At 45.3% G+C, this 47003-nt stretch carries 38 protein-coding genes, 1 other RNA gene and 1 pseudogene; 15 read left to right on the top strand and 25 right to left on the bottom strand.

Translation table 11 applies throughout. The annotated features are described in order from the left end of the window. Both A3860_RS41750 and A3860_RS29260 read left to right on the top strand, forming a co-directional pair. The coding region (locus A3860_RS41750; RefSeq protein ID WP_216823529.1) for a hypothetical protein at nt 1-218 on the top strand (218 nt) is incomplete at its 5' end. Between the two features lie 226 nt (nt 219-444). After that, nucleotides 445-888 carry a lecithin retinol acyltransferase family protein gene (locus A3860_RS29260; RefSeq protein ID WP_081153434.1) on the top strand — a complete coding sequence of 148 codons (444 nt, stop codon included), beginning with the start codon at nt 445-447 and terminating at the stop codon, nt 886-888. Between the two features lie 128 nt (nt 889-1016). Here the strand turns inward: A3860_RS29260 and A3860_RS29255 are convergent, their stop codons facing one another. Further along, nucleotides 1017-1934, bottom strand: coding sequence for a hypothetical protein (locus tag A3860_RS29255; RefSeq protein WP_081153432.1), 918 nt, complete (start codon nt 1932-1934; stop codon nt 1017-1019). A 142-nt stretch (nt 1935-2076) separates the two neighbouring features. Then, nucleotides 2077-2301, bottom strand: coding sequence for a helix-turn-helix transcriptional regulator (locus A3860_RS29250; protein ID WP_081153430.1), 225 nt, complete (start codon nt 2299-2301; stop codon nt 2077-2079). Between the two features lie 690 nt (nt 2302-2991). Between A3860_RS29250 and A3860_RS29245 the strand changes: the two genes are divergently transcribed. The 5 genes and pseudogenes from A3860_RS29245 to A3860_RS42355 all read left to right on the top strand — a co-directional run. Further along, the gene (locus A3860_RS29245) at nt 2992-4146 is read left to right on the top strand and encodes a HEPN domain-containing protein (RefSeq protein ID WP_081153428.1); all 1155 of its coding nucleotides are present in this window, start codon (nt 2992-2994) and stop codon (nt 4144-4146) included. Next, nucleotides 4139-5011, top strand: coding sequence for a helix-turn-helix domain-containing protein (locus A3860_RS29240; RefSeq protein WP_081153426.1), 873 nt, complete (start codon nt 4139-4141; stop codon nt 5009-5011). The genes A3860_RS29245 and A3860_RS29240 overlap by 8 nt, the downstream gene beginning before the upstream one ends. A 340-nt stretch (nt 5012-5351) precedes the next feature. Then, nucleotides 5352-5615, top strand: a complete 264-nt coding sequence (locus A3860_RS29235) for a helix-turn-helix domain-containing protein (RefSeq protein ID WP_158085397.1) — start codon at nt 5352-5354, stop codon at nt 5613-5615. Then, nucleotides 5605-5901, top strand: a complete 297-nt coding sequence (locus A3860_RS29230) for a hypothetical protein (RefSeq protein WP_081153422.1) — start codon at nt 5605-5607, stop codon at nt 5899-5901. Before A3860_RS29235 ends, A3860_RS29230 begins: the two co-directional genes overlap by 11 nt. Next, a pseudogene (locus A3860_RS42355) lies at nt 5846-6577 on the top strand (recombinase family protein); the annotation flags it as partial. The gene A3860_RS29230 and the pseudogene A3860_RS42355, both read left to right, overlap by 56 nt. A gap of 498 nt (nt 6578-7075) precedes the next feature. Here A3860_RS42355 and A3860_RS41285 read toward each other — a convergent pair. The 6 genes from A3860_RS41285 to A3860_RS29200 form a co-directional block, all read right to left on the bottom strand. Next, entirely contained in the window at nt 7076-7408 is a 333-nt protein-coding gene (locus tag A3860_RS41285) for a hypothetical protein (protein ID WP_158085396.1), read from the bottom strand. Next, nucleotides 7362-7733: a transfer-messenger RNA gene (ssrA, locus tag A3860_RS29220) on the bottom strand. The genes A3860_RS41285 and ssrA overlap by 47 nt, the downstream gene beginning before the upstream one ends. Nucleotides 7734-7801: 68 nt before the next feature. Beyond that, entirely contained in the window at nt 7802-8611 is an 810-nt protein-coding gene (locus tag A3860_RS29215) for a hypothetical protein (RefSeq protein WP_081153420.1), read from the bottom strand. A 497-nt stretch (nt 8612-9108) separates the two neighbouring features. Further along, a complete protein-coding gene (gene rseP / locus A3860_RS29210; RefSeq protein WP_081153418.1) occupies nt 9109-10473 on the bottom strand; it encodes an RIP metalloprotease RseP in 1365 nt (454 codons plus the stop codon). Between the two features lie 146 nt (nt 10474-10619). After that, nucleotides 10620-11789, bottom strand: coding sequence for a 1-deoxy-D-xylulose-5-phosphate reductoisomerase (locus tag A3860_RS29205; protein WP_081153416.1), 1170 nt, complete (start codon nt 11787-11789; stop codon nt 10620-10622). A 56-nt stretch (nt 11790-11845) separates the two neighbouring features. Next, nucleotides 11846-13339: a GH3 auxin-responsive promoter family protein gene (locus A3860_RS29200; protein WP_081153414.1), complete on the bottom strand. Its 1494-nt coding sequence runs from the start codon at nt 13337-13339 to the stop codon at nt 11846-11848. Between the two features lie 432 nt (nt 13340-13771). On the opposite strand from A3860_RS29200, the gene rplU reads away from it, so the two are divergent. The 4 genes from rplU to A3860_RS29170 all read left to right on the top strand — a co-directional run bounded on the left by rplU (nt 13772) and on the right by A3860_RS29170 (nt 20429). Next, the gene (rplU, locus tag A3860_RS29190; RefSeq protein WP_081153410.1) at nt 13772-14074 is read left to right on the top strand and encodes a 50S ribosomal protein L21; all 303 of its coding nucleotides are present in this window, start codon (nt 13772-13774) and stop codon (nt 14072-14074) included. A 139-nt stretch (nt 14075-14213) separates the two neighbouring features. Then, nucleotides 14214-14471 (top strand): 50S ribosomal protein L27, encoded by a 258-nt coding sequence (gene rpmA / locus A3860_RS29185; RefSeq protein ID WP_081153408.1) that lies wholly within the window; start codon nt 14214-14216, stop codon nt 14469-14471. A 697-nt stretch (nt 14472-15168) separates the two neighbouring features. Next, a complete protein-coding gene (locus A3860_RS29175) occupies nt 15169-18597 on the top strand; it encodes a pyruvate carboxylase (RefSeq protein WP_081153404.1) in 3429 nt (1142 codons plus the stop codon). A gap of 152 nt (nt 18598-18749) precedes the next feature. Then, nucleotides 18750-20429, top strand: a complete 1680-nt coding sequence (locus tag A3860_RS29170) for a helix-hairpin-helix domain-containing protein (protein ID WP_081153402.1) — start codon at nt 18750-18752, stop codon at nt 20427-20429. A gap of 113 nt (nt 20430-20542) precedes the next feature. Here A3860_RS29170 and A3860_RS29165 read toward each other — a convergent pair whose 3' ends face one another. The 3 genes from A3860_RS29165 to A3860_RS29155 are packed head-to-tail and all read right to left on the bottom strand — an operon-like array spanning nt 20543 to nt 26357. Next, nucleotides 20543-24394: a sensor histidine kinase gene (locus tag A3860_RS29165; RefSeq protein WP_081153400.1), complete on the bottom strand. Its 3852-nt coding sequence runs from the start codon at nt 24392-24394 to the stop codon at nt 20543-20545. Continuing rightward, nucleotides 24391-25176 (bottom strand): nucleoside triphosphate pyrophosphohydrolase, encoded by a 786-nt coding sequence (gene mazG / locus A3860_RS29160; protein WP_081153398.1) that lies wholly within the window; start codon nt 25174-25176, stop codon nt 24391-24393. The genes A3860_RS29165 and mazG overlap by 4 nt, the downstream gene beginning before the upstream one ends. A gap of 14 nt (nt 25177-25190) precedes the next feature. Further along, nucleotides 25191-26357 (bottom strand): DUF3667 domain-containing protein, encoded by a 1167-nt coding sequence (locus tag A3860_RS29155; protein WP_158085395.1) that lies wholly within the window; start codon nt 26355-26357, stop codon nt 25191-25193. 121 nt (nt 26358-26478) lie between these two features. Between A3860_RS29155 and A3860_RS29150 the strand changes: the two genes are divergently transcribed. Next, nucleotides 26479-27312 (top strand): hypothetical protein, encoded by an 834-nt coding sequence (locus A3860_RS29150; protein ID WP_081153394.1) that lies wholly within the window; start codon nt 26479-26481, stop codon nt 27310-27312. Between the two features lie 65 nt (nt 27313-27377). Here A3860_RS29150 and A3860_RS29145 read toward each other — a convergent pair whose 3' ends face one another. From A3860_RS29145 to A3860_RS29120, 6 genes are all read right to left on the bottom strand, one after another. Next, entirely contained in the window at nt 27378-29954 is a 2577-nt protein-coding gene (locus A3860_RS29145) for a sodium:solute symporter family transporter (protein WP_081153392.1), read from the bottom strand. Nucleotides 29955-30133: 179 nt separating this feature from the next. Then, a complete protein-coding gene (locus tag A3860_RS29140) occupies nt 30134-31087 on the bottom strand; it encodes a dihydrodipicolinate synthase family protein (protein ID WP_081153390.1) in 954 nt (317 codons plus the stop codon). Nucleotides 31088-31096: 9 nt separating this feature from the next. Next, nucleotides 31097-32272, bottom strand: a complete 1176-nt coding sequence (locus tag A3860_RS29135) for a sialidase family protein (protein WP_081153388.1) — start codon at nt 32270-32272, stop codon at nt 31097-31099. Then, entirely contained in the window at nt 32257-33243 is a 987-nt protein-coding gene (locus A3860_RS29130; protein ID WP_081153386.1) for a dihydrodipicolinate synthase family protein, read from the bottom strand. The genes A3860_RS29135 and A3860_RS29130 overlap by 16 nt, the downstream gene beginning before the upstream one ends. A 16-nt stretch (nt 33244-33259) precedes the next feature. After that, nucleotides 33260-34732, bottom strand: coding sequence for a RagB/SusD family nutrient uptake outer membrane protein (locus A3860_RS29125; RefSeq protein WP_081153384.1), 1473 nt, complete (start codon nt 34730-34732; stop codon nt 33260-33262). 34 nt (nt 34733-34766) lie between these two features. Beyond that, nucleotides 34767-38108 (bottom strand): SusC/RagA family TonB-linked outer membrane protein, encoded by a 3342-nt coding sequence (locus A3860_RS29120; protein WP_081153382.1) that lies wholly within the window; start codon nt 38106-38108, stop codon nt 34767-34769. 386 nt (nt 38109-38494) lie between these two features. On the opposite strand from A3860_RS29120, the gene A3860_RS29115 reads away from it, so the two are divergent. From A3860_RS29115 to A3860_RS29105, 3 genes are all read left to right on the top strand, one after another. Beyond that, a complete protein-coding gene (locus tag A3860_RS29115; protein WP_081153380.1) occupies nt 38495-39190 on the top strand; it encodes a FadR/GntR family transcriptional regulator in 696 nt (231 codons plus the stop codon). A 173-nt stretch (nt 39191-39363) separates the two neighbouring features. Continuing rightward, on the top strand, nt 39364-39951 hold the full coding sequence (locus tag A3860_RS29110; protein WP_081153378.1) for a hypothetical protein: 588 nt from the start codon (nt 39364-39366) through the stop codon (nt 39949-39951). A gap of 100 nt (nt 39952-40051) precedes the next feature. Further along, nucleotides 40052-40549 (top strand): response regulator transcription factor, encoded by a 498-nt coding sequence (locus A3860_RS29105; RefSeq protein ID WP_081153376.1) that lies wholly within the window; start codon nt 40052-40054, stop codon nt 40547-40549. Between the two features lie 93 nt (nt 40550-40642). On the opposite strand, the gene A3860_RS29100 is transcribed toward A3860_RS29105, so the two are convergent. The 8 genes from A3860_RS29100 to A3860_RS29065 form a co-directional block, all read right to left on the bottom strand. Then, nucleotides 40643-41320 carry an SRPBCC family protein gene (locus A3860_RS29100; RefSeq protein ID WP_081153374.1) on the bottom strand — a complete coding sequence of 226 codons (678 nt, stop codon included), beginning with the start codon at nt 41318-41320 and terminating at the stop codon, nt 40643-40645. Between the two features lie 241 nt (nt 41321-41561). Further along, entirely contained in the window at nt 41562-42473 is a 912-nt protein-coding gene (gene moaCB / locus A3860_RS29095) for a bifunctional molybdenum cofactor biosynthesis protein MoaC/MoaB (RefSeq protein WP_081153372.1), read from the bottom strand. A gap of 57 nt (nt 42474-42530) precedes the next feature. After that, nucleotides 42531-42977, bottom strand: a complete 447-nt coding sequence (locus tag A3860_RS29090) for a molybdenum cofactor biosynthesis protein MoaE (protein WP_081153370.1) — start codon at nt 42975-42977, stop codon at nt 42531-42533. A 90-nt stretch (nt 42978-43067) separates the two neighbouring features. Then, nucleotides 43068-43301, bottom strand: coding sequence for a MoaD/ThiS family protein (locus tag A3860_RS29085; protein WP_081153368.1), 234 nt, complete (start codon nt 43299-43301; stop codon nt 43068-43070). Nucleotides 43302-43492: 191 nt separating this feature from the next. After that, a complete protein-coding gene (locus A3860_RS29080) occupies nt 43493-44674 on the bottom strand; it encodes a molybdopterin molybdotransferase MoeA (protein ID WP_081153366.1) in 1182 nt (393 codons plus the stop codon). A gap of 10 nt (nt 44675-44684) precedes the next feature. Then, nucleotides 44685-45665: a GTP 3',8-cyclase MoaA gene (gene moaA / locus A3860_RS29075; RefSeq protein WP_081153364.1), complete on the bottom strand. Its 981-nt coding sequence runs from the start codon at nt 45663-45665 to the stop codon at nt 44685-44687. An 89-nt stretch (nt 45666-45754) separates the two neighbouring features. After that, entirely contained in the window at nt 45755-46360 is a 606-nt protein-coding gene (locus A3860_RS29070) for a nucleotidyltransferase family protein (RefSeq protein WP_081153362.1), read from the bottom strand. A gap of 34 nt (nt 46361-46394) precedes the next feature. Further along, nucleotides 46395-46658 carry a hypothetical protein gene (locus tag A3860_RS29065; RefSeq protein WP_081153360.1) on the bottom strand — a complete coding sequence of 88 codons (264 nt, stop codon included), beginning with the start codon at nt 46656-46658 and terminating at the stop codon, nt 46395-46397. Nucleotides 46659-47003 lie beyond the last annotated feature (345 nt).

Below are 47003 nucleotides of genomic sequence, written 5' to 3'. Positions count from 1 at the left end.
CCTGGGTCAACATGACAAGAATTTACACCAATCAAAATCTAATTAAAAGCAAAAGGGGATTGGCAAAGTTATTTGATAGTCCTACACTACCACTTCAGTTACAGTTTAATACCGCTATGGCTGATCTGACCCTACAATTTTTCTATACGGTAAAAAAACAAAACTGGTTACACATACAGGTTGCAAAGGTTTGTACCAGGCGCTTGAATTCCATATAGTGGATTTCAGAAAATATTTCCTTAAAAATCATGAAGCAGGTCGACGAATCAATGCGCTACGCCAAACTTTGTCAAAATGGAATGATAATCAACGGCGAATTGATAGTTGGCTGAGTGGCTTCCAGGTGAATAAGCCTGGACTTCTAACTGTAAGTCAGACTTGACCTTGATTCCATAATAAGCAATCAGCTACGATATCTAACTATTTTTGGTCAAAATTATATTTATGACTATTCAAAAATTCATTCTTCAAAACGATTTGCAACAAGCTGATGTAATTGTATTAAAGAAAAAATTCTTTGGGATGCTCGATCATTTCGCAGTGTTTCTTGGATATAATTATCATACCGGAGTGCCACTTTTTGCAGCTAATTATACTAAGGGAACTCAATTCATAAACCAAGAGGAATTAGCCAGTTTTTTAACACAGCTAATTCCAGAACGGATTGAACGTTTTAACGGCAACAATATGCAACGTCAACAAGCAATTGAACGAGCGATTTCCAGAATCGGTGCAAATGATTATAATTATTTTTCCAACAATTGTGAACATTATAAAAACTTTGTACAATCTGGTACACCCCATAGCGAACAATCCAAAAATTTTGAAAATGGTATTGCTTTCGGTGCCGTTATTTTATTGCTTGGTGCTTTACTTGGAGATCGCTAATAATTTGCAACTTGGTGCGGATCTGTTGTTTAAACGATTTATTAAGCCATGGATAACATTTGATAGTGTCCCGATAAAAATTGTTCTTTACCAAAAAATAATATCAATGTAATTTTTTTAGAAATTATTTATTCGTTGGATATAACATACCTCCCCAAAGTGAAATGTGCTGGTGATATTGCTTCTGCACTCACTATTTTAATCATTAACTCGCTACAAATGGAAGTGTTCTCCGGATTCAAGGGGAAATAATACTCAGGTGGAGAGTCGGCAACAATTTTTGCAGTGATGTCTCCGTACGAAAATATAGAACTACTCAATGGCCCGCAGTTGTTAATCATCAAATTGAGATGAGTTGAAAGTTGATGCTTAGCTAAGACAGCTTCAAAGGATGGTCTAATTAAATCGGAATAAAGAACATCTAGTTTTTTAGTGAAAGCTTTATTCGATACATGGATAAAAATGTCAGGCATCGTATCTAATCCCGAAAGACTAAACCGCAACAATGCAGCTACCTCTAAAAAAATCAAAAGCCCCTGCATAACGTCCACAAGGTTACAATTGATAGGAATCTCAGAAAACATTGTTTTACTAAATTTCACCGGGCTTCCAACGTTCCGATCATGGAAAACCTCATTTCTAAAAGTGGTAAACTCATGAATTCGGTTATATACACCTGTTCTTTTTACCGGCAAGTCATCAACTTGAAGCAGGATGAGAAGAGCTGTCAACTTTTCGGTGAGGTTTTTTACCTTGTATTTGGCAAATTCTTCATTTACGTGGCCACAAGTCAACTTTAGGAGTGTATTCAGATAGGATTCAAGCCCCAGAAACCAAAGACTCGTTGCCACAATTGAATTTCTGCCATCTGGGACCAACTCCCCCTTAGCCATTTCTAACTGCTCAAGATCCTGCATGGTTAAATAAAATGCGCGGAAAACATAGTCAATATAACTGGCTTGAATGGTATCTCCAGCTTTTTTAGACTTGGTCAGAGAAAACAAGGGTAACCCGACCGGATCGTGACGAAAATGTTCTAATAGCATATAAATGATGTTATGCTTGAAGTCTTACACCAATTCTAAAGGATTTAAAATGCTTTTACTATCGGATTCTCTAACTGCTGTGAAAATTGTCACCAAGTAGGTTGACCTGAAAAATTTGCAATTATTGCCAATTAGACCTTATTTACTTTTTTGATAGTGTTGACTCGATCAACTCATGTATATCTATTTTAAACAATAAAGAAATTTGATAAAGGGTTTCAAGAGAAGGTTGATGTGTATTGGTAGCCCATTTGGATACAGTACCTTCAGTTACACCCAATTGATCAGCTAACCACCTGTTAGTTTTATTCTTTTCAGCCAGTACAATCCTGAGCCGGTTTAAATTCACTTTCTCCTTTTTTGCCATCGTTTATTCTATAAGGTTGACTAGCAAATTATTAGGTATTTTTTAAATTATCAATATTGGTTATTAATAAGCTAATGTTGGTTATTTAATAACCAATGTTTATCTTTAAACTCAATATGACATTTATACTAAAACAACTTATTGACGATAGTTAGATTATAGACTATATTTTTGCGAACACATAAGATATTTTAAGCGTGTTTGCTTTATTCTCGATTCTGAAAACTGCGACCTTTCAAAAATCACGAGAAATAAGGTAAATCGCTCACGCTATTGCGTGGGCGTTCTTATTCGTGATTTGGGGTGTCGCAGCCCTTCAGAATCGGTAAGGACTAACCCACGCAATTTTATTTCACTCGCTGCAAGGTAGTCTTTACAAGTGGGCCTTAATTCCTTTTCGATTCAAATGCGATTATATGCATTGCTCAATACTACCTGTCAAACAAACATCTGCCTTTTCTTATATAGAGTATTCCTGCTTCTTGACCACATTTTCTACGCCTTTACAAGTTATTTCCCCAGGAAAGCCTCATACTCCTGTATAACTGGGTTAACGATCTTCTAACTCACTGATTTTTTAATCATATCTGCAACCAGCTATCGCCCGCATAGCTGGAGCAATACTTTATTACCCGTAAAGGCTAACTGCCCGTTTTTCATCCACACACATTCACCTTTAAGCTTTTGCAAATGAACACACCATTAAACAAGCGAATACTATCCAATTGGCCAGCATGGCACCAACAACCTTTTCGGCTCACCTGTAATGAAATAAACAATCCTCATCATATCCTGAAAGAATTCTTCACCTGGTACACATTATCAGATATCCGCTTATGCCTTAGAGAATGGCTAACCGATGCTCTTCGTGCAGAAGACGTGGAGGCCCTGGAGTATGTCACCCTGCACGATAATATTGAAAAGCTGATTGAAGCAGCGTGGGTAATTTTTGGAAATGAATCCGTAGAGGCAATAGATACTGAAGATGATACAAAAACAGAAACAAGTATCATTTCAACCGATCCTGAAGTATTTCAACCGGAAGCAGATCCCCTGGAAAGGATTATTGACATTACTGTTAAAATAACTGAGGCTGAAAAGATATTCCTATTGGATGCCCAGGGAAACGATAACGCTGGTCATGCTGCCCAGTATGATCTTTTGATACTGCTACCCGGAAAGTCACAGCAACCACATAAAGAACTTCAGGAAGCCATTGAAGCTGCATGCAAGGATATTGCAGATGTTATGATCAGCTTTTCAAATGCAGTCGAAATTTACCGGCTAATTAAAGAAGGACATATATTCTTCTCGATGGTTTGTACTACTGGTAATCTGGTGTATGATAATGGCCGGGTTCCATTGCCTGTTTCTACTATTACTGACTTTGCTGCTATCAAAGCCAAAGCACAGGAGGATTTTAATAAAACGTTTCACATTGCTCAGTTGTTCTATGAAGGGGCTGGTTATTTCTATCTGAAACAAGATAATAACCTGACCGCTTTCATGCTCCAACAGGCAACCGAACATTGCCTTCGTGCCATCCTGTATGCGCTCACTGGCCATAATTACGTGACCCATAACCTGCAAAGGCTACTTCGTTTCACCAGGCAATGTGCTCCTGAATTGCAGGAGGTTTTTTATTCCGGCTTAGGCGACAACAAAAAACTACTCCATCTTTTATATAAGGCCTATGTACATGCGAGATATAAGGACGACTTTCAAATTGAGCATAATCAATTACAGGCATTATTCCGTCTCATACAGAAGCTTCACGACAAGGCAACACAGGTTTTCCAGGAAAAAATGGATTCATTAACCAATAAGTTTACCCAACATGACTGAGAATATTTTCATGCGCTATTTCCGCGAAAAGAACAATCTAAGCCAGGAAGCGGTTGCCAATGCTTTACACATGTCCAAAGAGCAATATGCCGAATTAGAAGCAGGCAAATCCATTCTTAAGTTTGAAACGGCTAAACACCTGGATGCCTTCTTCAAAAGCGAAACCTGTTATTTTTATATTCTTGGCCTGCAGAATCAATTAATGGCTACCCAGGACGAATTGATTGCATTATTAAAAAAGCAGGCAGTAGGGAACGGAGAATTGAGTGAGGAAGAAGCAAGCAATCTAGATGCAGGCGAATCCAGTGAGCTTGAAAAAATACCAGGGCTGCTTTTGGAAAAAGTCGCTCAAAATCCTACCCAGGTTATTCAGGAAGTCTTTAAAGTACGGGATATTGATTCTATTCGTAATGATACATGGAATTGGATAAAAGCAGCAATTGCCAATAATAAAAGTAGTTGCGAAGAAGAGGACGTTCGTTTAACCTTAATGACTTTCTATAAAGACTTACTGTTATTACTGGAAGCATTACACCTAATAAACGAAAAAGGCAAATGGGAAAATGCTGTTGGGACTACGGGACCAATGGATGCACACCCTACGGCACAATCCCAGGATCAACATCGTGATTTGGTTTACGAACAAGTAATGAATCCAGAACAGGTACTTAAAACTTTCTATGAAAAATATACGCTGAAACAGTTACGCTTTTTATTTTGGAACTGGTTAGATGCTGGTATTTCAAACGAAGGTGTCGGATATGACGAAGGGATTGAACGTTCTTTTCTATTGTTACTATACGAACACATCTATTGTTTAGTGGAAGCAGCTTATAATCTCAACGAAAATGCAACCCGTCCCTGACAAATCTTTAATAACCCTTAATTGTCCTTAATTGTTTTTAACTGTATCCTGAAGCGTACGTAATTGTATCAAGATAATTTATTAGGCTAATAGCAACTACACCTTACATGAATGCCTGACCGTGTGGCATTCATGTTTTCTTTCAATGTCAGTGACAATTTGCCACAAAACAAACCCAGGTTTTGATTTTAAGATTTTATTTAAGGGGTTTATTGGTAAAGAAGTTTACACTTTTTACCGCTTTTTACCAGTTGTTTCCGTTAGCTAATTTGGTCGAGCTGGCCATGACAAAACAGGCTTGGCATTTGATCTTATGGTACCAACTATAAATACCATATCTATGAATCATGAATTAAAGTTTATCCAGGAAAAGTTAGACACATTGATTACCAAACTGGATAAAATCCAATCGAGACTATCCTCCCTGGAAATCAATTCATCGCCACCACTTTCATTACAGGAAGCTGCAACTTACCTGCACCTGTCTGTGTCAAGGGTTTATTCTTTAGTATATGCAGGTAGGCTACAAACACTACAACATACAAAAGGGGGAAGGCATCTCTTTTCTAAAGAACATTTAAACCAATATTTATATGAAAAATAAATTAAAACCCATTTCCCAAAACTCCAATACTATAGAAACGGATAGCCTATTTGAAAAAGTCAGCCTGCAACAATTGAGGACAATCTGGAATGATGAACACCATACTTACACAGATGATGAATTAATCAAAATCAGGGGCTGGCTGTATTTGGTAGCGAAGATGGTAATTGCCGTCAGCCAAAGAATGGAAAAGGAACATACACTAATTAAACAACAGCAAATACAAGAACATGAAAACACGCAAAGCTATCCTTTATGTCAGAGTGAGTACAGACGAGCAAGCTGATGGATTTAGTTTGTCCTACCAGGAAGAGCGGCTTCGTAAATATTGCGCGTTGAATAATATAGAAGTGGCAGCTTTCTATAAAGAAGACCATTCGGCCAAAACCTTTGACCGGCCTGAATTTAAAAAATTATTGACCTTCCTTAAAAGTAATAAGCACTCTGCCGACTTGCTGTTGTTTTTAAAATGGGACCGGTTTTCACGTAACGCCGCTGATGCCTACGGCATGATCAGCCAGTTAAACAAACTGGGAGTAGAGCCGCAGGCTATCGAACAACCATTAGACATGAATATCCCGGAGCACAAGTTTATGCTGGCTATTTACCTGGCAGCTCCGGAAGTGGAAAATGACCGGCGTTCTTTAAACATATCAGATGGCATTCACAAGGCTATGAAAGAAGGACGATGGATGGGACCAGCTCCGGTTGGATATAAACGTAGCCGTGATGAAAATAATAAAGCATGTATTATCCCTTCTGAAAAAGCATCCCTGGTAAAGTGGGTATTTGAAGAAATGGCGACCGCTTTGCACCACATTGATCACTTAAGAATGCTGGCGCATAGAAAAGGACTGAAAACTAAACGCAGCGCTTTTCATGAAATGTTCCGTAATCCTGCATACATTGGAAAGATAAGAGTGCCAGCTTATAAAGTCGATCCTGCCATGATCGTAGAGGCCAAACATGAGCCAATTATTGCTACAAAATTGTTCTATGATGTTCAGGATATCCTGGAAGGAAAAAGAAAAAAGAACAACCAGCCAGCAAAGCATACCCAACGAGAAGAATTGCCTTTGCGTGGCTTTTTGACCTGCCCCAGGTGCAACCGCATATTAACCGGCAGCGGCTCTAAGGGCAACGGCGGGCGCTACTTCTACTACCATTGCAGAACCGGCTGCAAAGAAAGGTTTCTGGCGGCTGATGCCAATGCTTCCTTTTATGGGCAGCTTACAGCTATCGCTAATAATGAGAAACTATTCAAATCAATGGAATTGATATTGAAGGAAGCGAACCAAACCGATGGGCAAGACAAGGCCACAGTGTTTAAAAAGCTAAAGCAGGAACTGGAAGTCTATCAAAAAAGATTAGAAAATGCACAGCTATTAATGTTAGATGGCGGAATTGATGCAGGTGATTACAGAAATATCAAAAGTAGGATTGAACCGGAAATCGAAAGGTTAGCCAGGCAAATAGCCAGCTTTGAACAAAAAGACCCAGAGGAAGAGAAGATAAACGAATACGGCTTTTTCTTTCTGCGTCACCTCAATGTGCTGGTTGATTTCGCTACGCCGGAAGAGAAGTTTCAGTTCCTTGGTTCGACCTTTCCGGAGAAGTTCCATTTTAAAGATGGAAAAGTTCGAACCAATTCTGATAACGCAATCGTTAAGGCGCTTTTCACGCCTGACGCGGCTTTCACCAAAATAAAAAACGGCAGCGAAACTATGTTTTCGCTGCCGTCCGGTGGAGTGGAGGTGACCGGATTCGAACCGGTGTCCAAACATATCCTTCAAAAGCTTTCTACATGTTTATTCCGGCATTGCTTGTCGGGAAATAGCAGGAGACGGACGAACCAATTATTTCCTTAGCTGGATAGTCTTATGCAACCGGCACAGCCTACGGTCACAGCATTCTGTATTTGTTTTAAGTCGGCGGCGGAGCTTGGTTACAGAACAACCTGCTCGGCGGCCCTAATGACTACTTAATCACTGATTAGGCAGCCATGGCAAATTGAGTATTGCCATTTAGTGTTTGAATATTCAGATTAACGTGCTAATTATCCAACGCACGACATGCTTACACCTTCAAAGATCTACGCTGTCAAAACCATACACCCCCGGTATTTGGCGACTAACGAACAGCAAATTTAATACTATTTCCCCGCTTTTGCCAATTCCAGGCAAAAATTAACCATCTTCTATCAGAATAATAGCAGCCTTCGGAAAAACCTTTTCCAGCCCCGAAAAGCGTTTATACAACGAGGGAATGAAATAGTATTGCCCTTTTTGATGTCTTACTACATTGACAGCCTTCTTTTGGGTCTTTGCTTCGGAGCAGTCTGTTCCAGGCAAGGTTGGCGACAAATCTGCTAAAATATCTTCTGCGCTTATTTCCTGTTTTAACAGTTTCAGGGCCTGTCCGGTTAAATATTGATAGTAATGGCGGCCTGCGTATTTACCCCTCAATTGAGCGTATAATTTAGCGCCTATTTTTGAAGCCTGTGCCATAAGGCCGGCATAATACATGGTTTGCTCTTTACGGGCCTTACGCCGGGCGCTTTTTATAGTTTTGCCTTTCCAATAGCCAGTATTCAATTTTCGATATGCCCGTTTTGGTTTGTCAAACGAAGACACTTTAATGGCTTCGGCAGGCTTCTTACTCACAATTTCTTTCACATACCGCTCCCACAATACCTGTTGTATTTCAGCTGATTGCTCTCCTGCTTTCAACATCGTAAATGCTTCACCGGTAAAAGACCGGTACATCCAGCTCTGCCGCCAATAAACGGGTAGCGTATTATATACAAACGAGCCAATTTTCGATGCCTGGCCCATTAATGCTGCATACTCACGGGTTCGTGCAAAGCAAGGTGCATAAAGGACTTTTCTGCGGCTCAGGCTGCTTTTCGTGCGCACGAAGTTCCTGCCTTCCATACAATAGAAGGTAAGGCCCTGCATGGTCCTTTGAATAACAAATGGTGCAAAAACTTCGGCCATGATTTAAAGTTACCAATTATAAATAAAGCGAATGTGTATGGTGGAGGATATTGATCATACTCAATAAATTTCGGTGCTGAAGGCTACCGGAACTGCGCAAAGTGCTACCGCAATTGGTGTCAACCTATAGGGAAATAGCCTAAGCATTGCCTAAGCATTGCCTAAGCATTGCCTGGAGACTGCCTTGCGCCACTAGGGTTCCTGTAGGGAGTCTGGAGAATACCGGTGCAATACCCAGGCCATATCCCTACAATCAGGCTACCATCCCAGTACAATAAGACTACCATCAGCCTACCATCTGTATAGATACATACAGGCACGTACTGCCGTACATACAGCATGCTACAAAGCTTGCTACTCCGTAGTTGAACGCCGCCACCTCTTACGATGGCAGCATCACACTAAGTATTTAAAGCGCATTTCCTAAATGTGGGCCCTACAGGCAAAAAAAGAACCCCGCCGAAGCAGGGTTCTCATTGATTTATTACAAAGTTCTTTTAGTGCTTAAACAAATATCGCCAGAAATCGAGCCCCAGCGCATAGGCCATAACGCCCAGCAATAAGATCATACCCGCCATTTGCGCATATTCCATGAATTTATCGCTTGGTTTGCGGCCGGTGATCATTTCGTACAGCGTAAACAGTACATGACCACCATCGAGGGCCGGTATCGGCAGTATGTTCATGAATGCCAGCACAATGCTCAACAGCGCCGTCATTCTCCAGAAACGCTCCCAATCCCATTTGGCATCGAACATGTTACCGATTGTCAGGAAGCTGCCCAGTGATTCACTGGCCTTTACTTCCTTGCTGGTGAACAACAGTTTAAAATTCTGCACATTCATAACCAGCGTTTCCCAACCTTTTACCACACCGGCCGGTAACGATTCAAAGAAGGTATATTTCTTTACTTCAAATTTCAGGAATTTATCGGGTGTGCGGGGATAAAAGCCAACACTCGCGTCTTCAGCCAGTTTCACTTTTACTTCTGCGGTATCGCTTGTATTCCGCAAGATGGTTAACGCTATCTCTTTATTCTTGTAATTCTTTTTTACATCGCTGAATTCATAAAAAGAAGTGATGGGTTGTCCGTTCAGCGCAATGATCTGATCGCCTTTTTGCAACGCACCGGAAGTGAATTTTGCGACCTTGGTATTAATACTATCTACCACGGCGGGGAACCGGGGATAAGCCAGCGGATCGCCTTTCCGTTTTAATAATTTGCTGATGGTGCCTTCGGGTACCGGTATATCGAGGCTTTGTCCGTTCCGTTCTACCCCTATGGTCTTGGCTTCATTCAGGATGATATCGGTGCTCAGCTGGCCAAAATTCACAAGCTCTTTTCCATTCACGGCCAGAATTTTGTCGCCATCCTTCAAACCAATGCTTTTGCCGAGGCTATCTACATATACACCATACACGGCATTTTTGGCCGGCAGGTATTCTTCGCCCCAAACCCACAAGATCATGGCAAACAAAAAGAAGCCGAGTATAAGGTTTACCGTAACACCCCCTATCATAATAATAAGGCGTTGCCAGGGTTTCTTACTGCGGAACTCCCAGGGCTGGGGTGGCAGCTTCATCGTTTCTTTATCCATGCTCTCATCAATCATCCCCGAGATCTTTACATAGCCACCCAGCGGTAACCAACCAATACCATATACAGTATCGCCGATCTTCTTTTTTACAATGGAGAACCAGGGATCAAAGAACAAATAGAATTTTTCGACCCTGCATTTAAACCATTTGGCGGGCAGAAAATGGCCCATTTCATGTAATATGACAAGTATGGATAAGCATAGTATTAATTGTCCGGCTTTTATACCTACTACTGCCCAGTCTATTGCTAACAATGTGATCATATAAACGCTAAATACGCGGTGTGTTTATTTTAAAATACGCTCAAAATATCGAATAATCCCGCAATTCAGTTAACCGCTCACAAAAATTCCACAATTATTAACTGAAAGAGCTTCAAGTGGCACGAAATCCGGCACCAACTTAACACTTATAGCTTTATAAGTGAGGCAGCAAAATTACGGGCCTCCCCATCGCTTTCAAAATATTCTTCCAGCGTGGGTTTCTCTATGACCGGCACGTGTTGCAGGGTGCGTTCAATGAGATCGGTCATATCTAAAAAGCCAATTCGGTTTCGCAAAAAGGCAAATACGGCTATTTCATTGGCGGCATTCAGCACACAGGGCTGGTTGCCTCCTTTGAACAGGGCATCAGTGGCCAGCACCAGGTTCCTGAACGTTTTGGTATCAGGTTCCTCAAACGTAAGCTGGGCGGGGTTTCTGAAATTATACCGGGGAAAATCGTTGGGTATACGGTGAGGGAAGGCCAGGGCATATTGAATGGGCAGCTTCATATCGGGCAGTCCCATCTGTGCTTTAATACTGCCATCTTCAAACTGCACCAGGCTATGGATAATACTTTGGGGATGAACCAGTACCTGTACCTGCTCGGGACCCAGATCGAACAGCCAGCGGGCTTCTATCATTTCCAACCCTTTATTCATAAGAGTGGCCGAATCGATGGTGATCTTTGCCCCCATTTGCCAGTTGGGATGCTGCAGCGCATGATCGCGCTTTACATTCACCAGGTAATTGGGTTTCTTGCCCAAAAAGGGACCACCGCTCGCTGTTAAGATAACTTTTTCGATCTTGTTGCGGGTTTCGCCTACAAGACACTGGAATATAGCTGAATGTTCTGAATCAACAGGAATTACCGGCACTCGTTTTTCAATGGCCTTTTGCATTACGATATCACCGGCCACTACCAGCGTTTCCTTATTGGCCAGGGCAATGGCCTTGCCATTATCCAACGCGCATAAGGTAGGTCGTAAGCCGGCAAAGCCTACTATGGCAGCCAGCATCATATCGTAACAATCCATGCCGGCCACTTCTTCAAGGGCCTGCTCGCCGGCAAATACCTTTATATCAGTACGCGCCAGGGCTTCTTTTACGACAGGATATTTCTTGTCGTCGCCTATTACAACAATATTGGGGTTGAATTTCAGCGCCTGCTTTATCAACAATTCATCATTACTAAATGCAGTAAGTATTTCGGCGGTGAATTTGTCGGGGTTTGCGGCAATCACCTCCAACGCCTGACAGCCAATTGAGCCTGTTGAGCCAAATATTGCAATGCGTCTCTGTGGAAAACTGTTCGACATGTTCCGGTTTCAATAATTAGTTTAGTAAGCTAAATCAGACAGCCTTAACGTTAAAACTACTCTACATATTTTTCAAGTGCCGATGCAATATTACGATCATTGCTTAACCGGGGCACTTTATTCTGACCGCCTAATTTCCCGATAGACTTCATATAATCAATGAACCCATGCTTCTTAACCGGGCGAATATGCAATGGTAACAATATATTGCCAGTGATGAGGTCGTTGTAATAGATATTCTTGTTGCGCAGGTTTACATCCACCTTCTGGGCAAACCGGTCGAGGTTCGCTGGTTTGTTCTCAAACTCAATGAACCACTCGTGGTACGATTTTCCCTTGCCCTGTGTTATCATGGGCGCCACGGTGAATTCTGTAATGTGCACCCCTTCTTCTTCTGCTGCTTTTATAAGGCTTTGTTCCACTTCTTCACCAATAACGTGCTCGCCAAATGCCGAAATAAAATGCTTGATGCGACCCGTTACCACCAGCCGGTACGGATTGGTTGACACAAATTTAACGGTATCGCCAATATTATATCCCCATAAACCTGCATTGCTGTTAATGAGCAATGCGTAGTTTTCACCCACTTTCACATCTTTCAACGTAAGACGGGTTGGGTTTGCATTAAATACTTCATTGGCCGGAACAAACTCAAAGAATATGCCGCTGTTGGTGTTCAGCAACAATCCTTCTGCATCCTGTGAATCCTGGAAAGCCATAAAACCTTCTGAAGCAGGGAATGTTTCAATGGTAGCCACCTTGCCACCGATGCTTTCGAGCAATCTTGTTCTGTATGGTTCAAAGTTCACCCCGCCATGCACCAGCACCGAGAAATTGGGAAATATTTCTTTGATCTTTTTTCCGGTTTTCTCCATAAGCCGGTCGAAATACATTTGGGCCCATGGTGGAATGCCGCTGATGAGGGTCATATCCTGGTCGAGGGTTTCTCCCACAATTTTATCGAGCTTGGTTTCCCAGTCATCAATACAATTGGTTTCGTATGAAGGGAGTTGATTGGCACGCAGGTAACTGGGCACATGATGGTTCACGATACCGCTTAAACGCCCGGTGGGTATGCCGCCGATGCGCTCGAGCTCGGGCGAACCCGACAGAAAGATCATTTTTCCATCGGTAAACGTGGTATTACCCGATTCGGCAATATAACACAGCAGGGCATTGCGCGCTGTATTAATATGATTGTCGATAGATTCTTTGCTGATAGGAATATACTTTACACCACTGGTTGTGCCCGAAGTTTTGGCCAGGTAAATGGGCAGGCCTTTCCAGAGTACGTTGTGTTTGCCTTCCTTTATTTTTTCAATATAGGGCTTGAACTGCTCGTAATCACGCACCGGTACGGCCTGAACATATTCCTCATGCACATTCACCTCCTGTAAATGGTGGTCTTTACCAAATTCAGTTGCCTTACCTATTTTAAGCAGCTCCTTCAGGATGTTTTCCTGGTCAGCTACTGCGGTGGTCATGCCCTTTCTAATACCTTTATATATATAATGGGCAAATGGTTTTGCCAGAAACGATTTTATTTTCATTGAATCCCGTATTCCATCATTAGGAAAAACAAACCTACGTCAATTAGTGAAATGCGCAAAGCCCGATTTGAAGCATATCACGCAAAACTACTATTAACTCATTCACTTTCTGATTGTTCGGAAACCGGTGTGTTAAAATTCAGTGGCCGGTTTCCAGTTACCAGGTACCGGGTCACCGGATAAACGGGAAGAACTGCAGGCCGCGACTCCCGGTAACCGGAAAAACCGGTAACCGGGAACCTGCTGTTTATATTATATATGTACCATATTCAGCCCGGCTTAACATTATTATAAGTGGCTAACAATCAACATTTCTTATAAATTTGCCCGAAAACAGGGCGTTTCAGCCCGAAAATTGTAAAAAAAAGTGGCTTTAAAGCCTTCACAATCTGGTGCAAACCCTTACCTTTGCACTCCTAATTTTGGAAACCTATGTTTGCAATAGTTAAAATCGCCGGACAACAATTTAAGGTTCAAGTGGACCAAACTTTATTTGTACCGCGTGTAGACGGCAATGCCGGAGACAAAGTGGAATTTTCCGAGATCCTCCTGTTAGACAACGAGGGGAAACTGTCAGTAGGCAGTGCTGTGAAAGGTGCTGTTAAAGCTGAAATTCTTGACCAGGTTCAAGGCGATAAAGTGATCGCTTTTAAAATGAAAAGAAGAAAAGGTTTCCGGAAGAAACACGGTCATCGCACCCACTACACGAAGATCAAAGTAACAGCTATCGCTTAAATCTCAAATGTCAAATCACAAGATCCAAATAAATTGATTGGAGTTTGAGATTTGGTTTTGAAATTTATTTGGACCCTGTTATTTGGTACTTGAAGTTTTCAGATAAGACATTATTTAAAAAATTTTCAAACAATCTACCATGGCACATAAAAAAGGGGAAGGCAGTGTAAAGAACGGCCGTGACTCACAAAGCAAACGCCTGGGCGTTAAAATTTACGGTGGTCAGTCTGCTATCGCAGGTAACATCATCGTTCGTCAACGTGGCACTGTATATCATCCCGGAAAAAATGTTGGTCTCGGAAGAGATTACACCATCTTCGCATTAACTGATGGTGTGGTTGAATTCAGAAAAACAAAGAACGATAAAACTATCGTAAGCGTAGTAGCGGTTGCATAAGGTGTTAAGTGTATAGTGAATTTTTCACAAAATTTGAAAAAATTTTGGCGATTTGAAATAAGTTTTTATTTTTACACCAGTTAAATTCTTATTTACTAACCGTTAAAATTCACAAATCATGGCAACTAAGAAAAAAGCTGCAAAAAAAGCTGCAAAGAAAGCCGCTCCTAAGAAGAAGAAAGCTGCAAAGAAGAAGAAATAACTTCAGCTTTTTGAAAGCAAAAAATATCAAGTCCCGAATTTATTTCGGGACTTTTTTTTTTATTTCTACCCGAACGCCTGCAATGCGCTGAAACCCGCTACCAGCCTGCATTTCAACTTATCAACAGTCAATCATTTGGTCCATTATCATGCCCCTCATGCATACCTGACTTCGCATTTTGCCATTAATTAACTTCACCATAATTACGATCATAATCATTTCCCTTCTTATTTTTACACCGTCATTACAAGCTCCCCTTCGCAGTACTAAGCCTATATAAAACCAATTCAGCACTACTACCCTGGTACCGTTTTTATAGTCACATGTGGAACCCGTCAGCATAGTTTTGGGCCCGAACCGCAGCGCCTGGGATGAAAATATGTTGATGTAATACCGGTAAAAGGCAAAAAGCCCTGCTTTTTGTTATTACCACAGTTCATTGTTGAAAAGGGTTTTCCTTTATCGATTAATAAACAAAAACTACAACTGCCTGTCATGTTTAAAAAGATCCTTGTTGCCAACCGGGGCGAAATAGCCATCCGTGTATTGCGTGCTGCTACCGAACTTAACATCAAGACCATTGCCGTTTACACTTTCGAAGACCGGTACTCACTACACCGGTACAAAGCCGATGAAGCCTATCAGATCGGGAAGAATGATGACCCGCTGAAGCCATACCTCGATATTGAAGAGATCATTCGTGTGGCCAAACGCGAAAAAGCCGATGCCATTCACCCCGGTTATGGTTTCCTGTCAGAAAACGCCCGCTTTGCCCAAAGATGCGCGGAGGAAAATATTGTCTTTGTTGGCCCCACTGCCCACATAATGGAACAACTGGGCGATAAGATCGCCGCCAAAAAAGTAGCGAAACAGGCCGGTATACCCATGATCGAAGACAGCCAGGCCAATATTCAATCAATCGACATCGCCTTACAGGAAGCCCGCCGTATTGGTTACCCCATCATCATTAAAGCGGCAGCCGGTGGCGGTGGCCGTGGTATGCGTGTGGTACGGAACGATGAAGACCTGGAAAAAACGCTGCCGGAAGCCCGTAATGAAGCCAGAACGGCATTTGGAAATGATACCGTCTTCTTTGAAAAGTTCATTGAATCGCCCAAACACATAGAAGTACAGATACTCGGCGATCAACATGGCAATATCATTCACCTGTTTGAAAGGGATTGCTCGGTTCAACGCCGTTTTCAAAAAGTGGTGGAAGTAGCCCCCGCTATTTCATTACAACCGCAAACCCGGCAGCAACTGCACGAATATGCCATTCGCATTTGCAAACAGGTGCAGTATAATAACGCAGGCACCGTTGAGTTCCTGGTCGATAAAGCCGAGAACATCTATTTCATTGAAGTAAACCCCCGCATACAGGTTGAACATACGGTCACTGAAGAAATAACCGGTATCGATATCGTAAAAAGCCAGCTGCTGATTGCACAGGGTTATGCGCTCACCGATGCACCCATCAATATTGTTTCACAGGACCAGCTTCAGATTTCAGGCGTAGCCATTCAGTGCCGCGTAACCACTGAAGACCCTTCCAACAATTTTAAACCCGATTTCGGCACGTTGATCGCTTACCGCAATGCCGGCGGCCCCGGCATACGGCTCGATGAAGGCAGCAGTTACCCCGGCGTTAGCATTTCTCCCTTCTTTGATTCACTGCTGGTGAAGATCACTGCCAGCGGCCGCAACCTCGCCGAAACCTGCGACCGGCTGGGCCGTACATTAAAAGAGTTCCGTATTCGCGGTGTAAAGACCAATATTGCCTTTCTGGAAAACGTATTGCAACACCCTACTTTTCAAAATGGCGCCGCCACCGTTGATTTTATCGATAACCATCCTGAATTGTTTCACCTGGTGCCAAGAATGGACCGCGGCACCAAAGCGCTGCAATACCTTGCCGAGATCATCGTGAACGGTCATCAGGACGTACCTGAAATAAACCCCACCATCACCTTCCGTACGCCGGTAGTGCCCGATGCCGTACAAAAAAACATTTCCAAAGGTTCCAAAGACCGCCTTACCGCATTGGGCCGCGAACGGTTTATTGACTGGTTGAAGAACAACAACAGCATTCAGTACACCGATGCCACTTTCCGCGATGCGCACCAGTCGTTACTGGCCACACGCGTACGCACTACCGATATGTTGAAAGTAGCAGAAACAGTGGCAAAGAACCATCCCGAGATCTTTTCGCTCGAAATGTGGGGCGGCGCCACCTTCGATGTAGCGCTGCGCTTTTTACATGAATGCCCCTGGCAACGGCTGCAATTAATGCGCGAACGCATCCCCAACATCCTGTTCCAGATGCTGATACGCGGTTCTAACGCAGTGGGCTATACCGCCTACCCCGATAACCTGGTAGAAACCTTTATTGAAGAAAGCTGGAAGAACGGCATCGACATTTTCCGCATTTTCGATTCGTTGAACTGGCTCGAAGGCATGCAGGTGAGCATTAACGCCGTTCGCGAAAGAACCGGGGGGCTGGCGGAAGCCTGTATTTGCTACACCGGCGATTTCCTTGATCCGGAACGCAATCATAAATTCAATCTTCAATATTATATCGACCTGGCCAAACGCCTTGAAGATGCCGGCGCACACCTGCTCGGCATAAAAGATATGGCCGGGTTGTTAAAGCCCATGCAGGCAGGCATACTGGTGAGCGAGCTGAAAAAAGCCATTGATATACCCATTCACCTGCATACCCACGACACCTCGAGCATTCAATCGGCCACTTACCTGAAAGCCATTGAAGCCGGGGTTGATGTCATTGATGTGGCGCTTGCCTCCATGAGTGGCCTTACTTCGCAACCCAATTTCAATTCCATAGTGGCCATGATGAAAGGCCACCCGCGCGAGCAACCGGTGAACCTGCATAAACTGAATGAGCTCTCCAATTACTGGGAAGATGTACGCGAATACTATTACCCGTTTGAGTCGCAGTTAAAGGCCGGAACCGCTGAAGTGTTCGATCATGAAATTCCGGGCGGACAATATTCCAACCTGCGGCCGCAGGCCCGCTCATTGGGGCTGGAAGACCAGTTCACCGACATCAAGAAAAATTATGTGGTAGTGAACAAACTGTTCGGCGATATTGTGAAAGTAACGCCTTCATCGAAAGTAGTGGGCGATATGGCCCTGTTTATGACAGCCAATGGCTACAGTGAACAGGATATTTTTGAAAAAGGCGAAACCCTCTCCTTCCCCGACTCGGTGATCGGTTTGTTCCGCGGCGACCTGGGACAAACACCGGGCGGTTTTCCGCCGGCATTGCAAAAGCTTGTTCTTAAAAATGAAAAGGCGTTCACCGACCGGCCCAACGCGCATTTACAACCGCTGAACCTCGATAAGGAATGGAATAAGTTCGAAGCGAAATACGGAAAGCAGTATACCAGGCTCGATCTGTTATCGGCCCTCTTCTACCCCAAAGTATTCGACGAATACCATCAATTCAAAAGCACCTTCGGCGAAGTATATTATGTGCCATCACCCATGTTCTTTTATGGCTTAAAACCCAATGAAGAAACTCTCATAGAACTGGCCCCGGGCAAAAGCATCCTCATCAAATTTCAGCATATGAGCCAGGTAGATGAGCATGGGTATAAACAGGTTTTCTTTAAACTGAACGGACAAACCCGCTCGATCTTTGTGAAGGACAGAAGTTTCACCGCAGTAAAAGCCGCGAACCGGAAAGTCAGTGCAGACAATGAGATCGGCGCACCGCTGCAGGGCAAGCTGTCGAAGATACTGGTGAAGGCCGGCGATGCCGTTCAAAAGAACACGCCCCTGTTTGTTATTGAAGCCATGAAAATGGAAAGCACCATTGTGGCGCCCTATGCTTCGGTAGTAAAGCAGCTCGTTTTAAATGAAGGGGTGTTTGTTGAGCAGGATGATGTGGTGGTGGAGTTGTGAAGATGAATGGTCAATGGTGAATGGTGAATAGCTCGCGATTGTTCAAGTTAATAAACGACCTTGCGCCACCGGAAACTCATTGACCATTGACCATTGACCATTGACCATTGACGTACTATAAATTGCTTAATTTAGCTCCCTCATTTAATACTATGGTTGATAATTATTATATCGCCGACCAATTTTCGCTGCTGGCCAAACTGATGGAAATGCATGGCGAAAATTCGTTCCGCGCCAGAACCTATTCCAGCGCCGCCTTCGCCATTGAAAAAATTACCCAGCCACTGGCCGATATGCCCGAGGAAAAACTGGTTACCATAAAAGGCATTGGCGATTCGGTAGCCAAAAAAGTGATCGAGATATTTCAAACCGGCAAGCTGCGCGCCCTGGAAGAAATTATTGAGAAAACACCACCCGGCGTGCTGCAAATGATGAGCATAAAAGGACTGGGCCCTAAAAAGATCGCCACCATCTGGAAAGAGATGGGCGTTGAATCGGTGGGCGAACTGCTGTATGCCTGCAACGAGAACCGGCTGTTATTATACAAAGGCTTTGGACAAAAAACACAGCAAAGCATTCAGGAGTCCATTGAATTCTTTATGAAGAACCAGGGCAGCCACCTGTATGCCGAAACTGAAGCCTTTGCGGCGGTGATAGATGCCACGCTGAAAAAACAATTCCCCGATAAACTGTTTGCCCTTACCGGACAATTCAGACGGCAAGCCGAGATCATTGACCGGTTAGAATGGGTAACCACGGCAACCGATACCGAACTGCTTGCTTTCCTGGGCGCCAATAATTATACAACCCATGAAACGCTCGATGATATTGTGAGCGTAATGGGCCCTGAAAATGTGTTGCTCAAATTCTATCGCGCTACGGCTGATAGCTTTTACTCAGTATTGTTCCAAACAAGCGGTAGCGAGGAATTCATTACGGCCTGTGCGGCTTTGCCCGGTTTCAATGTCACTGCTTCGTATAAATCGGAAGCGGAGATCTTTTCGGCCCTGCAATTACCAGTTATTGCACCGGCCATGCGCGAACAGGCACATGTGCTGAAGACGGTAAAAGATAAACCGGTTACTTTAATAACTCCCGGCGATATCAAAGGCATCATTCACAGTCACAGCCAGTGGAGCGATGGCGTGCATACCGTAGAGGAAATGGCAAAAGCCTGTATTGCCAAAGGGTATGAATACCTGGTGATCAGCGATCACAGTAAAAGCGCCGCCTATGCCAATGGCCTTACCGAAGAACGCATTCGCGAACAACACCGGTACATCGATGAGCTCAATGAAAAGCTGAAACCGTTCAAAATATTCAAAAGTATTGAATGTGATATTTTAGGCGATGGGGCGCTCGATTATAGCAATAATGTGCTGGCCACCTTTGACCTGATCATCGCTTCGGTGCATTCGAATTTAAAAATGACGGAAGAAAAAGCGATGATGCGGTTACTGAACGCCATCCGTAACCCGTATACGACCATTCTGGGCCATATGACAGGCCGCTTATTGCTGAGCCGGCCCGGTTACCCTGTAGATCACGTGACCATCATCAATGCCTGTTTGGAGAACCAGGTGGTCATTGAACTGAATGCACACCCGCGCCGCCTCGATATTGACTGGCGCTGGATCAATTATGCCATCGAAAAAGGCGTATTGATCTCCATTGATCCCGACGCCCACTCGGTTGAAGGATATGATGATTGCCGTTACGGCGTGCTGGCAGCGCAAAAAGGCGGGTTATCGAAACAACAGAATTTGAGCAGTTTCACGCTTGCCGAATTTGAAGATTATATACAGAAAAGAAGAGCAGCCAAAAGTTTATAAATACACCAAAAAGAAGCCCGGGCCATTCATTTGAGCCCGGGCTTTATTATTTGTGATCGCATTTCGACTTCGCTCAATGCACCTTCTGGTTGACCCTTCGACTACACTCAGGGTCAATTCGCTCTCAACAAGGGGATCCTCACATAAAAGGTGGTGCCTGTCCCCTCTTTGGTAACAAACCATATTTCGCCCCTCGCCTGCTCAACAATACCCTTACTCATGGCCAGGCCCAAACCGGTGCCCGATGTTTTGGTGGTAAAGTTAGGCGTGAAGATGCGCGACTGGGTTTGTTCGGGAATTCCCTCGCCATTATCGGTTACACTTACTGTGATATACTCGCCGTTCAATTGCTCATTCATTCTTATTATGCGCTGGTCGCGGTTGGCACAGGCCTCCACAGCATTCTGCAGTAGATTGGTGAACAACCGGTTCAACTGAGTGCGGTCGGCAAACAACAACACGCGGTGTTCAACAGGCGTCCATTTAAAGTCGAGGTTACCACCGGCCTTGTATAGCAAGGATAATGACTGCAGCATTTCGTGCAGGTCAAACACTTCATTCTTGGGATTACCAATATTGGCAAACTGCGAAAAGTCGGAAGCAATCTTCGACAGGTGGTCAATTTGTTCAACCAGGGTTTTGGCCACATTGGTGGTAAGCACTTTTACGTCGGTTGAATTGTTATCGATGGCCTTTTGCAAATACTGAATACTGAGCTTCATGGGCGTTAACGGGTTCTTGATCTCATGCGCAACCTGCCGCGCCATTTGCCGCCAGGCGCCCTCGCGCTCGCTCTTCGCCAATGCTTCGGCACTTTCTCCCAGTTTCTGCACCATCTTGTTGTACTCCCTGACCAGTACCCCTATTTCATCGTCGCGCTTCCATTCAATGGCCTCGTTCACCTTACGCAGGTTCACTTCGCGCATTTTCTGGCTAATGATGGTGAACGATTTGGTGATGCGGTTGGTGATCACCAGGGCAATACCACCCGCTATCAAAAAGATAAATGCGTTCAGGTTTATGACCGTTACCACGAAGTTGGAGATCTCCTGCTTCAACTCCGTTTGGGTAGTGTAAGAGGGAATATTCAAAAAAGCAACGGCATGCCCCTGTTCGTTCCTGATGGGTGAATAAATACTCAGGTAATCGAGCTTGCCCACCTGTTCATTGGTAACGGTTTGTATTTGCTGTAAATGATACAACCGGTAATAAGCCAGCGGGTTCATCTTGGTGCTCAATACGCCGCTTGAATAAATATTCATATCCTCCTGGCTTGAAGTAACCCGTAAGCCACCAACGGTATCATACAGGTTCACATCCATGCCATGCACTTCAGAGATCTCCTGTATCAACCGTTCCATTTGTTCGCTGAACACCGGTTCATAAAAAACCGTATCGTAGGTGAATGAATGATGCTGGTTAATGTGCGACTGTACCTGGTTCACCATGATCTGCATGGCCCGGGTAAGCCGGTCCTGGTTATTACGCTGATAGCGGTTTATAAAGAACAGGATGGTAGCCACCCCGATCACGATGAACGAAAGCAAACTCACCATCAGGATGGTGCTATGGATCTGCGACCTTATGCTTAACTGCATGTATTGCTTCAACACCGGCCATTGAAAACGGCTGCGAATGACCAGCGAGCTGAGCCGGTAAAACGCCAGCAGGAACAAAAAGGTGCTGAACAGGTAAGCGAACAGGGTGATCGCTTCAATGAACGAATTACTTTTTCGCGCAATGATCACTATTTTATCTGAGGAAGGCCGGTACCACAATTCTTCAAATGAATTATTGCGGCGGCGCTCGAATTCACTTTGGGGTATCAGGTTCTCTGGCAGGTGGGTTGAAAAGGGATAATCATTATAGTTCAATATGAGCTTGCGCTCGCTGTCGTAAATGGCGTAAGAATACACCGAAGCATACTGTTCGGGAAGCAGTACGCTGTTTTGGCGGAACAGCTCGGGCGTAAGCGCTTCTGCTTTATTTCGCTTGGGATCCGCCAGTACAAAAATGGTACCCAGCTTCTGGCGTTCTCCTATTTTAGCTTCCCGCTTGAAGATATAAGAGAATTTATCGAATGACTGTTCATAGAAACGCATGCCCGGGATAGCCGTTTTTTTACCCTGGATCTGAAAGATGGTGTTCAGCGTATCGAACGAGGCCTGTTCATCGTTGAACAGCGGATTGTCGGTTGAATCGAAAGTAAATACCCGGATATTATACTTCCGGTTCATCAACAAACTTTTTCGTACAATGCTGTCTTTCAGATAAGCATTTGTTCGCGGTTTGTTGAAGCGGTTCATGTTGCTCACCACATAGTTGCTATCAATATAAGCCAGGTCAACGCTTAACATGTGCTCACTGTTGGGGTCGGCCTGCAAGCCCAGCTTTTCGGCAAAATGTTTCCGGTTTTCCAGCTCTATCTTACTGTTCTCAAAAATGATCACTGCCGACATGGAGAAGGAGAACACAAACAACCAGAACAACACTTCCGACACATTCAGCCTGAAGTGGAGCCCGGCAAAAATACGTTGCTGCATCAGCCACATAAAGGCCAGCAGCCAGGGTAATACAAACAGGTTCAGCTCAACAATACTTTGGTTACCCGAAAAGGTCAGGATCATTAACCCAACAGCGCCGGCAATAATGAACATAAAATAATTGCGGTCACCCACCAGTTTGCCGGCCACCGTGAGCAATATCTGCGACATAAAAAAGTAGCTCAGGGCCAGTGTGGCCAGCACAATGAAGCCCACAAAACTGTATGGTGTGGCAATTAAGCTGAAGAAGTTTGTAACGTTGAACGATATTTTACCATCCGACACCATGGTTTGCAAAATGTCGGCAAAGGTGAACGTTACGATCACCAGGGCACCTACGGTGCCAACCAGCGCCAGCCAGTTTGCCCATGGTTCGTTATAAGCGCGGATATCCGAGATATTTATACGCCGGTTTATAAACGTGATCACCCAGCAAAGCAACAGCGCATTGATGAGCAGGTCGCCCAGCGAGCTAAGTACATAGCTGGATCCATAAATAGCCGGATCGAACACTTCAAACTGGCGCAAGGCCAGAATATCGGGAAAGCCATACACAATGAGCCGCAGGGCCAGTACGGTTCCAACCAAAAAACCAATGCCGTACCAGAAGCCATAAGTACGGCAAACATAATCGGCCACCTGGTGCAAAAAGAGGAACAGGAAGGAAAAAGCGATAATACTCACCAGTATCACCCAAATGTTGTGCGGCTTGCCATACATGGTGTTTTGCTGCAGGTAGAACAACACTTCGTCTGAACTACTTTTTACCGGAAAATCAGTAACAACTCCGGGGGCGGCAATATCAACCTGCCTGATGGCCCCTTTTAACCCAACAAACTCTTTCTGCAGGTTCTCTGTTTCCACATTATACTGCCATTTACGCATTACGGGTATCAATGCTTCGGCAATAAGGCGGCGGTCGTTGCGCAGGTATAATACTTTGGCAGCATGTATATAGAAACCGTTCGACAGCCGTTCCATACGGCTGCTCATGGTGTCGTCAGAGATATAGATACCGTTCGGCAAACGCTCCATACGGCCCACACTGTCTTCGGGACTTTTTTTATAAGGCAGGATCAATTGGGTATTCCAGAAAAGCAGGGAAGGCGGTACATAAAATTCCGCTTCGGTTTCATCGTAGATGTATAAGCCATATCCTTTTTCGGTATACAGCAATTTCTGCAGGTCGGGTTCCGTATAGGTTTGATCGACCAGCTTACCCATCAACAGCGTATCGCTGGTGGTGTGCAAAAAATCCTTTTCCTTTTGCTGTATCCTGGTTTGGATCTGGCGGGCAAAATACCGGGGCGAGGTCACATCGGTCACATACCTGTTCAAAAAATAAGCAAGGGCAAACAGGCTTATGGCAGCCAACAATGTATAGGTGTACCTGTTTAATAATTTGTGCTGCAATTGCTTCAAGTATCGGGGTTTTGTTTTTTTATCGCATTCCAGATGGCATCCATTTCCGCCAGGGTCATATCGGCCAGGGGCTTACCCTGTTGTAATGCCAGCTGCTCCATGCGCGTAAACCGCGCAATAAATTTCTTATTGGTCCTTTCGAGCGCGTTCTCCGCATCTATCTGCAAAAATCGTGCATAATTGATCAGCGAAAACATAAGGTCGCCAAACTCTTCCTCTATGCGGTGCGGTTCATTGGCAGCCACGGCTTCGTGCAATTCCTCCGTTTCTTCGGTTACCTTGTCCCACACCTGGTCGCGGTTATCCCATTCAAACCCAACCTGGCGGGCTTTTTCCTGCAGGCGGGTTGCCTTTACCACAGCGGGCAGCGACAGGGGTACCCCGCTCAGCACCGACTTTTTCCCTTCTTTTAATTTCAGCTTTTCCCAGTTCTGCTTTACTTCTTCTTCACTATTCACCTTTACATCGCCATAAATATGCGGGTGCCGGTGAATGAGCTTTTCACAAACGCCATGAATGGCTTCCTCGAGGGTAAACTGCTGCTGCTCAGTGCCGATCTTTGCGTAAAATACCAAATGTAACATCAGGTCGCCCAGCTCTTCCTTTATGCCCTTCCAGTCGTTTTCAGTGATGGCATCGGTTAGTTCATACATTTCTTCTATAGTGAGGGGCCGTAAAGTTTGAATCGTTTGTTTTTTATCCCAGGGACATTTTTCCCGCAGATCGTCCATAATACCTACCAGGCGCATAAATGCATCCGCTACCGCTTGTTGTTGTGCCATATTTCACCAATTTGTTAAAATTTAAACATTGCAAATAAAAAGAATGCTGTAAACAGGAATATAATGGACCAGAAAGCAACGCAGTTCAGTATAAAGAATTTAAGAATAGTTTTACCACGGCCCTGCCCATAGAACTTTCGCATGGCTTTATAGGCATAATATACTCCGTATAACAATACCGCTGCTTCTATCCAGCCAACCCAATCCCAGTCCATTGACTCGTGTATTTTCTGTAACCCGAAATACACCAACAGATCAATGAAGGTAAAGATATACAGGTATATTAAAAATATGCCGTGTGTTACATACAGGAACTGTTTACGCCGCCAGTACAGCAGTTTCAGGTAAAAGGCATATAATGGCAGCGAAATGAACAGCAAATAGGGAAAGGTATGGGTGAATTTGGTAAACAGGTCGTTCCACATGGTCTTTTGATCGCCATGGTACCGGTCGTTGAGCTCTATTTGCCGGTGCATGGCCAGGCGTTCGATCCAGTTATCGCGCTCGCCGGCTGGCAGGGCTTTCTGCGCCGAATCGTATTGCGCAATGGATCTATACTTCGGATCAGGATCGGTCATATTAAAATTATACCGCCTTTTCTTTTTCTTCTTACCGGTATTGGCTGCCTGCGCCGTGTCGGTCTTTTGAACTGAATCTGCTTTTTGAATTGACCCCGCTTTTACGGTGGAATCCTTTTTTGCGTGGTACCGATACGGTACTATCCCCAATGCCTGTTTAATAACTGCAGAATCATGCGAATCTTTGGCATTCGCCAGGGCTTTGGTTGTTATTGAATCGGGCATGCCAATGCTGATGCCGGTGTCTTTCAATATATCCTTCTCGTCTTCACTGCCCAGGTGGTTAAAATGGAACATGGAGTAAAAACAGAGAAAAAACAAGGCAGAAGAGAAAACGTACAGCCTGATGGGATGCAGATAACGGGCACGGCGCCCCTCTATATATTCATTTGGTAAAAAACCGGGCCGGGTTATCAGGAACTTGGTGGTACTGAAAAACTTACCGTCGTAGTGGGTAATGTCGTAAAAAAAATGGCTGATCAGGCTCCAGACTGTTTCTTTTGGCTCAATATTTTCCTGTCCACACACATGACAATATCTTCCATACAGTTCAGCATTACAATTCAGGCAGATCTTCTCGTGACGTTCTTTACTATGTGACAAGGTGGAAATTTTAACTAAAAATAAGGAAACGGGTTATTTTACAGAAAAATTCACAGTTAGGTTGTATTATTGGACCAAATTATTCGTTACTAAAGCGCTAAAAAATTAAGCTGATTATAATATGACCAGAATATTGGGGTTATCTCTTCTTATTAATTTTATTGCTCATACAGCATTCAGCCAGCATTATTACAATGACCTGGTGATGACCGGTGAAATTGTTAAAAAGCGGGCTATTTACCAGGCCAATAAAGTAAAAGGGGTTAAAATGACCAGCTTCGATAACAATAACCAGCCCATTGAGGGTTTTGGCGGTTCGCAGGACATAGCCGCTAATTTTGCTACCATCACTACCGAAACCTCTACCAGCGTGAGCGGTAAAGACGAGATCACGCATTATTTTACTGCACAGGGGCAATTGACCCAAAGCATCGATACTACCGATGGCAACAAGGTGGTTATACAATACGCCTACGATGCAAATAATAATATTACCAGTATTACCAATTTGTCGTTTTCGCCCGGCGGTTACTCAACCCGCGAACAACACCTGTGGTTTTACAATAAGGCGGGCAAGCCGGAACGGATGCTGAAAATAAAGAACAGCTCTGATACCACTATTGTAAACTTCAGGCTCGATGAAAAAGGAAATGTGGGGGAAGAAAGAAGCGTTCATGCCGGTACCGAACAACCGGTGGTGTATTATTATTACGACGATAAAGGCCGTTTAACCGATGTAGTAAGATTTAATAACCGCGCCAAAAGGCTTTTACCTGATTATATTTTTGAATATGATGATGCGGGCCGCATTTCCATGATGCTGGTGACCACAGCCGGCGGCGCCGATTACCAGAAATGGTATTATCATTACGATGAAAAAGGACTGAAGCAAAAAGATGAATGTTTTGCGAAAAACAAGATGCTGATCGGGAAGATTGAGTATAAATATCAATAGATCAATTTGAAAATATTTGACAAGGGTGGGTCATTCGAAAGAGTGGCCCACCCTTGTCGTTACTATTAAACGGTGGTGATGGCTTTCTTCCCCGGCAGTAACATACTGGCAACATACGCTACCAGCACGCAAATAAGCACTGCCGCCGCAGGATACAGGAAGAAATTGATAATGCCCGCCGCCTGAATAAAATACAGGCTGATGGCGCTAACCACAAAGCCAATGAAAATGCCCCTGCTGTTGACGCGGGGGAAAAAGATACCCGCCACAAACATACCGGCGAGGCAACCGCCGAATAACCCGATAATTTTTATGTACTGGTCCCAAATAGAGGCATTGCGCAGGTATACCATGTAGATCGCGATCAAACAACCCAGCCCGCCCAGCAACACGGTTGTCCGGCGGGCAAATACAAACCGTTGTTTATCGCTACTGGCAGGCTTTACACTTTGATAAAAATCGGTGGTGATCACCGTTGCAATAGAGTTCATGCTGCTGCTGATGGTCGACATGGTAGCCGCAAACAACCCGGCAATTACCAGCCCCGCCAGTCCCGATGGTAACTGGTTGCTGATATACCAGGGAAACACATCATCGGTGCGGCCATGCGGGTTCAACGCTGCCGGATGATGTTTATAAAACACCCATAATGCCGTTCCTACACTGAAGAAGATAAGCGAGGCCGGTATCACTAAAATGGCATTGGTATAAATTGATTTTTTTGCTTCCTGTTCGGTCGAAGTGGTAAGGTAACGTTGCACCACCACCTGGTCAGATGAGTAAGTGACCAGCTGCGTTAAAAAACCGCCCACAAATACAACCCATAAGACCGGTTCGGTGATCGTCCAGTCGGTAATGGCCAGCCGGAATTTATCGTGCTGCATGGCTTCGGTGAACAGTTGTCCAAACCCGCCATGCATGGAGCCCGCAATAAAGAACAGCGTAGCCAGCGCCCCGCCGAGTAATACGCCTACCTGCATAACTTCTGTCCACACCACGGCTTCAATACCACCCGATACGCTATACGCGGTGGTGATCACGCTGGTGCCAATGATACAGATAAAGATGTCGATACCGGTAACTGCACTCAATACCAGGGCCGGTAAATAAATCACGATGCCCAACCGGCTCACCTGGAATAATACAAAGGTGAGACTGCCCAGCCATTTTACCTGCCGGTTGAACCGGATGTTCAGGTATTCATACACACTGGTCAGTTTCAGCTTGCGGAAATAAGGCAGATAGAAATAAACCACTATCGGCGCCACCACCACGATCATTACATTGTTCAACAGGTAAACCCAATCGGTGGCATAGGCTTTGGCAGGAATGGCAATAAAGGTGAGTGCGCTGAGCTTGGAACCAAAGATGCTCAGGCCGGCAGCCCACCAGGGAATTTTACCACCACCGAGGAAAAAGCCGCTGGTGGTGCGTTGCATATTGCGCGATACAATAACACTGATGGCGATCACCAGTAAAAAGTAAATGCCTACAATGGTCCAGTCTAATATCCGGAAACCGCCGGGTGGTTGTACGGGTGCCGCCATCAATACGCGGTTGGTACGCGTACCGGGGCGCACTTCGCCGCCTGGCAGCACCAGGTTACCATTCCAAACAACGGCTGTAGTGGTAACCGGCGCCCAGGTACTTGCAAGGGGGTTGCTCTCTGCATCTGCTTTTTTATCGGTGAATATGTTTCCTATTGTGCTCCATGAATCGGTAATGCTGTTATACATCCACACTTCGTTCGAAAAGCCGGGATGCTTTTGTTGCAGTGATGCATTCTGCTCAAAGTATTTTCCATTATCGCCGCCAAACACCAGCATATGGGTTTGCCCGGTTGTAAAGGCGGGTGAAGGCGCTGCCGCTACTGATTGCGGCAGATCGGCAATGCGGTTCCAGCCCTTGCCGGGCATGTATTTATAAGCGTCTTTTAAAAAGGTACGATGCACCACGCTATCGCCGGACTGCCTTGTTAAGGCAACGCCACTTAATAAATAAAAGGCCCCTTCCTGGGTACCGGCCACCGCCAGCATCCGGCCCACACCGGGCCAGGGTTCCAGGGTCGTCCAGCCACGTTGGGGTTGCGCCAGATCGAGCATCCAGAAATTTGTGGCTGCCTGCGTAGCAGTTGGTTCTTTAATACCACCGGCGATATATAACCTGGAACCGATGATAACGCCGCAGGCATTGGCTATGGGCGCAGGTAATGAAGGCAGGTTCTCTGTTTCTACTTTTCCATTTTGATAACGCAACAACAGCACATCACTGTAATGTTTGGTGGCATCGCTGCCGCCGGCAATGACCACTCCATTTTGCCAGGTGCACGAAACGCCATAGGCCATGGGATGCGGCAAAACGCCGGCTTCTTTCCATTGACCATTGGGCTGGTTCAACACATAGATCTTATTATACCAGGTTTTAACCCCGCCATTCCAGGGAGTGCCCTCTTTGCCAAAGTTGGAACCACCAGCTACCAGCAGGGCGCCGTTCGATACGCCGGCATACGAACCGGCCAGGCCAACCCGGTCAGGAATGGCAGCCAGTTGTGTCCATTGCAGATAGGGTTTGGTGGTATCGTTGGCTGTGCTGTGAAGGGCGCAGGTGAGACAAAGAGTTATATACAGCAGTAGTTTTTTCATGTAGCACTTATTGTGATAGGTCTACGAAATAGGAAGTAAGAGGCAGGAAGTAAGAAGAGCCCTATTTTCGGAGTTACCGAAATTTATGCAAGCGAGAAGTAGGGAATGAGGAACCTTCTGGTTCTTCCTACTTCATACTTCATACTTCTTACTTCAGCTTTCTTCAATTCGTAAAGCACTCACTTAATCACTTGGGTTACTTTACTTTCCTTTGGCCGGCAAATCCAGTCAAAGAAACCAATTTTGTTGAGATCAGCTTCCAGTAATTTATATTCATGTTCTTTAAACGGATTCAGCGGATACCGCACATTGCCGCAATCGACACCAATGAGCTTCATCATGGCTTTTTGTGCCCGCAAACCGCCAAACTTTACGATCACGCGTACCATTTCAACTGAAATATACTGCAATCGCTGCGCCTCGGCCAAATTGCCTTTTTTAAACTCTTCGATGAGCGCATTGTACAGCGGCGCTACAAAATTATAGGTGCTGCCAATAAAACCTTTTGCACCGGTAGCGAGGGCGCCCAACAGCATTTCATCGGTTCCGTATAAAATATCGTATTTGTTGTTGCTGAAGTTAACACATGACTGGTAATCGTGGATCAGTGGGGCCGTATATTTAATGCCGGCAAAAGACGGGATGGCCTCCCCTGCTTTTTCGAGCAGCTTCACCATATCGAGACTGATACCTGTTAATGCAGGGATATTATAATAGTATAACGGTAAAGCCGGTGCGCCTTTGGCGATCTCCTGCAAGCACCCTACCAGCAGATCGATGGAATCAACCTTAAAATAAGTGGAAGGCGTGGCGGAAATATAATCGGCCCCAATCTGTTGCGCATGTTCTGCCAGCTGGCGTGCTTCGGTAATACTGTTATGCCCAACGTGCACAAATATCAACAGCCGTTTATTTGCTGCTTTTACAAATGCTTCGGCCAGCTGCTTTCTTTCTTCTGTGGTAAGGGAGGGGCCTTCGCCGGTGCTGCCACAAACAAACATGCCCTTTACTTTATTATCAATTAACAGGTTCACTACATCGGGCACTTTACTGAAATTGATGGTTCCATCGGGATGCATGGGGGTAAAGGGTGCAGATATCAGTCCGTGTAAGTGGCTCATGGTTGTGCTCATTATATGGATTTATTTATTATTCAATAATTCTTTTGCTTTCAGTTTTTCAAAAACGATGGTCTCATATGGGTTCTTTACACCTGCTTCGTATAAACAATTGATGGTTCCATCGGGCAACAGGGTCATGCAGGAATAAGCCGAAGGGCCTGCATACAGGGTACGGATAACCGGCCAGGTTTGTCCTTCATCGTAACTGGCCCTGATGGTCATGTTCATGCGTTTGGCGGAGGCCGGATTTAAAAACAACACGCAGCTCTTTGCTTTTTTTACCGGCCATGCATATCTGATAATGCTGGCCTGGCAAACCGGTTCAACCAGTGCCGGCACATCAACCGGGGCCGTCCAGGTAATGCCACCGTCATAACTGATAGATTGCGCCCGGCAATTGTGTTGAAAATACGAGCGCATGTTCATGAGCAAAGTGCCATTGCCATCGGCTACTTCAACCAGCTGGCATTCGTTCATTTTGGGTGTAATGGTGCCACCCAATTTCCAGGTGGCGCCATGATCATCACTGTAAATGCTATGCGATCCCATGTTGGGGTGTCCCTGTTTGGGGATCGAGGTTGAATCGTCATAACTGTAATCACAGGGAATAACCAGCCGCCCCTTGTGCGCACCGTATTTAATTTGTATGCCAATGCCTGGCCCGGTAGCATACCAACCCCATTCTTTTTTCTTGGTGGTGGCGGTAATATCTTCGGGCACCGGCCAGGTTATGCCATCATCGTTACTTCTGCTGATCCATACGGTACGGGTACTGCGGCTCAATTTTTTTATAATATCGCCTTCCTTGTCATCGCCCAGGTTGTGGGTCATCAATAAACAAATGGCGCCGGTTATTTCATCAACTACCGGGCAGGGATTACCACAGGTATTGGTGCTGTCGTTCCAGATGACCTGTTGCGCGCTCCAGGTGCGGCCGCCATCGGTGGAACGTTTTACCAGGATGTCAATGTCGCCGGCATCGGCGGCATTGTTCTTTCTTCCCTCGCAAAATGCCAGCAAGGTTCCCTTAATGGTAGTAACAATGGCAGGAATGCGATAACTCATATACCCGTCCGTGCCAGATACAAACAAGGCCATTGTATCGGGCTTTGCCGTTGTCTGGGCACGAACGGGAAACGCTGTCCATAACAGCGTAACCAAACTAATTAATGAACAATAATTTATTCTACTCTGCATAGTAATAATCTGTTTCGATCCTTCGGCCCTTCGGCTTCGCTCAGGATGAAGAACTCACTCAACATCTCCTGCGCAATGGTGCGCAGCTTGCTTACCTCGCTTTCATCAATGCCCTGGTAAGGCCAGCGCAAACGGGTACCCACATTCGCCCAACCGCCAATGGCCGCCAGCAGTTTATCGGCCGCCTGGTTGCTGTAGCCTTTGGTGCTGATATAAGGCGCTATATACTGGCTCATGAACAACTGGATCCATTTCTCCAGGTTCAGGGCGCGCGGCATATCGAATAACATCAGCTCGTACCATTGCTGTGCAGCACCAGGGTGCAGGCAGGCAACATTTGAATAGGCGCCATATGCGCCGAGGCTGATGCCTGTTGCCAAATGATGCCCCGGTACAAATACCGAAATATCAGGCGCCCATTTTTTCATGGCTGCATACCATTGTGCATCGCCACCGCCTACTTTGCAACCAACCAGGTTAATGCCGGCTTCTTTCAGCTGGTGGAATTCCTCCGGGACCAGTCTTTTTTTGGCATGCGGTGGATTATATAAGATCAGGCCCACCGGCGCTACGGCTTTGGCTAATACCCGCAGGTAGTTGATCACTTCCTGCATAGATGGCGCCGACCAGTCGGGCAAAATAACCTGTATGGCTCCCGGCTGCCATTTCACCGCCCTTTTTACCCGGTCAAACGCCATGACCGGACTGGTATGACAAGCGCCTATTTGAAATGGCATACCGGCCGCGTTACATTTTTGAGCCAGTATGCTGCTGATGGTATCAAACTCTTCTTCGGTTTGATTATAAAACTCGCCGGCAGTGCCGTTTGAATAGATCCCATTCACCTGCATGGCGATCAGCGTATCTATTTCATTTTCCAGTTCCCTGTAATTAATACTATCATCTTCATTAACGGGTAACAACAGGGTTGCCCAATTGCCTTTGATAGCTGATGCCTGAAGTGGTTTCATCGCTTGTGCTGTTGTTTTAATACCCGTCTGTTTGCAATAACTGTCCGTTGTTGGCCATTACATTTGCTGCCAGTGGCCAAAACAGTGGTGTGGTCTTTCCCACCAGGTTCGGCACATAGGTATATACATCGATGGTACCGCCTTTATGGAACCGCACCAGATCGAACCAGCGTTTGTTCTCAAAGAACAGTTCACGGCCGCGTTCATCGAGTATTTCTTTTTCTACACTTACTTTGTCTGTAGCACCTGCATAATTTCCTATTCCGGCCCGGTTGCGGGTCTTGTTCAGGTAATCGATCGCTTTTGTTGTATTGCTGATACCTGCATAGGCTTCTGCCTCCATAAGGTAGATCTCGCCCAGGCGATACACGATGATATCATTGTCTGATACCCGGTCATCGGCATACTTGTTTCCGGGCAGTTTGGTGATCCAGGAAATTTTAAGCGTGCTACCCTGGCGTTCGGTTACCCAGGTAAACGGGATGCGTTTATCGCCACTGGGAAACAGGGCTTTTGATTTGGCGCTGATCTGGTAAGCGCCCTGTCCGTTTGAGGTAGTGATACAAAAAGGTAAACTGTCTTTGTTGGTAGCGCCTGCAATACCGGTTTCGTAGGGCAGCGCATTGAGCCCGTAATTGGCAGCACATTCATCGCGGTTAAAATATGCAGCAATAATGATCTCGCTGTTTGCCCGGGAGGTAGTAACCTCTTTGAAATCGGTGCGTAAGGAAAGTCCTGAAATTTTTTCAACTTCAGCGAGTGCCGTAATAGCATCATTGAAATCATTTGCTCCACCGCCCAGCACTTTGGCGCTCCACAATTTGGCATCGGCCTTCAGGGTCTGTGCCGACGCATAGGAGAAGCGGTATTTGCTGGGGATCGTTTTATCGGGGAATAATGAAATTGCCTGGTCCAGATCGGCAATGATCTGCTTCATTACATCGGTGGCTTTTGACCGGGGCAACTGCGGTACATTTTCATCGGTGATGGCATCAAGCATTAACGGCGCATCGCCGATAATGCGGATGAGGCTGAAATAAACATATGCCCGCAAACTATAGGCTTCTGCCATCACGCGTTTCTTTGTGCTTTCACTGGTAAATGTGAACTTATCTATTTTGGCCAGTACCAGGTTACAGCTGCCAATGGCTTTATACCAGGTAGTGTAATCAAATGCACCGGAAGTAGGCGAAATATTGTGTGTCCAGGCATTTGTAAAACGGGAGTTGAGCGCGGACACCAGTTCCTCTCCGCGCTCAGTACCGTAGGTGATATTGTTTGCAATACCCGTCACATTCTGTGGGCCGGTCTTTGCCGATCCACGCATATACATATAAATTCCCACAACGTACGGATCAAAATCATTTTCACTTTTAAAATAATCCGCGTCGGTAATTGACGATTCGTTCTTTGTTTCGAGCAACTTATCGCAACTGGTTGTCATCAACAGCAACAAGCAGCCTATAGTCAGAAGAAATAATTTGTTCATATTCTGTAATTACAATCGTTATGAATAGGTTTTACTAGAACCGCACAGTGGCGCCCAACGAAAACTGACGGGGGCGCGGATAACCAATGGCATCGAACCCGCTGTAAGTTTCGGGATTCACCCCTTTGTATCTGGTGAGGTAACCTATATTATAAATGCTGCCGAAAACGTTCAGTCCGCCGATCCGTGCTTTCTTCACCAGCTCTTTTGGTAATTCATACCCCAGGTATATTTCACGGAAGGCCAGGAAATCGCCTTTTTCGAACATAGTACTTACATCAACTCCATAAGAACTGTTGGTTCCCACCGTAGTAACCTGACGAATGTAATTGCGCTGACCGAAATCATAATCGGCAAAGGAGAAACGCGCGTACTTCTTGCCTGCATCACCGGGTTGTTTCCAGATGTCGTTGCCCAGGGCTTCGGCGGGGGCGCCTTCATTAAAGGCCCGGCCCTGTCCTAACGAACGGGCCAATGCGCCGTTGCTGATCACATGCCCCAAAGCATAATCCATGGCAAAACGCAGGGTAAGGCTTTTATAGGTGAATGTGTTTTGCATACCGCCGATCTTGTCGGGGGCACGGTAACCCATAAATACCATGTCGCGGCTGTCGATGATGTTATCGCCGTTGAGATCGGCCCAAATGTAATCACCGGCATGTTTGCCTACGGTTTGACCCGAAGGAGAAGCCATCAGGTCTTTTTTACCCCAGGCCGCCGCTTCTGCATCAGTTGAAAAAATGCCATCTACCTTGAATGCATACAAACTGTAAGGCCGCTCACCTTCGGCAAACCCACCTACTTCAACCTCACTCTTCGAAGCAGGATCGTACACGGTACCACCAAACTGGCGGTTCTTGCTGCGGCCATTATTTGGCAGCTCAACTACTACAGTGCGGTTCAATGCAAAGGAGAAATTGGTTTTCCATGTAAATTCCCTGTATTTTAAAACAGTGGCAGAGAGTTCAATTTCAACACCCCTGTTCCGTAATGTTCCGTTATTATACGTAATGCTGGCAAAGGGGCCTTCCAACGGCAATGGTTTGGAGGCCAGCCTGTCCTTCGTGAGCTTATTGTAATAGTCTACGGTTAATGTAATGCGGTTTTGCAGGAACCCGGCATCAATGGCCAGATCGGTTGTTTGGGTTGTTTCCCATACCAGGTTAGGGTTGGCGAGCTTATCGCGCACAATGCCTGAGTTTTGCGCATAGGTGGTACCTGTATAGCTGCCATAAGTATCGCCGGGGTCAATATCATTCATACCGGCTCCGCCCCTGCTGGCGCGCAGTTTCAGGGCACTTATATATTTACTTGACCAGAAAGATTCGTTGTGGATATTCCAGCCTACCGAGATGGCAGGGAACATGGCATACTTGTTACCCGGTGCAAAATAAGAGAAGCCATCGTACCTTATAGAACCGCCTACCAGGTACCTGTTATCGTAGTCATAATTGAACTGACCAAAGTAGCTGGCAGATCGTTTGTCTTCCAAAGTGGTGCCTAAATCGGTTACGTTGGTAACTGTTTGGCCGTTCACACTGGCAGTGGTAGGCTCTTCAATGGTATACACATAATCGTTGGTGGCCCGTTGCGAACCTACTTTTACATTGTTCTTTTGGTAACGGAAATAGTTAAAACCAGCCAGTACACTCAGGTTGTGATCTCCGAAAGAATGATCGTACTGCAGGATCTGGTCAACCATCAACTGGCGCATATTATAAGTATTCTCAGTCTTCTGCCGGCTGGTTGATAATTGCACTGAACCGGGATACGCTTTTCTGAACAACATATACCGGTAATCTTCCATCACATAAGATACTGCCGGCCGAAAGTGCAAACCTTTTGCAATGGTAAGGTCACCGGCCAGGCGCGAGATAACCCGTTCGGTGTTCACCCGGGTATCGTCGTATTTGAGGGTATGAAAACGATTGCGGGTGCTTGTTACTTCACCAAAAGTGGGGGTACCATCGTCACGGAAAATGCGGATCAACGGGGTAATGCGGGTAGCGCGTACCATGTCGTTGGTATAGGACTCAACATAATTGGGAACAACGTTCTGGTAATTCACCGATGCATCGAGCTTGAAATTTTTTGACACCTTAAAACCAAAATTGCCCAAAACATTATACCGTTTGTAGTTGGTGCCTACAAAAATACCACCCTGGTTTATGTAGCCCAGCGACACATTATAATTGGCGTTTTCGCCACCGCCGTTCACACTGGCATTATAGTTATCGGTTTGGCCTGTATTCCACAGCAGGTCCTGGTAATTATTGTCGGCGTACAACAGGCGGGTGCCGGGGTTAATGGGATCATCCATCACCTGCCAGCCTTTTGACAGCAGGTTGTCAACATAATCCTGTCCTTCCACCGCAACGATATTATCGTATAAGGCCGTTAAGTTGATGGAATTGCTGTATTGCCCTTTGGTAGTGAACACGGTTGTACCGGCCGAAAAACCGCCTTTGTTCAACAGGTTGTCCTTTGCCAGCGCATCGGTTGTATTTTGAACGGTGGTGCGGGCCAGGGTGAGGTAATCTTTGGCGCTCAGGTAATCGTAATCGCGCATCATGGTTTCCCAGTTGTGGCGATAGTTGAAGGTAACCACCGGCTTCTGGCCAAATTTGCCCGATCTGGTTTTAATGACAATTACGCCATTGGCACCACGGGCGCCATAAGCTGCCGTGGAAGCAGCGTCTTTCATTACCTGGAAGGTTTCTATATCATCGGGATTGATATCGCTGAGGGAGCGGAACACCCCGTCGATCACCACCAGCGGGTCAGAGACATCTACATTGCTGTTGGCGTCTCCGTTTTTGGTTCCCAAACCGGTACCATAGCTATTGAGCTTGGTGCCGCCACGGATGAGGATATTATTGGCCCCTGAACCCGGCTGTCCGTTCACAATGGGAACCGAAACCCCGGCCAGTTTTCCCTGTAAGGCCTGCACCGGGTTCGGGTTTGGGGTATTAACCATTTCTTCGGCCGCCAGTTTTGATACGGCAGCCGCTGTTTTGTTCCTTGTTTGGGTCATATAGCCCACCACCACCACATCGGAAAGGGCAGTGGCTTCGGCATTAAGCGATACATTGATTACATTTTGCCCGTTTATTGCCACTTCTTTGGGCTGGGTACCGATGTAGGAGAAAACCAGGGTATCTTTTAGCGAGTTCACCCTAATGGTGTACGCACCGCTGCTATTGGTGGTAGCAGCATGGTTGGTACCTTTTACTGTAACTGTAACATTTGGAAGCTTTTCGGAGGCGGTGGCCGAGTTGGTAACTGTACCTGAAACGACCGGATTGGTTTGGCCAAAGCCAATTGCACTAATCAGTAACCAGCAGCCAACGAGGAACGCGGTAAGAATCTTTTTCATAATGGCTTATCGTTAGTTTTGCAATACGTAGTTATGTACTACATATAGCAAATATAGAACTTGCCAGATTTAATCCAAATATTTTTGCCTGACAATTTGGCCATGATAACTTTGTATTCTGTTCTCCGCTTGTAGAGGTCACCCGGGAAAGGAAGGCTAATTCCTATGAGATTCAAGTACAGCGTGCACAATTTCAATACCTTAAGTAATCGGATTTACCCTAAAACAGTATAGCTTTCAGTAATACAGGTAAACCCTGAGAGGGCCTGTGTCGCCATGATTTACGCAATCGATTGTGTAAGTGTGTATAACTGTGTTACTGACCTTAAAACAGCAGCTGCATTAAGTATTACATATTCAGGTAATTTTTTATTATTTTTGAAATTATGAGCATTGAAAAAGACCTTTTTAAACTGAAGCCTATCGCCTATACCACTATGGCCGATCAGGTGGAAAACCATCTGCGCGAGTACATTATTAAACGCTCTATTAAACCGGGTGACCCCATTCCAAAAGAAACCGAGATTGCCCAGGCACTTGGCGTAAGCAGGAATGTGGTGCGGGAGGCCCTGAGCCGGCTACGCATGCTGGGCATGATCGAGAGCCGCAAGAAACGGGGTATGATACTCACCCAGCCCGATGTGATGAAAGGTCTGGAGCTCATCATTCACCCTACCATCCTCGATGAAAGCGTGCGCAAACAATTGTTTGAGCTGCGTTTGGTGCTTGAAGTTGGTTTGGGCGATCTGCTCTTCCGCCGTAAAACAGAAGAGCAACTAAAGAAACTCGATGCCATCGTTGAGCGCGAACAAAAAGCCACCACGCAAATTGAACGCATCCGTTGCGAGGTTGATTTCCATTCCATGTTATATGAAATGGCCGGTAATGAAACCCTGCACCGCTTCCAGGACATTCTGATGCCCGTTTTTGAATATGTGGTGGAATATGAATCAAAGCTCGATCATACTTCGGTTGGTTCGGTAACGCATGCCGACCTCGTTAAAATATTATATGCCAACAATGCGGAAGCATATCCCAATGCCATGCGGAAGCATTTGATGCCGCACCTCGATCATTTATAGTGCCATCGGGTGTGTTTATACTTTTAACGGTGTGTAACGAAAGTTGCACACCGTTTTTTTTATCTCATTAACGTCGGTTAAGCCCCTGTTAAGCACCACATCCTACAGCAATCACCGCATTTTTCTGCCGTCATATCGATGTTATAAGCAACATTAACGCAAAAAATATTTTTATGAAAAATATAATTATCATCGGCAGTTTGCTGTTATTCACCGCTGCAAACTCATTTGCACAGGATGAACTGGCATATAATGACATCAACCATGTTACCTCACACAAGCTCAGCAAAGCGCAAAAAGAAGAGAACCGGACTATACGAAAAGAGAAAGCTGTTACCGAACCTAACTATACAACCGAACAACATTTTTTGACCGATTTCCCCGGAGCCACCAATGTAAGCTGGAAGATAAACGGATTTGAAGAAGCCCTGTTTACCCTGAACGGAAAAGAGATGAAAGCATTTTATGATTATAATAATGAGCTTGTAGGCACCACTTCGGAAGTAAGCTATTTCGATATGCCGGAGATAGCCAGAAAATATATTGAAAAACATTATAAGGACTACACTACCCAACAGGTTATTTTGTTCGATGACAATGAATACAATGACACAGACATGATGTTATATGGTAATCATTTTGAAGATGAAGACAATTATTTTGTAGAATTATCGAACAATAATAAAAAGATCGTGCTGCAGGTAAACATGGAAGGACTGGTCACCTTTTTCAAGGATCTTTCTTATAGTAATGTTAAATAAAAAGCATAGCTACAGGTTTCCCTCTATAACAGGGAACCTGTAGCTAAAATAATTGTTAGTAAACACAATTATTCAACGAAAATGTCATTAATACATTTTTATGAAACCTGTGACTATATTACTTGCTGAGGATAATCTGGTATTGGGCCTTTTTGTAAAAAGGGTTTTGCAACAAGCTGGCTATCGTGTTTGGTATTGTATGGATACTTCAGAGGCGTGGCAATATTACGCCGATAAAAACCCCGACCTGGTTTTGCTTGATAATGCGCAGTCGGCACACACCAATTTGTTATTGGCGCGCAAGATAAGACAGGTGAACAAGCTGGTGCCTATACTTTTCCTGAGTGGCAAAACATATGAAGAAGAAGTATATTCAACTATTTGGCCGCAACCTGCGCAGCCAGCCACTACCCATGCGCTTAGTGAGAAAAAATTATTAGAAAACCTGCATAGCCTGTTACCCGTGGCAATGCCACCTGTTGTGGTAGCCCCGGTGTTCGATGCCAACCGAATGAAATTATGCGGTGCTGAAGATATCCTGATCCTGACTTCTTTCTTTGAAGAAGAAGTGCACCTGAAAGAATATATTCCCAATTAGGAAATTTCTGATTTCGGGATTTAGAGATTTCGGGATTTAGGGATTTCGCAATAATTAATCTCAAAATCCCTAAATCTCAAAATCGAAAATCATTTATCTGGGAATTAATACTGTTTGATGTGTTTCTACAAAATCCTTGAAATCCCTGATCTCTTCTTCGATCATTCTTTTGAAAACCGGTGTAAATAACCGGGCTATCTGTTCACCCGCTTTTCCTAACGGGGCATGATAAGTGAGTATTACATCAACAGTAGTTCCCTGTCCGCCCAATGAATCACGAAATCCTACCTTACCGGCATTGTCGATCGATGAGCCGGGCAGGCTTTGCCATGCGATCATTTCACCATATCTTTCTTTTACGATCTCTGCATGCCATTGCAGCGTGCCGAACTTTCCGGGGATCTCCATCACCCAGTTCGAGAACAATTCATCCTGTTCTTCTACCTGTTTCAAATGTTTCATGAACAGCGGCAGGTTGCTGAGGTTCCGCCACATGGCATATACTTCTTCGCGCGGTTTATTGATGACCATCGACACCCTGATATTGAGGGAGCGGCCATGGGCTACTTTTTCGATGGAATGGTATACTTCGCTGAACGACCGTTTACCGGCAATTCCTTTATAGGCAAGGTAACAGCCAACGGTTGCTTTTAAAAAACGCCGGGAAGAATTTCTGTTGAATGCACTGCCGATCAACAGGATTCCCCCAACTACAGAAGCCAGGCGCTGACCACTGGCTGCGCTCATTAATTTGTCGCGGTTACTGTGCATAAGGTATAATTTTTAAAGTGGATAGTATTGAAGAACAGCATTAAATATCAAAATACTATACCAACCTTACGCAAGGATCAATCGTTACGAATATTACCTATGAGGTGGAATTGTGGCCTTTTTTCTACAATAAAGCCGAAGTAGGAAGTATGAAGTAAGACGAAGCCGGAAGCTGAAGACTCTGAGAAGACTGGAATTTAAGACTTTTCTTACTTCCTACTTCTTACCTCTTGCTTCTCTTCTAATCGTGCCGCATTCCTTCAGCAACTCTGAAGATGTGTAAAATATAAGGGAAGAGGGCGTCCATGGTTTCCTCAGCGCCTTTGGTAGAACCGGGCAGCGTAAGCACCAGGGTATTTTGAATAAAGCCGGCCACCCCGCGTGACAACATGGCGTAGGGCGTACGTTGTTGCCCATACTGGCGGGCAGCTTCCATAATACCGGGAATGGTGCGGTCGAGCAGTGGCTCAATGGCTTCGGGTGTAACATCGCGTGGTGACAGGCCCGTACCGCCGGTAAATAAAACGAGGTTGTATTGTTCGCCCACCAGTTGTTTTATGGTTGATTGAATGGCATCCACTTCATCGGGGATCACCTTGTACAAACTGGTAGTAAGGGTATTTTGTTTCAGCTTTTCGAGGATCACTTTGCCGGCCCGGTCTTCTTTATCGCCGGCAGCAATGCTGTCGCTGCACACAATTACGGCGCAACGCAGGCTTTTTTTAAACTGGTCTTTGAAATCGGATTTGCCGCCCTTTTTATTTTCGAGCTTAATGGTGCTGATCTCAATCGCTTTATCGATGGGTTTCAGCATATCGTACATGGTAAGGGCCGTTACAGATGCGCCATGCATGGCCTCCACTTCTACCCCGGTTTTATAAATAGTATGCACTTCAACCGTTACAATAATGTTCAATCCTTCGATGGCGTGCGTAATGGCAGCAAATTCAACGGGCAAAGGATGACAATCGGGAATAACATCACTTGTTTTTTTGATGGCCAGCAAGCCTGCTGCGCGGCTGAACTCAAACACATCGCCCTTAGGTACCTTGCGTTGCTGTATGGCATCGATGGTTTCCTGTTTTGATACTTTAACAATGGCAGTGGCGATGGCCTGGCGTAAGGTGGTTCCTTTGTGGGTAATGTTTATCATTCGTGATTAAATGGTGAATGGTCAATGGGTTCGCGAATTTTACCACTCGCTTCAATATTATTTATTCTCTTTCCATTGATAGCTTTCATCTTCAAATACCTCCTTCCCCCAGATCGGCAGTTCCGCCTTTAGTCTTTCTACTATTTCGGTACAGGCGTCAATGGCTGCCTTGCGGTGGGCACTCGAGGTAAACACAAACAGGCATACTTCGCCGGCCGCAATTTTACCCAGGCTATGATGTACGTGCATACATACCAACGGATATTTGGCAAAAATATCTTCGCGGATCTGGTGCATTTTTTCAAGCGCCATTTCTTCATAGGCGGTATATTCTATTGCCGCTACTTTATTGCCATTGATGTCATCGGCACGCACCTGCCCTAAAAAAATGCTGTGACCGCCAATATTCGTTTTTGTCGCATGCTTTTGAATGCTATCGGCAATAAAGGTGGCTGCTATTGGCCCCTGCGTAAAAATGTTCTTTGGCTTGCGTTCTGTGATCATGATGTCGTTTTTGGTGATGATGGCGTTTCGACTTCGCTCAACACGCGTCCCTTCGCTCCTTCGACTTCGCTCAGGACATTCGGGGGCTTGCTATCCACCGGCAAACGGCGGCAACAATGCCACGGTATTGTTCCCGGATAAAGCTGTATGCCCGGTCACTATTTGCTTATCAACAGCAATAATGTACGGCTTATTCACCAGCGCGGGATAGCGTTGATTCAATTGCTCGATCAATTCGCTGGTATCAGCCGCATGCTCAACCATAACAGGATTGTTGCCCATTATATCTGTTAGCTGTCCAAACACAATTACCTGTACCGGCATAATCATTTATTTAACTCAATTCTACAAAAATACTTAATTCTTTACAGGTGAACCTGTCGGGTTACGGTGGTCCATCTATTTCTGATTTAGGGATTTCGGGATTTTGAGATTTCGGGATTTCGGGATTTCGGGATTTTGAGATTTCATTAAATGCAAGCCACCCGATCACTTCTAAATCCCAAAATCAGCAATCAGGGTATCAAATGCACCTCTACCTCCTCTCCTGCTGCAAACTCCATTTTCTCTTCAGGCAAACACAACAGGCAATTGGCCATGGCAAAGGACCTGAGCCGGTACGATTCCTGCGAATCGAGCGGCACCACGGTTTGCCCGTCGTAATATCCTTTCAGGAAAAAAGTGAGCACCGCCGTTTTTGAATACGCTTTCGCCAATGGCGCTTTTATCGTTTTCAGCACTGGCTTTAACTGCATCAGCTGTTCCAAAGCCGTTATCACATATTCATAAAAACAGGTGAGCACTGAAGATGGATTGCCCGGTAAACCAAACACCCATTTATCTCCTTTCTGCCCTACATACAATGGCTTGCCGGGGCGTTGCTTTAATTTATGGAACAAGGTGGTTACGCCACAGGCTGCGGCCGCTTCGGGCACAAAATCATAATTGCCCGCGCTTACACCGCCTGTTAATAAAACCACATCACTATCGTCTAATGCATTTTGTAAAATTCCCTTCAGGGTGTGGGGATCGTCTTTTGCTTCAAACACCGGCACTTCTTCTATCTGCAATAATTGCAGCGCCGCCCGCAACTGATAGCTGTTGCACTCATATACCTGCCCGTACCTCAATTCCCTGCCCGGTTGCTGCAGCTCATTGCCGGTAACAATAATACTCATTACGGGAGCAGGATAAACCGGCACTTCCGACACACCGGTGGTGGCCAAAAAGCCCACAGCCGCCGGCGTTAGTGGCTGTCCCTTCGTTAAGGCCAGCTCACCGGTCTTTATTTCAGAACCTTTGGGCCGTACATTTAAACCAGCCCGCAGCTGTTCATCCTTAATGATGAGTTTACCATCTATGACTTCCACTTTTTCCTGCATCACCACCGTATTGGCGCCGGCAGGTACTGGCGCCCCGGTAAAAATGCGCATGGACTGGTTGGCCTGCAACGTAAATTGTTCAGGCGCACCGGCGGGCACTTCGCCATGTATCGTTAAGGTATTGTGTAATTGAAAGCCGGCAAACGATAAAGCATAACCGTCCATAGCCGACTGATCGAATGCGGGGATATCTGTTTGGGCAAATACGTCGGCCGCGAGCACACGGCCTACGGCTTGTTCCAATGGAACGATGGCGGGCGTCAATGCAGTGGCATTGGCGCGGATCATATTCTTAGCTTCAGTTACAGAGATCATGTTGAAGGTATTAACCGCCGATGGTGATCATACTGCGGTTCTGGATAGCAATTGCTTCCAGGTGTTCAAAATCGGTATTGAATTGTCCGCCCAGTTCTTTAGCCTTGGCATGAATACTCTGGCGGATCAAAGGAATAATATCGCCGCCATTGCGCAGCGTGGCGAGCAGATCGGTTTCGTCTTTTCCAAAAAGGCAATTCTTCATTTTGCCATCTGCGGTCAGGCGCATGCGGTTGCAGGTGCTGCAAAACGGCGCGCTCATGGTGCTGATAATGGCAAAGGTTCCGGCATGGCCCGGCACTATATATTTTTTTGCGGTATCGTTCGCTTCGCCTTTCAGGGGAAGGAATGAATACTCCGTTTCAATTTCCTGCAAGATCTGTTGCCAGGTAATCACTTTGTTGCTCGTCCATCGGTTGCCCTGAAATGGCATGAACTCAATAAAGCGCACATGCACCGGGGTGTTTTTTGTCCAGGCAACAAAATCCTTTAACTCATGGTCATTGAAATCTTTCATCACCACCACATTCACTTTGGCGCGAATGTCGTTTTCAAGGAGGAGGTGTATATTATCATAAACCCGTTGAAACTGATCGCGGCGGGTGATGAGTTGAAATTTGTCGGCCTGCAGGGTATCCAAACTTACATTGAGCGAAGTGATACCGGCCTGTTTTAAAGTGGGTAGAAATTCATGCAGGCGGGCGCCATTGGTGGTCAGCGTTAGCGTAACCGGCAGTTTCGACAGGGCCAGTATAATTTCGGCGGCATCTTTCCGTACCAGCGGTTCGCCACCGGTAAGCCGGATCTTTTTTACACCCAGGTCAACAAAGGTTTTCGCGATCGCTTCTATTTCACCGGCCTGCATCAGTTTTGATGCGGGCGTGAATTCGTATTCCTCTTCGGGCATACAATAAAAGCAACGAAAATTACAATTGTCGGTCAATGAGATCCTCAAATAATCGTGCACCCTGTTAAACTGATCAATTATCATTTCCTGCTATAAGTTGTAGGGGTAAAATTACTTTAAAATGGTGGAAGTTGATAGTCTTTACCAACTGAGGGGGGTGATAAGTTTATCTGTCAACTTTTTCCCGTGCTGTTAACCAGTTCCTCATACTCCACCACTGTATCAATATCAAACTCACCTTTGGGAAAGGGAACAGCCGCCACCTCATCCGTATGTTGCTGAATAAGCTTTCGGGCCCCTGTGTCGCCCTGCAAATCAAGCAGTTGCGGAAACAGTGACTTTTCAAAAAGGGCGGGAATTCCCAAGGTTCCACCATAAGCGCTGGCTACGATGGGTTTGCGGGTATTTTGCCGTTCGTTTACCAGTTCCAGCAACAATCCGGCTGTTACAAAGGGCTGGTCGCAAACCATAAAGATCACCTGGTCGGGCGCCGGGGTGCGGTTCAGCAGGGCCTGCAGCCCGTAGCGGATGGAAGAGGCAATACCCTGCTCCCATTCGGGGTTAAATACAATTTGCACCTGGCTATGGTTCAAACCCGCCGCCAGCTGATCGGCATTGGACCCCATAACCACCACCGGTTGTGTTGTAATGGTGAGTGCACATTGAACAGCATGTTGTAACAGCGTTTTACCCTGCCAGGGCAATAATTGTTTAGGCCGGCCCAGTCGGGTGGATGCGCCTGCGGCGAGGATTATTATGTCGGTGTGGTAGATTGTCATGGCTATGGCTTTTGATATTCATTAAATCAGCTTTTCAGATCGATTTTTCAACTTTAATAATCAGTTTGGCGAGTTTGATATCCGGTTTGCTGAATTGTGTCATACATTTTCGAATTTCAATAACCTGTTTGGCGTTTTCGAAAATCAACTTAGCGGTTTTGATTACCGGTTTGTCTTTTTGGTCAATCAGATTAGCAATTTTAGCCACCGGTTTGTCGTCTTGATTTGTCAGCTTAGCAGTTTTGGCTACCAATTTATCATTTTGCTCCGTCAACATTCCGGTTTTCAGTAAAAACATTGCTTTTTTTTATTAAAACATGCATGCTGACAAGGAAAACAAGCATGCAAACAGCTTAAACCGTAATGCGAATTACTTAAACAGTAATGCAAATTACTTATACAGAAATGCGTACCTCATAAACAAGAATATAAAACCCTTTAAACGGCATGGGTGTAGCTTTAACCAAAATGCAAAAGGCATAAACCGGCTTGCAGAGACTCAAACTCACAATGTCAACGGAAGAGACTGGTTTGCAAAGAACCAAACTCGCGGTGCAAACTTATAAAAACGAATTGCAGAGAGTAAAACCCGCCATGCAATCATATAAAACCGAAATACAGCCGCTCAAACCCGCCAGGCGCA

The sequence above is a fragment of the Niastella vici genome, from assembly GCF_002077945.1.
Taxonomy (GTDB): domain Bacteria; phylum Bacteroidota; class Bacteroidia; order Chitinophagales; family Chitinophagaceae; genus Niastella; species Niastella vici.
This window is presented reverse-complemented; position numbering and strand designations above follow the sequence as displayed.

Coding starts and splice junctions, on each gene's coding strand:
- A3860_RS29240 (WP_081153426.1), top strand. CDS start 4,139: ATGACTGAGAATATTTTCATGCGCTATTTCCGCGAAAAGAACAATCTA.
- A3860_RS29105 (WP_081153376.1), top strand. CDS start 40,052: ATGAAACCTGTGACTATATTACTTGCTGAGGATAATCTGGTATTGGGC.
- A3860_RS29205 (WP_081153416.1), bottom strand. CDS start 11,789: ATGTCGAACAGTTTTCCACAGAGACGCATTGCAATATTTGGCTCAACA.
- A3860_RS29110 (WP_081153378.1), top strand. CDS start 39,364: ATGAAAAATATAATTATCATCGGCAGTTTGCTGTTATTCACCGCTGCA.
- A3860_RS29235 (WP_158085397.1), top strand. CDS start 5,352: ATGAATCATGAATTAAAGTTTATCCAGGAAAAGTTAGACACATTGATT.
- A3860_RS29120 (WP_081153382.1), bottom strand. CDS start 38,108: ATGAAAAAGATTCTTACCGCGTTCCTCGTTGGCTGCTGGTTACTGATT.
- A3860_RS29065 (WP_081153360.1), bottom strand. CDS start 46,658: ATGTTTTTACTGAAAACCGGAATGTTGACGGAGCAAAATGATAAATTG.
- A3860_RS29080 (WP_081153366.1), bottom strand. CDS start 44,674: ATGATCTCTGTAACTGAAGCTAAGAATATGATCCGCGCCAATGCCACT.
- A3860_RS29150 (WP_081153394.1), top strand. CDS start 26,479: ATGACCAGAATATTGGGGTTATCTCTTCTTATTAATTTTATTGCTCAT.
- A3860_RS29125 (WP_081153384.1), bottom strand. CDS start 34,732: ATGAACAAATTATTTCTTCTGACTATAGGCTGCTTGTTGCTGTTGATG.
- A3860_RS29070 (WP_081153362.1), bottom strand. CDS start 46,360: ATGACAATCTACCACACCGACATAATAATCCTCGCCGCAGGCGCATCC.
- A3860_RS29215 (WP_081153420.1), bottom strand. CDS start 8,611: ATGGCCGAAGTTTTTGCACCATTTGTTATTCAAAGGACCATGCAGGGC.
- A3860_RS29260 (WP_081153434.1), top strand. CDS start 445: ATGACTATTCAAAAATTCATTCTTCAAAACGATTTGCAACAAGCTGAT.
- moaCB (WP_081153372.1), bottom strand. CDS start 42,473: ATGATAAACATTACCCACAAAGGAACCACCTTACGCCAGGCCATCGCC.
- A3860_RS29145 (WP_081153392.1), bottom strand. CDS start 29,954: ATGAAAAAACTACTGCTGTATATAACTCTTTGTCTCACCTGCGCCCTT.
- A3860_RS29200 (WP_081153414.1), bottom strand. CDS start 13,339: ATGAAAATAAAATCGTTTCTGGCAAAACCATTTGCCCATTATATATAT.
- A3860_RS29245 (WP_081153428.1), top strand. CDS start 2,992: ATGAACACACCATTAAACAAGCGAATACTATCCAATTGGCCAGCATGG.
- rpmA (WP_081153408.1), top strand. CDS start 14,214: ATGGCACATAAAAAAGGGGAAGGCAGTGTAAAGAACGGCCGTGACTCA.
- A3860_RS29170 (WP_081153402.1), top strand. CDS start 18,750: ATGGTTGATAATTATTATATCGCCGACCAATTTTCGCTGCTGGCCAAA.
- rseP (WP_081153418.1), bottom strand. CDS start 10,473: ATGATCACATTGTTAGCAATAGACTGGGCAGTAGTAGGTATAAAAGCC.
- A3860_RS29090 (WP_081153370.1), bottom strand. CDS start 42,977: ATGATCACAGAACGCAAGCCAAAGAACATTTTTACGCAGGGGCCAATA.
- A3860_RS29135 (WP_081153388.1), bottom strand. CDS start 32,272: ATGCAGAGTAGAATAAATTATTGTTCATTAATTAGTTTGGTTACGCTG.
- A3860_RS29085 (WP_081153368.1), bottom strand. CDS start 43,301: ATGCCGGTACAGGTAATTGTGTTTGGACAGCTAACAGATATAATGGGC.
- moaA (WP_081153364.1), bottom strand. CDS start 45,665: ATGATAATTGATCAGTTTAACAGGGTGCACGATTATTTGAGGATCTCA.
- mazG (WP_081153398.1), bottom strand. CDS start 25,176: ATGGCACAACAACAAGCGGTAGCGGATGCATTTATGCGCCTGGTAGGT.
- A3860_RS29100 (WP_081153374.1), bottom strand. CDS start 41,320: ATGCACAGTAACCGCGACAAATTAATGAGCGCAGCCAGTGGTCAGCGC.
- rplU (WP_081153410.1), top strand. CDS start 13,772: ATGTTTGCAATAGTTAAAATCGCCGGACAACAATTTAAGGTTCAAGTG.
- A3860_RS29130 (WP_081153386.1), bottom strand. CDS start 33,243: ATGAAACCACTTCAGGCATCAGCTATCAAAGGCAATTGGGCAACCCTG.
- A3860_RS29140 (WP_081153390.1), bottom strand. CDS start 31,087: ATGAGCACAACCATGAGCCACTTACACGGACTGATATCTGCACCCTTT.
- A3860_RS29255 (WP_081153432.1), bottom strand. CDS start 1,934: ATGCTATTAGAACATTTTCGTCACGATCCGGTCGGGTTACCCTTGTTT.
- A3860_RS29175 (WP_081153404.1), top strand. CDS start 15,169: ATGTTTAAAAAGATCCTTGTTGCCAACCGGGGCGAAATAGCCATCCGT.
- A3860_RS29230 (WP_081153422.1), top strand. CDS start 5,605: ATGAAAAATAAATTAAAACCCATTTCCCAAAACTCCAATACTATAGAA.
- A3860_RS29115 (WP_081153380.1), top strand. CDS start 38,495: ATGAGCATTGAAAAAGACCTTTTTAAACTGAAGCCTATCGCCTATACC.
- A3860_RS29250 (WP_081153430.1), bottom strand. CDS start 2,301: ATGGCAAAAAAGGAGAAAGTGAATTTAAACCGGCTCAGGATTGTACTG.